Source organism: Streptomyces sp. NPDC096152, from assembly GCF_044763235.1.
Taxonomy (GTDB): domain Bacteria; phylum Actinomycetota; class Actinomycetes; order Streptomycetales; family Streptomycetaceae; genus Streptomyces.
Genome location: NZ_JBIWFW010000002.1, coordinates 282,522 through 336,698 on the forward strand (window position 1 = coordinate 282,522; position 54,177 = coordinate 336,698).

Below are 54,177 nucleotides of genomic sequence, written 5' to 3' on the forward strand. Positions count from 1 at the left end.
GGCAGGGTCAGGCACATCCGGCCGTTGCCCTCGGACTCCACGACCACCAGCGTGCCCGTCTCGGCGACGACGAAGTTGGCGCCGGAGATACCGACCCGGGCGCGCAGGAACTTCTCCCGCAGGTGCAGCCGGGCCGCCTCGGCCAGTTCGGCGGGCGTGTCCGTCAGGCCCTCGGGTGCCGGGCGCCCCCACTCCTTCATCTCGGAGCGGAAGATGTCCCGGATCTCGCCGCGGTTGCGGTGAATGGCGGGGACCAGGATGTGCGAGGGCCGGTCCTTGCCCAACTGCACGATCAGTTCGGCGAGATCGGTCTCGTAGGCCCGGATGCCCGCCGCCTCCAGCGCCTCGTTGAGCCCGATCTCCTGCGTGGCCATCGACTTGACCTTGACGACCTCCGACTCGCCGGTGCCCTTGACCAGTTCGGTGACGATCCGGTTGGCCTCGTCGGCGTCGGCGGCCCAGTGGACGGTGCCACCCGCCGCCGTGACCGCCTCCTCCACCTGCACCAGGTAGCGGTCGAGGTGACGGAGCGTGTGGTCCTTGATCCGGCGGCCCGCCTCCCGCAGTTCCGCCCAGTCGGACATCTCCGCGACCGCCTTCGCCCGCTTGGCGCGGATGGTGTGCGTGGCGTGGCGCAGGTTGCCGCGCAGGGTCGGGTTCCGCACCGCCTCGTGTGCGGCCTCGGGGAAGGCCGGGAAGGCGGGCATGCCTACGAACGTCGCGCTCATGCCGTCCGCGCCTCCTCCGTGCTCGCCAGGATCTCCGCGATGTGCACCGGCCGCACCGCCGTGCGCAGCCGGGCCATGGTCCCGCCGAGGTGCATCAGGCACGAGTTGTCGGCCGCGCACAGCACCTCCGCGCCGGTCGACTCGGCGTTGCGCACCTTGTCGGCGCCCATCGCCGCCGAGACGTCCGCGTTCTTCACCGCGAAGGTGCCGCCGAAGCCGCAGCACTCCTCGGCCCCCGGCAGTTCCACCAACTCCAGTCCCCGCACGGCCTCGAGGAGCCGCCGGGGCCGGTCGCCGAGCCCGAGGCCGCGCAGTCCGTGACAGGTCGGGTGGTAGGTCACCTTGTGCGGGTAGTACGCGCCGACGTCCGTCACCCCGAGCACGTCCACCAGGAACTCCGTGAGCTCGTACGTCTTCGGCACCACGGGCGCCAGGGTGGCCGCGAGCGTGTCCCCGCGCCCCTCGGCGCGCGCCCGTTCCCCCAGCCGCGGATACAGCTCCCGCACCATCGCCCCGCACGACCCGGACGGCGTCACGATCGCGTCGTAGTCCCGGAAGACGTCGGCGAAGTGCCGGGCGAGCGGCTCGGCCTGGTGGCGGTACCCGGTGTTGTAGTGGGCCTGCCCGCAGCACGTCTGGGCCATCGGGAAGTCCACCTCGACGCCCAGTCTGGTCAGCAGGGCGACCACGGCGCGCCCGGTGTCCGGATAGAGCGTGTCGTTCACGCAGGTCAGGAACAGGGCGACGCGCATCGCGGCTCCTTGTGGTCGATCATCGGACGATGGCAGCCTAATTTCCGGGGACGGCCCGGGGGAGACCCCGGTCACGGCGTGGCGAGCCGGGCCTCGGCCGCCCGCCAGGCCGCGGTGCCGCCGCTCGGCTCGTACCGCGTCAGCGGCTGCGTACGGGCCACCAGCCGGCGCAAGCCGGCCCGGTCGCCGGCGTGTCCGTGCGCCCGGGCCTGGACCAGCACGTTGCCGAGGGCCGCCGCCTCGGTGGGGCCGGCCACCACCGGCAGCCCGCAGGCGTCGGCGGTCAGCCGGCACAGCCGTACCCGGCCCGCTTCGGCAACGTCGACTCCGGCACCGGCAACGGCTGCGAACTCACCGTCGTCAGCGCGGTGGTGGTCGGCGGCGTCGTCTTCACCGGCGGCTCCGGCAGCGTCTACGGCGCGCCCCTCGGCGCGCTGCTGCTGACCTCCGTCAACAGTGTGCTGCCCGCCCTCGGCGTCAGCTCGGTGTGGGTGCGCGCCATCAATGGCGTCCTCCTCCTGCTCGCCATCGCGGTCGACCGGATCGTCGCCCGGCACGCGACGACGGACTGCTCGTCGGCCACCTGGAGACCGAGGAATTCGCCGGCCCGGGCCGGCATGGAGGCCACCGACGTCAACGCCCGCCGGCAGGCCGAGATGGCGCCGTTCTTCGAGTCGACGGACGGCGCCCGGCCCGAGGAGGACGAGCTGCTCCTCGAGGAGACCGAGGCGGAGGGCGGGCCGACGGCGCACCAGCACCGGCGGGTGGTGCTCCAGCCGGAGCTGGTGGTGCGCAGATCAAGTCTGCCGGGCCGCTGACCCGCCGTTCAGTATCTTTCATGATCCCGGGGCCCCGGACCCGGTGGCCGTGTGCTGAACTGGGACGCGGCCCGTCCGTCCGTCCCGGGAGATCCGTTGACCGCGAGCTACCGCCAGCCCGGCGTCGTCCTCACCGACCGCCACTTCACCGTCCCCCTCGACCACGACGACCCGGCGGGAGAGACCATCGAGCTCTACGCCCGCGAGGTCGTCGCCGGGGACAAGGCGGGCAAGGACGACCTGCCGTGGCTGGTCTACCTGCAGGGCGGCCCGGGGTTCGGGGCGCATCGTTTCGTCGGTAAGCAGGCCTGGCTCGGCCGCGCCCTGGAGGACTACCGCGTCCTCCTCCTGGACCAGCGCGGCACCGGCCACTCCACCCCCGCCAACCGCCAGACGCTCCCGCTGCGCGGCGGCCCCGCCGAGCAGGCCGCGTACCTCACGCACTTCCGCGCGGACGCCATCGTCCGCGACTGCGAGGCGATCCGCCCGCAGGTCACCGGCGGCGCCCCCTGGGCCGTGCTCGGCCAGAGCTTCGGCGGCTTCTGCACGGTCCACTACCTCTCCACGCACCCCGAGGGCCTGAGCACCGCGCTCGTCACCGGCGGCCTGCCCTCCCTCGACGCGCACGCCGACGACGTCTACCGGGCCGCCTACCCGCGCGTCGAACGCAAGGTCGCCGCCCACTACGCCCGCTACCCGCAGGACGTGGACCGCGCCCGCCGCATCGCCGACCACCTCCTCACCCACGACGTGGTGCTCCCGAACGGCCACCGCCTCACCGTCGAGGCCTTCCAGTCGCTGGGCATCCTGCTCGGCGGCGGCGACGGCAGCCACCGCCTCCACTACCTCCTGGAACACGCCTTCGTCCGCGCCGCGGACGGATGGACCCTGTCCGACGCCTTCCAGGAGGAGACGCAGGGACTGCTGTCGTACGCCGGCCACCCCCTGTACGCACTCGTCCACGAGGCGATCTACGGCCAGGACACCCGCCCCACCGCCTGGGCCGCCGAGCGGGTCCGCGCCGAGTTCCCGCAGTTCGACGCCGCCAAGGCCCTCGCGGGCGACGGGCCGGTGCTGTTCACCGGCGAGTCCGTGCACCCCTGGATGTTCGACTGCGACCCCGCGCTGCGCCCGCTGCGCGAGACCGCCGAACTGCTGGCCGCCCACACCGGCTGGAAGCCGCTGTACGACCCCGCCCGCCTCGCCGCCAACGAGGTCCCGGTCGCCGCGGCCGTCTACCACGACGACATGTACGTCGACACCGCCCACGCCCTGCGGACCGCCCGCGCCGTCCGCGGCCTGCGGACCTGGGTCACCGACGAGTTCGAGCACGACGGCGTGCGCGCCGGCGGCCCGCGCGTCCTGGACCGGCTGCTCGCGCTCGCCCGCGACGAGGTCTGAGAACCGCCCGGCCGTCGATCCCGTCCGGCACCTAGGATGATCCGGACGGACCGGGTGACCGACGGACCGTTGGACCGGATGACCGACGACCCGTCGGACCCGCGGACCGGGGGCCCGGCGGACCGGGTGGCCGACGGACACGCGCACGCCGGACACCGAACACGGAACATCGAACACGGGGCGGGGGACGGGATGGCCGGCACGGGGGACGAGGAAGTCCTGGCGGGGCGCTTCGAGGAGCACCGCGCCCATCTGCGGGCGGTTGCCTACCGCATGCTCGGCTCACTGCCGGAGGCCGAGGACGCGGTCCAGGAGACCTGGCTGAAGCTCACCCGCACGGATCCGGACGCCATCGAGAACCTGGGCGCCTGGCTCACCACCGTGACCGGCCGGGTCTGCCTCGACCTGCTGCGCGCACGGAAGGCACGGCGCGAGGAGCCCATGGACGACACCTTCGTCCCCGACCCCGTCGTGCGGCCCCTGCCCCGCACCGACCCGGAGCAGGAGGCGCTCCGGGCCGACTCGGTGGGGCTGGCCATGCTCGTCGTTCTGGAGACCCTGCAGCCGGACGAACGGCTGACGTTCGTGCTCCACGACCTGTTCGCGGTCCCCTTCGACGACATCGCGCCCATCGTGGAGCGCACCTCGGCCGCCACCCGGCAGCTCGCCAGCCGGGCCCGCCGCCGGGTGCAGGGCGCCGCCCCGTCCGCCGAGACCGACCTCGGACGGCAGAAGGAGGTGGTCGACGCCTTCCTCGCGGCCTCGCGCGAGGGCGACTTCGAGGCGCTGGTCGCCGTCCTCCACCCCGGCGTGGTGCTGCGTGTCGACGCCGGCGCGCTGCTCCGGGGCGCCGCCACGTCCAAGGTGGTCCAGGGCGCGAGGACGGTGGCCGCGCAGGCGCTCACCTTCGCCCCGTACGCCCGGGCCGTCCGGCTGGTGCTGGTCAACGGCACGGTCGGGATGGCCACCGCCCCCGAGGGACGGCCGCTGTCGGTCATGGGCGTCACCGTCGCCGACGGCAGGATCACGCACATGTACGTCCTGGCCGACCCCGAGCGGCTCGAACACCTCGATCTGGCGGGGGCGTTGGAGGGCTGACCGGGCGTGCCCGGTAATCCGGTTGCGGGGCCGGGAGCGCCACTGCAAGGGTCGCCCCATGATCGCCTTCTCCGCGCACGACGGCACCCCTCTCGCCCTCCACCTGAGCGGCCGGGGCGGCCCGCCCGTGATCTGCCTGCCGGGCGGTCCCGTGCGGGCCTCGGCCTATCTCGGGGACCTCGGCGGTCTGCCCGCCCACCGGCAACTGGCCCTGCTGGACCTGCGGGGCAGCGGAGGGTCCGCCGTCCCGCAGGACCCGGCGGGCTATCGCTGCGACCGGCTCGTCGACGACGTCGAGGCGCTGCGCGAGCACCTCGGTCTGGACCGCGTGGATCTGCTGGCGCACTGCGCGGGCGCGAACCTCGCGGTGCTGTACGCGGCCCGCCACCCGGAGCGCGTCGGGAGCCTCGCGCTGATCACCCCGAGCGTCGCCGCCGTCGGCATCACGGTCACCGCGGAGGTCCGGCTCGCGACGGCGCGCCTGCGCGAGGACGAGCCGTGGTTCCCGGCGGCGTACGCGGCCCTCGAGGAGGTCGTGGCGGGCCGGGCGACCGGCGATCACTGGGCGGCCGTAGCCCCGTTCCTGCACGGTCGCTGGGACAAGGCCGCAATGGATCTCGACGCGGCCGACGCCGAGGAGCGCAACGGCGACGCCGCGGCCGTGTACGCCGCCGAGGGCGCCTTCGACCCGGAAGCCACCCGCGCCGCGCTCGCCCGGCTCACCGCGCCCGTGCTCGTCCTCGCCGGCGAGGTCGACCTGAACTCCCCGCCGCCCGCGATGGCCGAGTACGCCGAACTCTTCCCGCGAGGCCGCCTGGTGGTCCAGCCCGGTGCCGGGCACCACCCGTGGCTCGACGACCCCGAGCGGTTCGTGGCGACCGTCGCCCCGTTCCTGCGGTGACGCGGCCGTCCCGGGTGCCCGGCACGGGTCAGTAGGGTGGACGTCATGTCGGATCCGACCACCGGCCGCCCCGAACCAGACCGCGTGGACCACGGGGACGGCGGGCCCGGCCGGGCGGCGCTGCGCGGCGACTGCGCGCGCTGCTCCGGGCTTTGCTGCGTCGCCCTGCCCTTCGGCGCCTCCGCGGACTTCGCGCTCGACAAGCCCGCCGGGACGCCCTGCCCGAACCTCCGGGACGACCACCGCTGCGGCATCCACGCGCGGCTCAGGCAGCGGGGTTTCACCGGCTGCACGGTCTACGACTGCTTCGGCGCCGGACAGAAGGTCTCGCAGGTCACCTTCGGCGGCCGGGACTGGCGTACCGGGTCCCGGGAGGACGCCCGGCTGATGTTCGAGGTGTTCCCGGTGGTCCGGCACCTGCACGAACTGCTCTGGTACCTGACCGAGGCCCTCACCCTGCCCGCCGCCGGCCCGGTCCACGCCGACCTGCGCCGGGCCCTGGAGCGGACCGAGGAGCTCACGCTGGGCACCCCCGGGGAACTGGCCGCGCTGGACGTCGGCGCGCACCGGCAGGAGGTCAACGTTCTGCTGCTGCGCGCCAGCGAGCTGGCCCGCGCCGGGGTGCGCGGCCGGAGGAAGGACCGGCGCGGCGCGGACCTGATGGGCGCCCGGCTCAGGGGGGCGGACCTGCGCGGGGCCACCCTGCGCGGCGCCTGCCTGATAGCCGCCGACCTCACCGGCGCCGACCTGCGCGGCGCGGACCTGATCGGCGCCGATCTGCGGGACGCCGACCTCACCGACGCCGATCTGACGGACGCGTTCTTCCTGACCCAGCCGCAGACCGACGCGGCCCGGGGGAGCGCCGGCACCCGGCTGCCGCCCTCAGTCGGCCGCCCCGCGCACTGGACGGCGCGGGTCTGAGGCCGCGCTCCCGGGGACCGGCACGGGCGCCGCGGGGGCGGTGGCGGGCGTCCGCCGCTCCAGCCGCAGCCGCAGGCCCTGCGGCATGAGCGTCAGCCGCTCGGTCACCTTCAGCCGGTAGGCCGGGTCGGCCCGCAGGTCGTAGCGGCGCAGCAGCAGTCCGAGGACCAGCGTCGCCTCGTGCAGCGCGAACTGGCGGCCGATGCACGCCCGGGCTCCGGTGCCGAACGGCTTGAACACGTGCGGCGGGCGGGCCCGTACGGCCCGCGCGTCGAACCGGTCCGGGTCGAACCGCTCCGCGTCCGCGCCCCACACCCCGGGGTCCCGGTGCAGCATCGGCGTCAGCACCAGGGTCCAGGCGCCCCGGCGCATGGGATGCTCCCCGGCCAGCACGGTGTCCTGCCGGGCCTCCCGGGCGAAGGCGGGCGCGGTCGGCCACAGCCGCAGCGACTCGTCGAGCACCCGGCGCACGTACCGCAGCTTGGCCACCTGCTCGTAGCCGGGCGCAGCCGCGGCGCCCCACACCCGGTCCACCTCGGCCCGGGCGCGGGCGGCCACCTCCGGATGCCGGGCGAGGTAGTGCAGGGCGAAGGACAGCGCGCCCGAGGTGGTCTCGTGACCCGCCACCAGGAAGGTGATCACCTGACGGCGCACGTTCTCCGGCGACAGCCGCTCCCCGGTCTCCGGATGGGCCACCTCCAGCATCCGGTCCAGGAGGTCGCCGTCCCCGCTCGCCGTGCGGCGGGCGCGGACGAGGCCGTCGACCGTGCGGTTGAGGTACTGGATGTCGGCGGTGTTGCGGCGGCTCGCACCGCGCAGCAGGACCGGGGCGAGCGGGGCGGGGACGGTGTTGAGCCGCTGCGCGTAGCTGAGCGTGCCGACCATCGCGGTGACGAAGGGGTGCGGGCGGGAGCGTTCGAAGGAGCCGAAGTCGTGCCCGAAGCCGGTGCGCGCGATGGTCTCAAGGGTCAGCTTGGTCATGTCGCCGGGCACGTCCACGGTGCGGCCGGCGGCCAGCTCGCGGTCCCAGTGGTCGGTGAGCCGCCCGGCCACGTCGAGCATCATCACGTGGTAGCCCGCCATGGCCTCCCGGCTGAAACCCGGGGCCAGGACGTCATGGGCGAGCTGCCAGTTGGGCTCGTGGTTGTACGCCGTGAAGAGGCCGTCCCCGGCGACCGGCCGCAGATTGGCGACGCCGAGGCCCACGTGCTTGGCGAACCGCACCTCGTCGGCCAGGTCGGCGACCAGCCCCGCGCCCCACGTGAACACGAACTCGTTGCCGAACGCCTTGCGGCGGAAGATCGGGCCGAGCGCGCGGGCGTGGCACATCGAGTCCTGCACCGGTGTGCGCCGGTCGGCCCCGAGCACGTCGCCGAGCAGCGGGACCCGGTGCGGCGGGTGCGGAATGCGGTGCAGCTCGGGCCAGCCCTGTTCCGCGCCGCGAAACCCCCTCGGCGGCCCGGCCGGCGTCCTCGTCTCCGCCATGACGCGATCTCCCTTGATCCAGCGGACCGTCGAGCGGGTGCTCCGCTCGTGTTGTACGTCGGTTCAATAGCGCAGCCTCAGTCTGGTCCGGTTGTTGAACCGGCGTCAAGTAAAGTGCGGACATGGCCGCGAACCAGGGGGAGCGCACGCGTCGCCGGCTCAGCACCGAGGAGCGCAGGGAGCAGCTCCTGTCGGTGGGGGCGCGGCTGTTCTCGGAGAGCCCGTACGACGACGTGTGGATCGAGCAGGTCGCGGAAATCGCGGGGGTCTCCCGGGGGCTGCTCTACCACTACTTCCCGACCAAGCGGGACTTCTTCGCCGCGGTCGTGGAGCGGGAGAGCGAGCGGATGCTGCGGATGACCGCGGCCGTGCCCGGAACGCCGGTGCGTGAGCAGCTCACCGCGGGTCTCGACGCCTACCTGGAGTACGTCCAGGCCCACGCGCACGGCTACCGCGCCTTCCACCGCGCCGACGCGGCGGGCGACCAGGCCGTGCGCCGGGTCTACCAGCGGGCCCTCGCCGCACAGGAGCGGCAGATCCTCGACGCCCTCGCGGCCGACCCCGAGTTCGGCCCGCTCGCCGCCCGGCGCCCCGACCTGCACCTGGCCGTCCGCGGCTGGCTCGCCTTCACCACCGCCGTCTGCCTGGAGTGGCTGCGCGGCCCCGGCCCGCCGCGCGCACAGGTGCGCGACCTGTGTGCGCGGGCCCTGCTGGGCGTCCTGGTGGACTGAGCGCCTGTGCCCCGGCACATGCGGGGGTGTGGTTGGCGCACACCTCGTTCTCCGATAGCTTAGGCAAGCCTTACCTAAGGAGGTTGTGGATGAGTGGGAGCCACACGTGGGCGGCCGTGCCCGGGGCGGCTGAGCGGGCGCGATCGGTGCTCGCGGCCGCGTGGTCCTGCGCGGTGACCGCGGAGAGCGGCCGGGAGGAGTTCGTCGGCGCGCACGGCGTGGCCGGGGACGGCCGGGTGCTGCTGCGGGTGCCCGAGGACAGCGCCCTGCGCGCGGCCGCGATCTGCGCGCCGCGCGGCGAGCCGGCCGCCGTGCTGGAGTTCGCCGACGTCGCGCCCGTCCCCGTACGCCACCGGATCCGGGCCCGGCTGTGGCTGGCCGGCCGGTGTGTCCAGGAGGCCGGGCACCTGGTGTTCCACCCCTCGCGCGTGGTGCTGCGCCAGGACTCCGGCGCCGTCCTGGTCGACCGCGACGAGTTCGCCGCCGCCGCGCCCGACCCGCTGGCGCGGGCGGAGGCCGGTCTGCTCACTCACCTCGCCGACGCCCACCCCGAAGCGGTGGAGCGGCTGACCCGGCTCGTCGGGCCCGACAGTCTGCACGGCGCGGTGCGCGTCCGGCCGCTCGCCGTGGACCGGCACGGACTGACCCTGCGGGTCGAACGGGCCCGCAGTCACGGCGACGTACGGCTGCCGTTCCACGCGCCGGCCGACGACGTCTCCCAGCTCACCGAGCGCCTGCACGTCCTGCTCGCCCAGGCGGCCGCCGCGTCCTGCCCCCGTGGCCCCCGCGGACTACAGCGGCAGCGCACAGACCGCGACGGGTGAGGCGAACGGCTCGCCCGCGAGCCGCAGCGCGCCGCTCACCCGGTCCACGTGGAAGACGCTGACCGTGCCCGACCTCTGGTTCGCCGCGAACAGCAGGCCCCCGTCCGGCGCCAGCGCGAGCTGCCGCGGGAAGGCGCCCGCGACCGGCACCGTGCCCAGCAGCCGGAGCCGGGCCCCCTCCGCCTCGACGGCGTAGCGGGCGACGCTGTCGTGGCCCCGGTTGGCGAGGAAGGCGTACCGGCCGTCCGCCGTCACCACGAACTGGGCGGGATAGTTGGTGCCCCCGGCCGAGCCCGTGGACTGCGGCGCTCCGACGGTCAGCCGGCCGGTCGCCGGGTCGTACGCGCAGACGGCGACGGTGTCGTCGACCTCGTGGGCGAGGTAGGCGTACCGGCCGCCGGGGTGGAAGGTGAGGTGGCGGGGACCGGCACCCGGCCGCGTACGCGCCCGGGCGACCCCGGCCAGCGTGCCGGTCCGGGTGTCCAGGCGGTACGTGTAGACGGTGTCCGTGCCGAGGTCGACCGCGAGGACGTGGCCGCCGTCCGGACTCGTGACGAACTGGTGGGCGTGCGGGCCCTGCTGCCCCGGGCCGGGCGGCGGGTCGGCGTGCGTCACCAGGGCGGTGCGCTCGCCGAGCGCGCCCGAGGCGTCGACGGGGTGCACGGCCACGCTTCCGGACTGGTAGTTGGCGCTCAGCAGCCAGCGCCCGGTGGGGTGCACGGAGAGATGGCACGGGCCCGCCCCGCCGGTGCTCCGGGTGCCCAGCACCCGGCCGTCGGCGAGCCGTACGGCGGTGACGCCCCCGTCCTGACGCTCGTCGACCGCGTACAGCGTGCGGCCGTCCGGGTGTGCGGCCAGATAGGAGGGGTCGGCGACGCCGGTGACCGTGCCCCGGCCGGTGACGGCGCCCGTCACGGGGTCGTACCGGGCCAGGCCGATGCCCGTACCGCCGCCCTCCGCGGAGGTGTAGGTGCCGAGGTAAAGCGGCCGGGGACCGGTCGGCGCGGCCGCGGGCTCCCGCTCCTGCGCGGCCGCCCCCGGAGCGGTCGGGGCGGGGCCGGTGGGCGGGCCGGAGGGCGAGGTGGAGCCGGTGGACGGGCCGGAGGGCGAGCCCGGGGCCGCGGACTCGGACCGGGGTGCCGCCGGGGCCGGAATCGCGGCCACCGCCGCGACTCCCGTCAGCGCCCCGACGAACCGGCGTCTGCTCCAGCCGCCGCGCCGCCCGCGCCTTCCCGCACCACTGTCCATGCCCGCACCTCAGGTCGTCGGCTGCCTCGGTCGTGACCGCCACCTTGGCGTCAGCGCCGGGTCAAGGGCAAGTACGGCGTCGGGCGTTGCGGGCCACGCCACGACCTCGTGCACGCCGCCCGACGATATCGTGGGGGGCCGCGCGGGGGTCTCGGGCCGGGCGGCGCGCGGCGCCCCGGGGAGAGCCGTCCTACCAGTCCCCGTCCTCCACCGGCTTGCCCGGCGCGTCCTTGAGCGGGGTGACCTGGTGCGGCGAGGGCGGCTGCCACGGCTCGTGGTCGTCGCCGAGCCAGTCCCCGGCCGGCCGCACCCCCGAGAGGGTGTCGGTGGGGGCGAGGTCCTCGGCGTCCTCGTCGTAGTAGTCGTACCAGGGCAGTCCCGCGCGCGTGTACGCGGCGCGGTCCACCGGCGACGGCGGGGGAGCCTCGCCGGTGATGCGCCGCCACTCCGGGGGCGTCACCAGATGGACGAAGACGCGCCCGGCGGGCTCCTCGGACCAGGAGCTGAGCCGCCGTTCGTCCCGGTACACCTCCTGGCGCATCGAGCCGCCCACGCCGAGTCCCATGGCCGCGGCGGGCCTGGGCCGCCCGGCGCCCGGCGCCGCTCCGGGTGCGGCGGGCGCCGGGAACGCGCCCGGAGCGGGCGGGGCCGCCATCGGGAACGCCGCGCCGTAGCCGCCGATCGCCGGCCGCGCCCGAGCGCGCGCCGCGCGGCGCAGTTCCTCCTCCGCCCGCCACTTCGCCAGCTCCTCGTCCCGGAGCCGGAACGACTGGAGCTGGACGCCGCCCCACACCTCCTCGCCGGTGACCTGGCCCTCGACCGTCGCCCCGAGCCCCAGCGGCACGGCCACGAACTGGCGGACCGTGCCCTTGCCGGAGTTGATGCCGTCCAGCCAGGGCTGGCGGGGCAGCACCACGTAGTTCTGCGGCCGGCGGGAGAGCCGGTCGCTCCACGGCCGGCCCGACACCGCGCACACCTTGCCCACGCCGACCTGGAGCGCGGCCGGCTCGGTCGAGCCCGCGAAGCTCAGCCACATGGCCTCCCGCAGGTACACCGGCAGCATCACGCCGCCGCGGGAGCGCCACTGCCCGGGCACCGTGTCCGGGAAATCCGCCACCCGTCGGACGGGGAACTCGCCGAGCCCCGGCGGCAGCGGATGGGTGCCCCTCTCGGGCAGGCGCAGGGTGCGCACGAACCGCACCGCCACCCCGCCCGGCAGCCGCAGTGTGTTCCCGTCGATCCGCACGGTCGTGTCGGTCATGCGCGCGCTCCCCTCCGTAGTGGACCCCGTCACAGAGAACGCCGCGCACCGTCCTCATGGTTCCGGCGCAGCCGCTCGGGCACCCCCAACCGGTTCCGGATCCGGGTGAGCCGGGACACGCGCTCTCTCCGCGCGCGCGTGTGGCAGTCCAGCTCCTCGAAGAGCCGCCGTGAGCGGTGCTCGATGTCCATCTCGTCGATGATGCGGTTGACCTCGGTCAGTACCGCACCCTGCAGATGCCAGTGGCAGGAGTCCCGCTGGACGTCCTCCAGGAGCAGCTGGGCCAGTTTGTCGCGGGTGGCCGCGGCCTGCCGCAGCTCGGCGGCGAGCCGGGACTCGGCCGACTCGGCGTTGACGCTGACGGCGGTGGTGACCAGCACCGCGAAGCTCACCACCGCGTCGCCGATCTCGGACAGCAACTGCTCGACGACGGCACCCGTCGAGGGCGCGAACAGCGGCTCGGGGGCCCGCTCCTTGGCCAGGTCGGTGAAGGAACGCGCGAGCACCCGGAGCACGACCGTGCAGATCTCCAGCGTGTCCAGGCCGGTGCGCAGCACGACCCGGTGCAGCAGGCCCTCGCGCACCCGCGGATTGAGTCGGAGACTGTCCTCCGCCTGCCGCAGCGCGGCGTCCACGTCGGAGATCTCGTGGTCGAGGCGGCGCGCCTCGTGCAGCCGGGCCGCCGCGTGCTCCACGGGGGTGGTCCCCGCCGCCTCCTCGCCCATGAGCAGCATCAGCCGGCGCACCCGGCGGGCCAGGTCCTCGATCGACTCGCTGGCCTGTTCGGTCCACACCGGGGGAGCGAGCAGCACATTGCAGGCGAGGCCCACGGTCGCGCCGATCAGCGTCTCCACCACGCGCGCCCAGGCCGTGCTGCTGACGGTGGTGACGCCGAGCACCAGCATCGCGCTGATCGCCACCTCGGGCACGAACTCCTCGACCCGCACCAGGTGCCCGACGGCCAACGCGGCCAGGATCACCAGAGCCAGGCTCCACCAGGTCAGCCCCACCAGGAGGGAGAAGGCGACGGCGACGAGCACCCCGGCGACCACCGAGTTCACCCGGCGGAAGCTCGTGGTCAGCGTGGCGTACAGGGTGACCTGGACGACGAGGAGGGCGGTCAGCGGAGCCGTCAGCGGCGCCGGTTCCGGGCTCAGCCGCAGTGCGATGACATACGCGACCGTCGCCGCGGCCGTCGACCGCAGCGCCTGTACGACCACGGGGTCCCGGTGTTTCTTCAGCCACTGGGGGACGGACGGCGTCCAGTTACGTACAACTTGCATCACTTGCGCTGTTCCCCGTTCCGCCGGGCGACGAACATGATCACTCCGCGCCGGCGGGGGATCAGGCGTACAGCTTGTCCAGGAAGGCGGCCAGGTTGCCGGTGGTCCGGGCGATCTGCTCCTGGGTGGTGAGGCTCTCCTCGAACCGGCTCCCCGAGTCGGGGACCTTCCTGCCGCGCACGTAGAGCGAGCAGGCCAGGTCGGTGCACATGTACAGGCCCACCGAATTGCCCTCGCGGCCCGCCGCACCCGCCTTGCGGGCGGTCATCAGGGACACCCCGCCGCCGCGATGGGTGGTCAGGCACAGGGAGCACATGCTGCGGTGCAGGAAGCCGCGCTGGGAGGAGGGGAAGCGCAGGGCCACGCCCACCAGCCGGCCCTGCCGCTCGGTGACCAGACAGCTGCGATCGGGCGCCCCGGGGTCCCGCCAGCCGAGGAAGTCGAGGTCGTCCCAGGGGAGCCGGTCGAGGTCGCGGGGCACCCACAGGCGCTTGGCCTCGCCCTTCGAGCAGTTGATGAAGGAGGCGCGGATGTCCTGCTCGGTCAGTGGCCTCATGGGGTCTCCCGGGTCTGCGTCTGCGGCCGAAGGAACCTAAAGGTTTTAGGTTCTTGCCTAGGGTAGGCAGGCCGGGGGAGAGGAGCCAAGGGATTTCCGCGGCAGGTGCGCCTCCCCGTCCTCCTCTCCGGCGCCGGTCCGCCTCTCCGGCGCCGGTCCGCATCCACCGCGGTCCGGTGCGCCTCCCCGCGGCCGATCCGCGCTTCCGGCCGGTCTACGCCCCCGTGGCCGGAGTCGGCGGCCACACCCCCGGCGTCAGCACCCCGAGCGCGTAGGCGCGGGCGACCAGCTCCGTACGGTTGGCCGCGCCCCAGCGGGCCGACAGGCGCCGCAGGTGATAGGTCACGCCGTCCGTGGTCAGGCCCGTCTCGCGGGCGGCCCGCGCAGTGGTGGCGCCCCCGGCCAGCAGCGCCAGGATCCGCGCCTCCACGGGTGTGACCGGCTCGGGCTCGGCGGCCCGCGGCCGGTGCTCGCCGGCCACTCGCAGCGTCACCAGCAGCGCGGGCGTGTCCTGCACCGTGTCGCTCACCGGGTCCGCCGTCAGCTCCCCGCGTCGCTCGGCCCCCTCGGCGTCCCTCCAGCCCACCGACACCTGGTACCGCGACCGGTGCCGCAGCCGCAGCGCCTGCGCGATCCGGTCCACCTGCGTCGCCTCCTGCGGAGTGAAAAGCTCCAGAACGTTCCGGCCTCGCAACCGCCCCGGCGTCGTCCCGCACGCCGCCGCCATCGCCGGATTGGCCTGCACGACGACGCCGTGCACGTCGCACACCGCGACCGGCACCGTCACCCGGTCGAACAGCGTCAGCGCCCGGTTCCGCCAGAGCACGGCCTCCCGCCGCGCCGCGTCCACCCGCACCTCCTGCCACACCCGGCCCGCCGCGCACAAGGCCCGGCGGCGAACGGGCACTACACAATCATGTAGTTCCCCGGTACGGGCCGCCGGGGCCGGTCGACCACGCTGGAGCGCAGTACGTCCGTACCGCGAAAGGCAGTTGTCGCGCCATGCCCCCCACCGCACCCCACCCCCTGGACGCGGACGCCCTCCCCGGCGTGCCCGTCGTCGACGTCTCCGCCACCGGACCGGGCCGCACCCCGATCCAGCAGGTCATGGATCTGATGCGCACGCACGGGCCGGTGCTCGTGCGGCGGCTGCACGGGCGGGACGCGCTGTTCGTCGGCGACCTCGACCTCGTCACCGACCTCTCCGACGAGCGGCGCTTCGCCAAGCACATCGGCCCCGCCCTGGAGAACGTGCGGGAGTTCACCGCCGACGGGCTGTTCACCGCCCACAACGACGAGCCCAACTGGGCCCGCGCGCACGACATCCTCATGCCGGCCTTCGCGCTCGGCTCGATGCGCACCTACCACCCGGTGATGCTCGCGGTGGCCCGCCGCCTCATCGCGTCCTGGGACCGCGCCGTCCGCGCGGGGCGGCCCGTCGACGTGCCCGACGACATGACCCGGATGACCCTCGACACCATCGGACTGGCCGGATTCGGCTACGACTTCGCCTCCTTCGAGCGCGAGCAGCCACACCCCTTCGTCGAGTCGATGGTCCGCTGCCTGGAATGGAGCATGACCCGGCTCGCCCGCGTTCCCGGCCAGGACCACTCGGCGGCCGACGCGGCCTTCCGCACGGACGCCGCCTACCTCGCCGGGGTCGTCGACGACGTCATCGCCGCCCGCACCGGCACCGACCGGAGCGGCGCCGAGGACCTGCTCGGCCTGATGCTCACCGCCGGGCACCCCGCCGACGGCACCACCCTGGACCCGGCCAACATCCGCAACCAGGTCATCACCTTCCTGATCGCCGGCCACGAGACGACGTCCGGCGCGATGTCCTTCGCGCTGTACCACCTCGCCAAGGACCCCACCGCGCTGCGGCTCGTCCAGCGCGAGGCCGACGCGCTGTGGGGCGACACCGCCGACCCGGAGCCCACCTACGAGGACATCGGCCGGCTCACCTTCACCCGCCAGGTCCTCAACGAGGCGCTGCGGCTGTGGCCGACGGCCGCCGCGTTCACCCGGCACGCCCTCGAGGACACCCTGCTCGGCGGGCGGATCCCGCTGCGGGCCGGACAGCCCGTCACCGTACTCGCCCCGATGCTGCACCGGCAGCCGGTGTGGGGCGACAACCCCGAGCTGTTCGACCCCTCCCGCTTCACACCCGAGGCGGAGGCGGCCCGCCCGGTGCACGCCTTCAAACCGTTCGGCACCGGTGAACGCGCCTGCATCGGCAGGCAGTTCGCACTGCATGAGGCGACCATGCTGCTGGCGATGCTGGTCCACCGCTACCGGCTGCACGACCACGCCGGCTACCGGCTCACGGTCAAGGAGACCCTCACCCTCAAGCCCGACGGCTTCACACTCACGCTGACCCCGCGGACCGCGGCGGACCGCGTGCACCCCCCGCTGCCGGGTGCCGCCGGCACGCGCGAGCAGGCAGATCCGGAGACCCGGCAGGCGGACCCGCACGCCCTGCCCGCCCGCGTCCGCCCCGGCACCGCCGTCCTCGTCCTGCACGGCAGCAACTACGGGACCTGCCGGGAGTTCGCCGGCCGGCTCGCCGACGAGGCCGCCGCGCTCGGCTGCGACACCCAGGTCGCCCCGCTCGACGCCTGTGCGGACGGCCTGCCCACCGACCGGCCCGTCGTCATCGCCGCCGCCTCCTACAACGGCCGCCCCACCGACGACGCCACCGCCTTCGCCGCCTGGCTGGAGGGCACGCCGGACCTCTCCGGAGTCACCTACGCCGTCCTCGGCGTCGGCGACCGCAACTGGGCCGCGACCTACCAGCACGTCCCGACCCGCATCGACGAGCGTCTCGCCGAGCTGGGCGCCACCCGCCTGACCGGGCGCGCGGCCGCAGACGCCTCGGGCGACCTCACCGGCGCCGTCCGCGACTTCACCGTCCGCCTGCGCACCGCCCTGCTGGAGCGGCACGGCGACCCCGACGCCACCGGAGCCCCGGCCGGGCCGACCACGTCGTACGAGGTCCGCACCCTGACGGGCGGGCCCCTGGACGCCCTGGCCGAGCGGCACGGCCTGCTCCCCATGACGGTCACCGAGGCCCACGACCTCACGGCGCCCGGACACCCCCGCAGGAAGCGGTTCCTGCGCGTCGCGCTCCCCGACGGCGTCACCTACCGCACCGCCGACCACCTCACCGTGCTGCTGGCCAACGCCCCCGCCCTCGTCGAGCGCGCCGCCGCCGCGTTCGGCGTCGGCCTCGACACCGTGCTGGACATCCGAGCCGGCCGCCCGCGCGCCGACGGCCTCGCCGTGGACCGGCCCTTGACAGTACGTCAGCTCTTCACGCACCACGTCGAACTGCAGCAGCGTCCCGGCGCCTCCCAGCTGGCCGCCCTGGCCGCCGCGAACCCGTGCCCGCCGGAGCGCGCGGCCCTCGCCGCGCTGACCGACGACCCGCGCACCCTCGTCGAACTCGTCGAGGACCATCCGGCCCTGCGCGGCGCGCTGGACTGGCCGCACCTGCTCGACCTGCTCGGCCCGCTGCGCCCCCGTCACTACTCGATCTCCTCCTCGCCGGCCGCCGACCCGCGCCACGCCGACCTCATGGTGTCCCTGCTCGAAGGCCCGGCACGCTCCGGCCGGGGCGTCCACCGCGGCACCGGGTCCGGCCACCTGGCGTCGGTCGCGCCCGGCGACACGATCCTCGCCCGCGTCCAGCCCTGCCGGGAGGCCTTCCGCATCGACGGCTCGACACCCGTCGTCATGGTCGCGGCGGGCACCGGCCTCGCCCCGTTCCGCGGCGCGGTCGCCGACCGCACGGCAGCCCTCGCCGCGGGCGCCGAACTCGCCCCCGCCCTCTGCTACTTCGGCTGCGACGCCCCCGAAGCCGACTTTCTGCACGCCGAGGAGCTGCGCGCCGCCGAGGACGCCGGAGCCGTCTCACTGCGCCCCGCGTTCAGCGCGGCCCCCGAGGGCGGAGTCACCTTCGTCCAGCACCGCATCGCCGCGGAGGGCGACGAGGTGTGGGCGCTGCTGGACGCCGGAGCCCGGGTGTACGTCTGCGGCGACGGCGCGCGCATGGCGCCGGGCGTCCGCGACGCCTTCCGTACCCTGTACCGCACCCGCACGCCCGGCGCCGACGGCCCGGCGGCCGAGCGGTGGCTGACCGAGCTGGTCACGGCCGGACGGTACGTCGAGGACGTGTACGCGGCGGGCTGACGACAGATCGGGCGGGGGCGGCGGAGCGGGCGGGTGTGCGCCGGACGGTTCCCCGGTGGCGGGGCGCGCGGGTGTCTGCTGGGCGACGCCCCGGTCGGCGGGGGCGGCGGGCGACTCCTCAGCAGCGGGGCGTTGCGCCGGGCCGCCGTCCGGCCGCCGCCCCTCCGCCGTCGTCCCACCCGCTCCTGCGCCCTCGCTACTCGCCACCCTCGCGGCCTCTCGGCTGTCACGCCTTAATTTATTGCGTGGGCTAAGCCTCGAAGAAGTCGCGCCCAGGCCGCTCCCGGCGGTATGTTGCAGGTCGGGCAGGGGTACGAAGCGAGGGAGTCACATGGCGGGGCGGAACGGGCGCACGGTGCGCGATCTCAGACGGGGCAACCGCACGGCCGTGCTGCGGCGACTGTACTTCGACGGCCCGCTCAGCCGGTTCGAGCTCGGCCCGGCGACCGGCCTGAGCTCCGGCTCGGTCAGCAACGTGGTCGCCGACCTGATCGCCGACGGCCTGGTGGAGGAGGCCGGCAGCGTCGACTCCGACGGCGGCCGCCCCCGCACCCTGCTGCGCGTCGCCCCGGGCAGCGGCCACATGATCGGCGTCGACGTCGGCGAGACCCGGGTGCGCGTCGAGCTGTTCGACCTCACCCTGACCGAACTGGCCCGCACCCAGCGGCCCCTGGAACCGCAGCGCTACGACGTCGAGGTGATCACCGGGCACATCCGGGACGGCATCGCCGAGGTTCTGGCAGCCGCCGGTCTCCCTCCGGAGCGGCTCCTCGGCGTCGGTATCGGCGTCCCCGGCATCGTCGAACGCACCCCGGAGCGCGGTGCCGTGGTGCACGGCCAGACCATCGGCTGGGACGCGGTCCCGCTGGAGGAACTGCTCCGCGCCGGGTCCCGGCTTCCCGTCAGCGTGCCCTACTTCATCGACAACGGCGCGAAGACGCTGGGCCAGGCCGAGATGTGGTTCGGTGCCGGGCGGGGCGCCGGGAGCGCGGTCGTGGTGCTCTTCGGGTCCGGCGTCGGCGCCTGTCTCGTCACCCCCGAGGTAGAGCACGGCCGCGCCGTCGAATGGGGGCACCTGACGGTACGGGTCCGGGGCCGCCGCTGCCGGTGCGGTGCCCTCGGCTGTCTGGAGGCGTACGCCGGAGCGGAGTCGCTGCTGGCCCGCTGGCGCGAGGAGGGCGGCCGGCCCCCGCGGGACGCCGACGAGGAGAGCGCGCTGACCGCCATGCTGGCCGCCGCCTGTCCGCCGGAGGGCACGGAGGCCGACCCGGTGGCGCTCGCCGTGCTGGAGGAGACCGCCGAGTACCTGGGTGCGGGCCTGTCGGACCTGATCAACCTCTTCCAGCCGGAGCGCATCCTCATCGGCGGCTGGGCGGGCCTCCAGCTCGGCGCCCGCTTCCTGTCCGCCGTACGCCGCCACGCCGTGGCGTACGCGCTGCGCCACCCGGCCGAGCGGGTGACCGTCGACCTCGGGCGCCTCGGCCCCGACGCCGTCACCGTGGGAGCGGCGATCCTGCCGCTCGCCGACTTCTTCGCCCGCGGCGGCCGTCGCGCCGAACCGGCTCCGCAGGCCCAACTCCCCGCCTGGCAGGCGGCCTTGGAGGGCCGCAGGCCGTAGGGGCCGTAGCGTGCCGCCCGGCCGGGGGGCCGCAGTCGGCCGGAGGGCGGCGGCCTGGAACGGTCGGGCCGGGCCCCCGGGCCGCCGCCCTCCGGGCAGCGAGGATCATGGGCACCGTCCTTACCAGGTCGTTCGAAGGAGTCCGACGTGAGCCACGACATCGCCGGTGTCCGTGCGCAGTTCCCCGCGCTGAAGGCGGGCTGGGCCCACTTCGACGGGCCCGGCGGCAGCCAGACGCCGCAGCCCGTCATCGACGCCGTCGCGGACGCCCTGGCCGGACCGCTGGCCAACCGCGGAGCCGTCACCCTGGGCGAGCGCAACGCCGAGGCCCTCGTCGCCGGCGCCCGGCAGGCCATGGCCGACCTGCTGGGCGCCGACCCGTTCGGCATCGTCTTCGGGCGCAGCGCGACCCAGCTGACGTACGACGTGGCCCGCACGCTCGCCAAGACGTGGTCGCCGGGTGACGAGGTCGTGGTGACCCGGCTCGACCACGACGCCAACATCCGGCCCTGGATCCAGGCCGCGCGGGCCGTCGGAGCGGTCGTGCGCTGGGCCGACTTCGACCCGGCCACCGGCGAACTGACCCCCGAGGACGTCAGCGCCCACCTTTCGGACCGCACCCGGCTGGTCGCGGTCACCGCCGCGTCCAACCTGATCGGCACCCGCCCGGACGTGCCCGCGATCGCCCGCCTGGCCCACGAGAGGGGCGCCCTGGTGTACGTCGACGGCGTCCACCGCACCGCCCACACTCGCGTCGACCTCGCCGGGCTCGGCGCCGACTTCTTCGCCTGCTCCCCGTACAAGTTCCTCGGTCCCCACCTCGGCGTGGTGGCGAGCCGCCCGGAGCTGCTGCGTACCCTGCACCCGGACAAGCTGCTGCCCTCCAGCGACGAGGTCCCCGAGCGTTTCGAGCTGGGCACCCTGCCCTACGAACTGCTCGCCGGGACCCGGGCCGCCGTCGACTTCCTCGCCGGCATGGACCCGGAGGCGGGCGGCACCCGGCGCTCACGCCTGGTCACCTCCCTGACCTCGCTCGAACGCCACGAGGGCGCCCTGCGCCGCCGTATCGAGGCCGGGCTGGCCGGATTCCCGGAGATCACCGTGCACTCACGGGCCGCCGAGCGCACGCCGACCCTGCTGCTGACCATCGACGGGCGCGACACCGCGGACGCCTGCCGTCATCTGGCCGGGCGCGCGGTCGCCGCGCCGTCCGGCTCCTTCTACGCCGTGGAGGCGTCCCGCCACCTGGGACTGGGCGACGGGGGCGGACTGCGTGTCGGACTCGCCCCGTACAGCAGCGACGACGACGTGGACCGGCTTCTGGAGGGGCTGGCGGAGTTCCTGTCGACGGGTCCCAGCCGGGCCGGCGCCGCCAGGTAGGCGGGGGAGCCGTACCGGCACCGCGAGCCGGACGCGTGGCGTCAGGGCTTGCGGGCCACGCCGCCGTAGATGTCCGTGGGCTCGGGCGCGGTGCCGGGCTCCGGACGCCACAACGGGCAGGAGACGATGCCGGGTTCGAGCACTTCCAGCCCCTCGTAGTAGGCGGCGAGCTGCTCCGGGCTGCGCAGCACGTACGGGACGGCGCCGGTGTCGTCGTAGCCCTGCTGGGCCTGCCGGAGCGCCGTGTCGGTGTCGGTGCTGTCGTAGTGCACGAAGTAACTGCCGGACGGCAGCGCGGCCTGGAGGCGGCGGACGATCGAGACGGCCTCCGCGTGGTCCTGGACGTGGCCGAGGATGCCCATCAGCATCAGCGCGACCGGGCGGTCGAAGTCCAGCAGCTCGCGGGCCTGTTCGACGATCTTCTCCGGTGCGTGCAGGTCGGCGTCGATGTACTCGGTGACCCCCTCGGGGGTGCTGGTGAGCAGGGCCTGGGCGTGACGCAGGACCAGTGGGTCGTTGTCGACGTAGACGATGCGCGACTCGGGCGCGATGCGCTGGGCGACCTGATGGGTGTTGTCGTACGTCGGCAGTCCGGTGCCGATGTCGAGGAACTGGCGGACGCCGAGTTCGCCGGCCACCAGGCTCACGGCGCGGATCAGGTAGTGGCGCGAGGCGCGGGCCATGGTCTCGATGTTCGGCGCGACCTGGCGGTACTCGTCGCCCGCGATCCGGTCGACCTCGTAGTTGTCCCTGCCCCCCATCCAGTAGTTCCAGATGCGAGCCGAGTGCGGCACCGTGGTGTCGATCTTCGACAGCGCTTCCTGATCGGGGGTCGGCCGGCCGTCTGCCATGAGGGGTCTCCTGCCGTGCGTCACGCGGTCCGCAAGCAAACCTAGCGTCAACAAGGATGCGAATGGGCCGAGTTCGCGATCCGAGGGGGGAGCACCCGCACGGCGGGAGGGTCGTGCGGGTGCTCCGGTGGTGCCGGCGGTGGCAGTGGGCCGGGCGGATCGTCCGCCCGGGCTCGGGCGGCAGGGGTCAGTCGACCAGGAAGTCGGCCAGGCCGGCCTTGGCCCCCTCGAGAAAGGTGATCATCTCGTCCCGGGTGTACACCAGCGCGGGCCCGTCGGGGTCCGTGGACTGGCGGAAGGCGACACTTCCGTCGGGCAGCCGCTTGGCCTCGACGCAACTGCCGCCGTTGGTGCCGCTCCAGGGCTTCTCCCAGCCCTCGGTTCCCAGATCGCCGGCGGGCATGCCGTTGTGGATGCGGCCCTCGGATCCCATGGTCACAACTCCTTACGCAGCTCACCCAGGATGTCCCTGGTCCGTCCGACCGGCTCCGCCTGCACGGACATCCGGTCCAGTACTTCGAGATAGGCGACGACGTCCTCCGGGCGGTCGTAGTAGACCGAGCCGGCGAGGTTCTCGGTGTAGACCACGTCGGGCAGTTCGGAGAACCCGAAGCGGAAGTGGTGGAAGGGTCCGTAGGCGCCCGGGTGGGCTCCCACGGCGAAGCGCATGACCTGGATGCGGACCTTCGGCATGTCCAGGACCCCGATGAGCCGGTCGACCTGGGCCCGCATCACCTCGGCCCCGCCGACCGGACGGCGCAGCACCGTCTCGTCCACGATGGCCCAGACGGCCGGGGCGTCCGGCTTGGCGAGCAGGTCCTGGCGCTTGAGGCGCAGCGCCACGCGGCGGGCGATCTCCTCCTCCGAGTCGTTGGGGAAGCCGACGCGCAGGAGCGCCGCGGCGTAGTCGTGTGTCTGCAACAGGCCCGGCACGTAGTGGGGTTCGTACAGACGGATGACGCTGGCTTCGCTCTCCAGGCTGACGTAGGCGCTGAACCACTCGGGCAGTACGTCGCGGAACGTGTACCACCAGCCCGGCTTGTTGGCCTCCCGGGCCATGGACACGAAGTCGTCGATCTCCGCCGCCGGGACCCCGTAGGCGCGCAACAGCTCCTTCACATAGGGGATGCGCAGGCCGACCTCGGCCTTCTCGATCCGGCGGACCGTCAGCGGGGTCACCTCGATGGCCCGTGCCGCGTCCTCGAAGGACACCCCGGCCCGCTCCCGGAGGTGCCGCAGCCGCTTGCCGAGAACCATGCGCAGGACGGTGGGTGCGCTGCCGCCCGAGCGGTTCTCCCTCACGTCCTACCTCCCGGGGCGGCCGTCACAGCGTGCAGTGTGCCACGCCGTCGACGACACGGACAGGGTGATGCGACTCGTTCTGAAATTATCAGAACGCAGGTTGCGGGCCGAGCGCGACGGAGACCATAGTGATCCCGGTAGCTGCCGTACGGGCGGCCGCGGCGGACGGCCAACTCGGTGCGGTGGCAGAGGATGTGATGTTCCGGCAGGTGCGCTCCGCCGCACCCGGCCGTGAGGCGAGACCTGGATGGCCACCTTGATCGACGGACAGTCACCGTCACAGTCGAGAAGCCCGAACGCGGGTCCGGGATCCGCCGGGTCGCCGCCGCAGGCCCCGGCGCGCGGCCCCGTGCTCGCGGCCGAACTGCTGCGCAGGGCCGACGAGGACCGGGAGCTGACGCGGCTGGCCGGCGCCGATCCCACGCCGCAGCGCCGTCGTGATGTCGTGCGGTGCCATCGGGAGAACGCCGAGGCGCTGGCCGTGATCGTCCGCCGGCACGGCTGGCCGGGGGCCGATCTGGTCGGCGCGGCCGCCTCCACGGCGGCGCTGATGATCCTGCTGCACGCCCCGGACCTCCGCTTCCGCCTCCGGTGCCGGGACCTCATCGCCCAGGCCACGGCGGACGGCCGCTGTCCCGCCGTCCACCTCGCCTACATCGCCGACCACTGCGCCGTGGAACTGGGCGAGCCGCAGTTCTACGGCACCCGGGTCAACCCCGTCACCCTGTGTCCGTACCCGGTCCGCCGGCCCCAGACCGTGGACGAACGCCGCCACGACGTGGGCCTCGGCCCCCTCGCCGAGCAGATGCGGGCGCTGCGCCTGGACGGCTGACCACCTTCCGGTTTCGCGGCCGGCAGGGGCGGTACCCGCGCCTCGCCCGGAATACGACATGTGAGCCGCTCGACGACGCGAGCCGCGCGAAGCGAAGGGAGTACGCCGTGGTCGAACACCGCGATGAGGCTCCCGGTGAGAACGGCGCGCCCGTTCCCCGGGACATGCCGGACCAGCAGGCCCGCACCGGTGAGGGGGCCTGGGAGGACGACACCGACCGTGAGCGGGGCGACACGGGCGGCGCCGGCGAGCCGGCCGAGGCCGACTCCGAGGGTCCCGACATCAGCCTCCCCGACACCGACGAGGCGGGCACCGGCCGCAAGGGTGCCCCCCACTCGGGCACCGTGCACCCCGAGCACCCCGTCCCGGACGAGTCCACGGCCTGAGCCCGACGGACCGGCACCACACCGGACCGGACCCCGCGGATCCCCGGGAGCCGCGGGGTTCGGTCCGTGCACGTCAGCCGACCTTGCGCCCCCGCAGGGGCTCCGTGTCGGCGCCGTTGCCGTGCCGCAGTCCCTCCAGGAGCTCCCGCAGCGCCTCGGTCGCCGTGCGTTCGGGGTGCCAGCCCAGTTCCGTGTGGGCGCGGGCGCAGTCCATCAGGGGGAGGCGGAGCACCGCGTCGAAGAGGTGGGGCGAGGCGGGCAGCAGGTGCAGGCCCCAGGCGGCGGCGATCGCGGAGCGGGCCGCCGTGCGGGGCAGCCGTACGGTGCGCAGTCCCAGCATCTCGCTCAGCACCCGCGCGTCCAGCGGGGGCTCCGCGGCCAGGTTGAAGGCGCCCCGGACCTCGTGGCGCAGCGCCAGCAGGTACGCCCGCGCGGCATCGTCCGTGTGCAGGGCCTGCACCCGCAGACCCGGGACGTCCGGCAGGAACGGCAGCAGCTCGGGCCGGATCGCCGGACCCGGCAGGAACCTTCCGCCGAAGATGCGCCGCTGCTCGCTCGCCGACTCCCGCTTGAAGAGGAAGGCGGGCCGCATCCGGACCACCCTGACCTCCGGGTGGTCGCGCTCGAAGGTGTCCAGGGCCCGCTCCAGATAGGCCTTCTCCCGGCAGTACGCGGCGTCCGGCCACCCGTGGGTCGGCCACGACTCGCCCACCGTGCGGTCCTTCGGCCCCGGCGAGTACGCGCCGACCGACGACGCGTGCACGAGCACCGGCACCCGCGCGGCGGCCACCGCCTCGAAGACCCGGATGCTGCCGAGGACGTTGGTGCGCCACGTGGTCGCCGGGTCGTGCGTGGGCTGGAAGGCCCACGCCAGGTGCACCACGGCGTCGGCGCCCTCGAACTCCTCCGCGAGAGGCGCCCGTTCGGACGCCAGATCCACCGCCGACCACTCGGTCCTCGGCGGCGACCACCGAGGGATCCGGCGGGCCAGACCCCGTACCGATCCGGTGTCCGCGTCCTCGGAGAGGAGACGTACGACACTCGTTCCCACGTTGCCGGTGGCGCCCGTGACGACGACCCTGCGGCCCGTAGCGCTGCTCACCCGGGACTCCTCTCGACGGCGGCCGATGCTGTGGCCCCGGGTACCCGGTCCGCGCCGCCCGACGCGACCCGGCCCGCCCGACGCGACCGGCCCACGCACCCGTCCCGGCCGGCGGGGGAGCGGGCCCGGCCCGGGAGGAGCATGACGCCGGAGGTAATCGACCCGCGGCCGCCCGCGCGGAACCATCGGGGGCGTAACCGCTCACCGCCGGATCCGGGAGGTCCTCCATGCCGTACTTCACCAGCCCCGTCGACGGCACGCGGCTGCACTTCGTCGACTACGGGCCGGCCGACGGACCCGTGGTCGTCTTCGTGAACGGCGCCTACCTCGGCACCGAGATGTGGGAGTTCCAGATGCCGTCGCTGGCGGCGGAGGGCTACCGCTGCGTCGGCCTGGACCGGCGGGGCCACGGCCGCTCCGCCGACGTGTGGGACGGATACGGCCTCGACGGCCTCGCCGACGACCTGCACGGTCTGCTGGGCCATCTGGACCTGCGCGCGGCGACCCTGGTCGGCCACTCGATGGGCGGCCTGGAGATCGTGCGGTGCCTGACCCGGCACGGTGCCGGGCGCGTGGCCCGGGTGGCCTTCGTCGCCGGGATCGCCCCGGGCGTCGTCCGCTCGGCCGACAACCCGGACGGCGCCGACGCCGCCGTCGTCCGCGCCGCCAACGAGGCGTGCCGCCGCGACCGGGCGGCGTTCTTCACCGCCTCGGCCGACGACTACTTCGCCCTCGGCCGCCCCGGCAACCACGTGTCGGGGGCCTACGTCCAGTACGTCGTCGACTGCTGCATGACGGCCACCGCCCGCGCGACGGCCGCCGTCCAGGACCTGATCGCCGACGCGGACGTCACCCCCGAGGTGCCCAAGCTCGACCTGCCGGTCCTCGTCGTGCACGGCACCCACGACACCTCCGCGCCCCTGGAGGCCACGGGCGGCCGGGTCGCCCGGCTGGCGCCCGACGTCACCCTCAAGGCCTACGAGAACGCGGGCCACGGCCTGTACGTCACCCACGCGGACCGGCTCACCGGGGACCTGCGGGAGTTCATGACGGAGCGCTGACGGGCGTGCGGGGCGGGCCCGCCCCGGCACCGGACCCGGCCCGCCCCGCTGAAGGGTTTCGCTACGACCCGAAGGGTCTCGATACGACCCGGCGCCCCGCTCGGCCCGCGGATCCCGCGAAGGCGTTCACGCGAACGCGTTCACGCCCGTGAAGTCCGCCGACAGGTCCCACAGCCGGGCCGCCTGCTCCGGGTCGACGGCCCAGCTCCTGACGCCGGTCCGCTCACCGTCCGACGCGGCGGCCTCGGCGATGTCGCAGTCCTCGAGATAGACGCCGCCGAGGCCGTCGAGCTGCGGCGAGGTCGCCGCCCACACCTGGGTGGCGGCGCCCTGCTGCGGGGTCTTGAAGCCCTCGGGGTTCAGCGGGTCGCCGTGCTCGTCGATCCAGCCGCGCTCCACCATCTCCTCCTTCGCCAGGTGCCGCTGGAGAGGGGTGAGGATGCCACCGGGGTGCAGGGCGAAGGCCCGTACGCCGCTGTCGCGGGCGAGGGCGTCGAGGTGGACGGCGAACAGCACGTTCGCCGTCTTGGCCTGCCCGTACGCCTCCCACTTGTCGTAGCCGCGCTGCCAGTGGACGTCGTCCCAGCGCACGGGGGAGAGGTGGTGGCCACGGGAGGAGACCGAGACCACCCGGGCCCCGCCCGGCTCGATCGCGGGCCACAGCCGGTTGACGAGGGCGAAGTGCCCCAGGTGGTTGGTGGCGAACTGGGCCTCCCAGCCGGGCCCGACCCGGGTCTCCGGGCAGGCCATGATGCCGGCGTTGTCGATGACCATGTCGATGGTGCGGCCCGAGGCCAGGAAGCGCTCGGCGAAGGCGCGGACGCTGTCCAGATCGCCGAGGTCGAGTTCGTCCACCTCGGCGCCGTCGACGCCGGCCAGGGCCTCCCGTGCGGCGGCGGGGCGCCGGGCGGGGACCACCACGTGCGCGCCCGCCCGGGTGAGCGCGCGAGTCGTCTCCAGACCGAGGCCCGAGTAGCCGCCGGTGACGAGGGCGAGCCGCCCGGTGAGGTCGATGCCCCGCAGGACGTCCTCGGCGGTGCTCGTGGCACCGAAACCCGAACCGATCTTGTGCTGTGCGGTAGTGCTCATGCCCAGCACGCTACGGATTGAAGTGCTCTCGAAGTCAAGCGGAGCCGGTGGAAGGCCCGTGGCCGCGAGCGGAGTGGAGGAGGCCGGCCGGTCAGCCGCGTGACTCGGCGGGGGCGGCCGGAACGACCTCCGCCCACACGTTCTGGGCCTGCAGGAGCAGGGTGCCGAGGACCGTCGTCCCGGCCGTCTCCCGGCCCGCGTGTTCGCGCAGCGCCTCCTGCACGCGGCCGTGCAGTTCCTCCATCGCCTCCTCCGTCGCACGGTCCGGCGGCTGCGCGGCCCGCCCGTGCAGGATTCGGTCGCCCTCCGCCGCGCACCGGTCCGCGATCAGCTCCACCAGCCGCGCGTACGTCTCCCGGATCGGGGCGTCGGGCGGCGCGGGCGTACGGTCGTCGTCGGCCGCCACCGCGAGTGTCCGCGTCAGCGACCGGATGTGACCGGTGACGCGGCTCCAGCGCTGGTCCTCCCCCTCCGGCGGGACGTGCGAGGGGGCCCGGCCCAGGGTGCGCAGGGCGCCGTGCGTCAGACGCAGGCTCTCCCGGCTCCAGCCGCGTGCCCCGCGGAGGGCCTCCAGCCGGTGCTCCAGCCGGTCCGAGGCGCCGGACCAGGAGGCCGCCGCCTGCGGGTCCCAGTCGTCCCGGGCCAGCTCGGCGGCGATCCCGTGCAGCACCTCGCCCGCCTCCCGGGCGAGCGCCCCGAGGTTCTCCCGGACGTCCCGCAGATGGATCGGCGGCAGGACGAACGCGTTGACCGCGACCCCGATCACCGCCCCGAGCGCGGCCTGGCCCAGCCGGTGGCCGACCGCCGACACCGAGACGCTTCCCGTGGCGAGCGTGAACACCGCCGTGGTGGCGGCGTACACCCCCTGGTCACCGAAGCGGCGCCAGTTCGCCAGCAGCATCAGGGCCGGCACGCACACGGCCAGCGCCCCGGTGGTGTCGCCGGTGACCGCCTGCGCCCCGGAGGCGAACAGCGCCCCGGCGCAGATCGCGGTGAACTGCTGCGCCGCCTGCCGCAGCGAGCTGTAGACGGTGGCCTGCACCAGGACCAGCGCCACCCAGGGCGCCATCAGCGCCATTGGATCGTCGAGCCAGTTGCGGGCCACCAGCCAGGCGAGCAGTGCCGCCGCCGCGGCCTTGAGCGACTGCACCACCAGGTCCCGCTCCCGGCCCGGGCCCCGCCAGGCCGCCAGGGCCGCCCCGCGGACCGCCCGTGCCTCCCGGCGCACCACGCCGGCCGAGCGGGGGCCGCTCCGGTGCCCCGGGATGCCCGCCTCCTCGCGGGCGGCGTCCGTCCCATACGTCATGCGGGGCGGGTATCCCGCGGGCCCGGGGTCCCATGCGGGGCCCGGGCAGGACGTGACGACGATCTCAGGCCAGCGCGGTGTCCGGCAGGGACGCGAGGAGGTGGGCCGGGTCGTCGTAGACCGCCTCCGCCCCCGCCTCCTCCAGGTCCCGGCGGGGGATGCCCCCGCACAGCACGCCCAGGCAGCGCACCCCGGCCCGGCGGCCGGCCCGCATGTCCCAGACGGTGTCGCCCACGAACACCGCCCGGTCGGCGGGCACCCCGACCAGGTCGAGCGCGTGCTCGACGGGTTCCGGCGCGGGCTTGCCCTCCGTCACGTCGTCGGCGCTCGCGGTCGCGGCGATGGCGTCGTCCGCGTCGATGGCACGGCGCAGCGCGCCGAGCTCCGCCCCGCCCGCCGAGGTCGCCAGAACCACCTTCCAGCCGCTCCGGTGCAGCCGCCGCAGCAGGGGCCCGGCGTCCCGCAGGGCGGGCAGCCGGTCGAAGTACTGGCCGTAGAGCGTCTTGTGGGCGGCGCTGATCCCGGCGTCCCGCTCCCGGTCGCGGTCCTCGCCGAGGAGGTGCGCGATCAGGTCGGTGGAGCCCAGCCCGACCGCGCGGTGGACGGCGTGCATCGGCACGTCGTGCCCCGCCTGCCGGAAGGCCTCCCACCAGGTGACGACGTGGAGGTGGTTGGTGTCGACGAGCGTTCCGTCGACGTCGAACACGGCGGCACGGTCCATCCGGGGTCCTCTCGCCTCGGGGGCCTCCTGCCGGCCTCCCTCGCCGGGAACGGGTACCACGTCAGACGCCCGCCACGCCGGACGGCGTACGGCGTTCCCGGGCCCAGGCCAGCAGCTCGTCCCGGGGCCAGGTGTTCACCACCCGCTCCGGCGGCACCCCGCACTCCTCGGCCCGCGCGCAGCCGTGGATCTGCCAGTCGAGCTGGCCGGGCGCGTGGGCGTCGCTGTCGATCGAGAACAGCACGCCCGCCTCGACGGCCCGGCGCAGCAGCCGCCGCGGCGGGTCCAGCCGCTCCGGGCGGCTGTTGATCTCCAGCGCCGTCCCGGTCTCGGCGCACGCGGCGAACACCGCGTCGGCGTCGAACTCGGACTCGGGCCGCCCCCGGCCGGTCACCAGCCGTCCGGTGCAGTGCCCGAGGACGTCGGAGCGCGGGTCGCGCACGGCGGCCACCATGCGGCGGGTCATCGCGCGGGCGTCCATCCGCAACTTGGAGTGCACCGAGACGACCACGACGTCCAGCCGGTCGAGCAGCTCCGGCTCCTGGTCGAGCGAGCCGTCGTCGAGGATGTCGCACTCGATGCCGGTCAGCAGCCGGAACGGCGCCCAGGTCTCGTTCAGCTCCGCGACCACGCGCAGCTGCTCGCGCAGCCGCTCGGCGGACAGCCCGCGGGCCACCGTCAGCCGCGGCGAGTGGTCCGTCAGCACCGCCCACTCGTGCCCGAGGCGTGCCGCCGTACGTCCCATCTCGTCGACGGGGCTGCCCCCGTCGGACCAGTCGGAGTGCAGATGGCAGTCGCCGCGCAGCAGCGCCCGCAGCCGCTCCCCGCCCGGCGCGCGCGGCTCCTCCGCCTCGTCCCGGAGCTTCTCCAGATAGCCGGGCACCTGCCCGGCCAGGGCCTCGCGCACGACCTGCGCGGTCTTGGGGCCCACGCCCTTGAGGGACTCCAGCGTCCCGGCGGACGCCCGCCGGGCCACCTCCTCGGCGGGCAGCTCGGCCAGCACCCGGGCGGCGGTACGGAAGGCGCGTACGCGGTACGTCGGCGCCAGGGACCGCTCCAGCAGAAAGGCGATCCGGTCCAGTGCCTCGACGGGGTCCATCGCCACCTCCCTCCCACAGCGTTCCGCAGCCCCGTCCGGGGCGCACGACGAGAGGCGGTCCCGCGCCCCCCGGCGCGGTGCGTTCTACGCTGGAGGCATGACCGAAGTCGAGAGCCCGCACATCTCCCGTCCGCGGATCATGGTGCTCAAGGTGCAGCCGGGCACCCCGCCCTTCCGCATCGTGGAGATCGACGGTCAGATGGTCGGCGAGGCGAAGAGCATCACGGACGTACTGGAGGCGGCCGCCGCGTACGGCATCGTGGTCCACGACCTCGACGATCCGGACGTGGTCCGCTGGGTCGGCGGCGACAAGTTCACCTGGCACCTCCGCCACTGAACGCCCGCCCTCCGAAAGCCGCCCGCGGAACCGGAAGGCGGGCCCGGGGCCGGTCCGGCTGATCAGTCGCCGGACGGGCCCTCGCGCCGGATCAGCCGACCGTCCATTTCTGGTTGGCGCCGCCCGTGCAGGTCCAGATCTGCAGCCGGGTGCCGTTCGCCGCGTTGTCCCCGGTGACGTCCAGGCACTTGTCCGCCTGCGGATTCACGATGTCGTGCGCCGAGGAGACGACCCACCTCTGGTTGGGGCCGCCGGTGCAGTCCCACAGCTGGACGGTGGAGCCGTCCGCGGTGCCGTTGCCGGTGATGTCGAGGCACTTGCCGAGGGCGCGGAGCGTGCCGTCGGAGGCGACGGTCCACTGCTGCGCGGCGGTGCCGTTGCAGTCGTAGAGCTGTACCGGGGTGCCGTTGGCGGAGTTCGCGGCCGCCACGTCGACGCACTTGCCGGCCAGCCCCCGTATCGCGGCGCCGCCGGGCGTGCCGCCCGTCGTCACCGACACGGAGTCCACCACCAGTTGCTGGGGGAAGCTGGTGGAGCCGTCCGGGTCGCCCGGCCAGTAGCCGCCCACCGCCAGGTTCAGGATCAGGAAGAACGGCTTGTCGAACACCCAGGTTCGCCCGCCCAGGTCCGCGGGCGTGCGCCGCTGGTAGACGGTGCCGTCCACCGACCAGGTGATCGAGCCGGGCGCCCAGTCGACGGCGTAGGTGTGGAAGGCGTCCGCGAAGGCCTGGCCGTTCGGGAGCGAGTAACCGGCGCCGATCCCGCCCGATCCCGAGTAGCCGGGGCCGTGGAGGGTGCCGTGCACGGTCGACGGCTCGAAACCGACGTTCTCCATCACGTCGATCTCGCCCGAGGCCGGCCAGCCGACCTGACCGATGTCGGTGCCGAGCATCCAGAACGCGGGCCACATGCCCTGCCCGCGCGGGATCTTCATCCGCGCCTCGACATGCCCGTACTGCGCGGCGAACCGTCCGGAGGTGTTCAGCCGGGCCGAGGTGTACTGGCAGGTGCCGTACCAGCACCGGTAGTTGGCCGGGTTCTCGCGCCGGGCGGTGATGACGAGGTGCCCCTGGCCGTCCAGGGCCGCGTTCCTCGTGCCCGCCGTGTAGTACTGCCGCTCGTGGTTGTCGACGTTGTCACCGGTCTCCGTCTGCCACTTGGCGGAGTCGACGGCCGCGCCCGCGGGCCCGTCGAAGGTGTCCGTGAACGTCGCGGCGGCGGAGACGGCCGGGGCGCCGGCGGGGGCGGGGGCGGCGTCCGCCGTCGTGGCCGCCCGCGCCGGGCCGATCGCGGCGGAGCCGGCCAGGACGGCGGACAGGGCGGCGAGAAGACATCCGCGGAGCAGGCGTGGAGAGGCCACGGTTCTCCCTTCCGTGCGGCGGCCCGTCGCGCGGGCCGCCGCACGTGGTGGGGGGTGAATGCGTCGCCTCTTGATTCAAGGAGTGAAGTAAGGGGCCGTCAATATCTTGGTACGGACCGGTCCCGGCCCTTACGCACGCGGCCTGCGGGCGTGCACCGCCCGGCTGAGCCGCCGGCCCAGCAGAAGGTAACCGAGCAGTGCGCCGGTGGTGTTGAGGATGACGTCGTCGATGTCGAAGGCGCGTCCGGTGATCAGCGCCCCCTGGGCGAACTCCACCAGCAGCATCACGACCGCCGTCAGCAGCACCACGCGCAGCAGCCGGCGCGTCCGCGGTGCCACGATCGGCACCAGCACGCCGAACGGCACCCCGAGCAGCAGGTTTCCGCCGATCTGCTTGACCGTGTCCCGCAGCCCCGGAGCCTCCAGGTAGAGCCGCAGCGAGCGCCCCGGATGCAGGTTGGTGTGCGCGATGGAGGCCGACGCGGGCGACGGCTGGAGCGTCAGCTTCGCCAGGACGACGGCGAAGGCCACCATGAAGACGAAGGCGCACAGCATCGCCAGCAGGCGCAGGGGCCAGGGGAGCGGCCGGCGGTCGTCGCCGGAGTCCGGCCGCGGGGCGCGCCGGGCCTTCGTGGCGCGACCGGTCTTCGTGGCGCGTTTGGTCTTGGCCGTGCGTCCGGTCTTGGTCGTGAACGGACGGAAAGCGGTACGTGGGCGCAGCGCCACGCGAGCCATGGGCTCCTCCAATTTTGAACTTTCAGACGTAGGACAGCGGTTACCCGCGAAGTCGGCCGTGATGCGGCGGATCGGTCCGGGCCGCGCGCTCCCGTGGCGCGAAAGCGATCGTGTTTTCCGCGCCCCGGCGACCGGGTTTCCGCCGCCTCCGGCGGGGCATCCGGGCAAGGGCCCGCGCGTCGCCGCCCCCCGCGGGCGGGGCGGTGCTTGGATGCCCCGAAGCGGCGCACGGGGAGATTCCCGGCGCTGCAGCGACAACACCGGCGGAGGTGGCGCGTGAACCGGCGTACGGCGCTCCTCGCCGTGGGGGAGGTCCTGGTCTGGTGGGCCGCGCTCCTGCTGCTGTGGCTGGTCCTGATCAGCACGGTGGACACCCTGGAAGTGGCCGTCGGCGCCGGTGCCGCGGGCCTGGCGGCGCTCGCCGCGTGGGCCGGCCGACGCGTGGTGGGCGGACGGTGAACGGCTGGATCCTTACCGCGGGCTGCGTCCTGGCCGCCGGGCTCGGCGCGGTCCTGTGGGGCGTCACCACCGGGCCGTTGCGCCGCAGGGCCGTCGCCCAGAACCTGTCCACCGCCGTGGCCTGCCCCGTCCTGCTGCTGCTCGCGCAGGGCTACCACCGTCCCTCCTACGTCGATCTCGCCCTGCTGCTCGCGCTGCTGGGCCCGGTCGGCACCCTCGTCTTCGCCCGGCTGCTCGCCGCCGAGCTCGCCGAGGACCCGCCCCGGGCCCGGGCCGCGACCTGGGTGTGCGCCGGTCTCGGCGCACTGGTCGTGCCGGCTCTGTGCGCGGTCACCGGGCCGGGCCGGGCGATGGTGAAACTCCTGGTCGTCGGGGTGCTGCTGATCGGCGGCAACCTGATCGCCTCCCGGGCGCTGTACGGCGGGCTGAAAGGGGCCGGACGTGGCTGACGTGGTCCTCGTGGTGGCGCTGCTGCTCGTCGCCGGCTGCGCGACCGCCGCCGTCGCGCACCGCGACCCCGCGCGCCAGGCGCTCGTGCTGTCCGTCCTCGGCGTCGTCCTCGCGGTGCTGTTCACCGTGCTCCAGGCCCCCGACGTCGCCCTGTCGCAGCTCGCGGTCGGCTCGGCGCTGACCCCCCTGCTGATCATGCTCTCGGTCCGCAAGGTCAAGCGGCGCGCGGCCGGGTCCGCGCGGGCCGGGTCCGGAGGGACCACCCCCGGGGCGTCCGGATCCCGGGCGGCCGGGCCCGGAGAGGCCGGATCCGAGGACGCGGGGTCCGAGGAGACCGGGTCGGAAGGGCGCGAGCGGTGAACCCGAGGGTGCGACTGTGGCTCGTCGCGGCGGGCGGCGCGGGACTCGCCGCGCTGCTCGTCGCCGCCTGCCTGAAGCTGCCCGCCTTCGGCGGCTCCTGGCATCCCTACGGCGACCGCGCCGTGCGCGCCTCCCTGTCCCGGCACACCGCCAACACCGTCGCCTCCGTCAACTTCGACCAGCGGGCCTTCGACACCACGGGCGAGATGACCATCCTCTTCGCGGCCGTCCTCGGCTGCCTCGTCCTGCTGCGGCAGACCCGCGACGAGCACCGCGCCCGGCCCCACCCCGCCGACGTCGCCCGGCCGGTGCGCCGCTATGCCCTGATCGTGCTGCCCGTCGCGCTGCTCACCGGCCTGTACGTGATCGCCCACGGGCAGCTCAGCCCCGGGGGCGGCTTCCAGGGCGGCGTCGTCGCCGCGACCTCCCTGCACCTGCTGTACCTGGGCGCCGACTACCGTGCCCTGGAACGCGTCCGCCCGGTCGGGCTCTACGAGATCGGCGACGCGCTGTCCGTCTCCGCGTACCTGGTCCTCGGTCTCGCGGGCGTCGTGGCGGGCACCGCCTTCCTCGCCAACACCCTGCTGCCGTACGGCACGTTCAACACGCTGTCCTCGGGCGGCACCGTACCCCTGCTGAACGCGGCCATCGGGATGGAGGTCGCCTGCGCGGTGGTGGTGCTGCTCGCGGGCTTCCTGGACCAGGCCGTCGAGATCGAGGAGGAGAGCGGGAAGTGAGAACGCCGTGACCGCCGTGCCGCACGTCCTTCCGTACCTGGTCGCCGTATGGGTGTTCCTGACCGGCTGCTACGGCCTGGCCACCAGCCGGAACCTGATCCACGCCGTAGGCTGCCTGGCCGTCGTGCAGTCCTCCACGTACGTGCTGCTGCTGGCCGTCGGCTACCGCGACGGCGGCACCGCACCCGTCTTCTCCGACATCCGGCCCGGCTCGCGGCCCGTGGTGGACCCCGTCGTGCAGGCGCTGGCCCTCACCGACGTCGTCGTCGGCGCCACCGTCACCGCGCTGCTGCTCGCGCTGGTCATGCAGGTCGCCAAACGGCACGGCACGGTCGACCCCGACGAGCTGAGGGAGCTGCGCGGCTGATGCGCCATCTGCTGCCGCTGCTGGTGGCCGTGCCGCTGCTGGGCGCCGCCGTGCTGATCGCCGTCGGCCGCCGCCTGCCGCGCTCGGCCGCCGAGACCGTCGCCTGCGCGGTCTCCGGCGCGACCGCCGGCCTCGCGCTGGTGCTGCTGCTCGACTCCTCGCCACCGCTGATCGAATGGGTCGGCGCCTGGTACCCGAAGGACGGCCAGAGCGTCGGCATCGTCCTCACCGGTGACAGCGCCGGGCTCGGCATGGCCGCGCTCGCGTCACTGCTGACGCTCGCCGCGCTGGCGTACTCCTGGCACTACTTCGACGAACCGCCCCACGGCCACGCGGGTGCCTTCCCGGCGCTCGTGCTGCTCTTCCAAGGGGGAATGTGCGGCTTCGCGATCGCGGGCGACCTGTTCGACGCGTTCGTGTTCTTCGAGCTGATGAGTGTCGTGGCGTACGCGCTCACCGGCTACCGCGTCGACGAGGCCCGGGCCGTGCAGGGCGCCATGACCTTCGGGGTCGTCAACTCGCTGGGCGCCTACTTCGTGCTCACGGGCATCGGCCTGCTGTACGCCCGCACCGGCGAACTCTCCCTGGTGAAGATCGGGCGCGGACTCGACGCGCACGGCGGCCCGGACGCCCTCACCCTCGCCGCCTTCGTCCTCGTACTGACCGGCCTGCTGGTGAAGGCCGCCGCCGTGCCCTTCCACTTCTGGCTGCCGGACGCGCACGCCGTCGCCCCCACGCCCGTGTGCATGCTGCTGTCCGGCGTCATGGTGGAACTCGGCGCGTACGGCGTCTGGCGGGTGTACGGCACCGTCTTCTCCGGCCCCGGCGGAGTCCCGGCGGCCGACTTCACCCGGGCCCTGGTCGCGCTCGGCGTGCTGACGGCGGCGGTCGGCGCGGTCATGTGCTGGTACCAGCGGCACATCAAGCGGCTGCTGGCCTACTCGACCGTCGCGCACACCGGGCTGTTCCTCGTCGGCATCGGCGTGCTGAGGCCCGAGGCGGACGACGGGGTCGCGCTGTACGTCCTCGGGCACGCGGGTGTGAAGGCGGCCCTGTTCGCCTGCGCCGGCATCCTGCTGAACCGCTACGGCAGTGTCGACGAACTCGCCCTGCACGGCCGGGCCCGGGAACTGCGCGGTGTGGCCGTCATGTTCGCCGTCGGGGCCCTGGCCCTGGCGGGGCTCCCGCCGTTCGGCACCGGCCTCGGCAAGGCCGTCGCCGAGGAGGCGGTGGGCGGCCCGCTCACCGTGGTCTACGTCCTCGCGTCCGCCGTCACCGGGGGAGCGGTGCTGCGGGTGACCGGGCGCGTTTTCCTCGGGCTGGGCCGACGGCCCGAGGAACACCCGGAGGACGAGACGACCGGGTCCGGCGAGCGGCCCGAGACCCTGCACCGCCTCACCCGTGTCCCCGGCACCATGCGGGCGGTCCCCGCGGTGCTCCTCGCCGCGGCACTGGCCGTCGGGGTGGCTCCGGGATTCGCGGGACTGGTCGCCCGTGCCGTCAACGAGTCCGGCTCCGGGGGCGCCGCCGGCCTCGTGCACTGGACGGGGGCCGGAGTCCTCCTGGGGCTGCTGTCGGCCCTGCTCGCCATCGGGCTGGCGGCCGTCGCCGTCACCCGCCCGGGACCTCTCTCGGAACCCGGGTGGGCCCTGCCGCTCAGGCGCCTGCAGTCCGGGCACATCGGCGACTACGTGGCCTGGCTGCTGGTGGGGACGACCCTGCTGGGAGCCCTGGCCCTGCCGGGCGTCCTCGGGGGCTGAGGCCCCCGGAGGCGTCGGCCCCCGGAGGCGTCGGCCCCCGGAGGCGTGGCCCCCGGGGGCATCCGGTTCAGGCGCCGTAGGAGACGTGCACCTCCTTGAAGCCGAGGGAGCGCAGCAGGCCCTCCAGCATGCCGGTGGTGTTGCTCTCGGCCCTCGCGGTCAGACCGCTGTCCTTGGCCGCGTCCGCGATGTGCCGGACGGCGAGCTGCTGCACGGCGCGTTCGCTGTTGGGGTTGTCGGAGAACAGGTCGCCGAGGCGGTCCAGCAGCCCGCGCTGCTTGGAGACCGCGTACGAGTGGTCGGGGTCGAGAGCCGGCTTGCCGAGCCGCGCGTGCGGCAGGCGCAGCGTGGCCGAGGTGCGGTCCGCGTTGACCGACACGTCCTTGCCGCCGACGTCGCCGAGGTCGACGTAGGCGTCGACGGTGCCCGCCCCCACGTACAGGGTGCGGGTGCCGCGGATCGCGTCCGGCAGGTACTTGGTGTCCTTCTCCAGGTCCACGACGACCTGGAAGTTGCCGGACGCGGCGTTGTAACGGCTCATGTCCTGGATGGACTTCAGCAGCGCGGGGCCCGAGCGGTCCTGCGTCCGCGTGCCGAACAGGTCGTCGATGCCCGGCAGCACGGCCATCCGGATCCCCGCGAACAGCACGACGAGCACCACCACGACGGCAGTCACCGCCTTCGCCCAGCCGGGCATGCGCCGTGGCACTCGCCTGAGGGAAGTCGTCATTCGGCGCTCCTCCTTCCTCCCCTCTGCGCATGCCCGCCAAATTGCGTGACAGACCGCCCCGTTGGCCGGCCCCGTCCCCGGCCGGGCCGGACGCGCGGATCGACGGCGCCCACGCCGGGGCCTCCGGGGGCCGGGAGTATCGGATCCGGTCACGGCAGGTGCGGGGGCCGTGGCGCACCGCGACCGGCTTTCCCGTGGTCAGTAGCATGAGCCCGGCAGTCAGCAGTGATCATGCGAGGAGCGGATCGTGCGAGACATCGCGGTGTTCAGCGGCAGCGCCCATCCAGACCTGGCGGCGGAGGTCTGCGCGCATCTGGGCGTGCCGCTCAGCCCCACCCGGCTCAGCCGGTTCGCCAACGACTGCCTGGAGGTGCAGTTGCAGGCGAACTGCCGGGAACGCGACGTCTTCCTGATCCAGCCGCTGGTGAGGCCGGTCCAGGAGCACCTGGTGGAGCTGCTGCTGATGTGCGACGCGGCCCGTGGCGCCTCCGCCGGGCGCATCACCGTCGTGATGCCGCACTACTCCTACGCCCGTTCCGACAAGAAGGACGCCCCGCGCATCTCCCTGGGCGGGCGGCTGGTCGCCGATCTGATGGTCGCCGCCGGTACGAGCCGGGTCCTCGCCATGACGCTGCACGCGCCGCAGGTGCACGGCTTCTTCTCGGTGCCCGTCGACCATCTGCACGCCCTGCGCGAGCTGGCCGCGCACTTCCGGCAGTACGACCTGAGCCGCACCACCGTCGTCTCGCCGGACCTCGGCAACGCCAAGGAGGCGGCCGCGTTCGCGCGCATGATCGGCGCGCAGGTGGCCGCGGGGGCCAAGCAGCGCTTCGCGGACGACCGCGTGACCATCAGCTCCGTCATCGGCGACGTGGCCGGGCGGGACGTCATCGTGCTGGACGACGAGATCGCCAAGGGCAGTACGGTCCTCGAACTCCTGGACCGGCTGCGCGAGTCGGGGCCCCGCTCGATCCGGATCGCCTGCACCCACGGCCTGTTCGCGGAGGGCGCGCTGAAACGGCTGACCGAACAGCCCGACGTGCTGGAGATCGTGTGCACCAACACGGTGCCGGTGCCGGTGGACGGCCTGGAGGAGTACCGGTCCAAGCTGCGGGTCCTGTCCATCGCCCCGGCCCTCGCCGAGGCCGTGCGGCGCATCCACAACGGCGAGTCGGTCAGCGCCCTGTTCGACGCGCCGCGCGGCGAGGAGGGCTAGGGCGACGACGGGCCGGCGCCGGTTCACAGGGAGCCGGACGCGGCCTCGGGCTGCTCCAGGGCCGCGGCCAGCGTCGGCTGCGGGGGCAGCAGCCGGGCCAGACCGGTGGTCCTGAGCACCCGCAGGGTCAGCGGGTGCGCGCACACCAGGCGCAGCTCGCCGCCCTGGCCGAGGACCCGGCCGCGGGCCCGGTAGAGCAGCCGCAGTCCGGAGCAGTCGAAGAAGTCGACCCGGCTGAGGTCGATGACGACCCGGGCACCGGGCCGGGCCGTCACCCGGTCCAGACAGGGGAGGATCTCCACCGCCGCGGCGATGTCGATCTCACCGCGGAACTCCAGCACGGTGTGGCCGCGGTCCCGGTGGATGCGCAGATGCCGGGTGAGCGGCGCAGGTTCCTGCTGCACGACGACATCGCCTCCAACCGAACCTGACCCGGCGGGGTGACGGATCACCGGGCCCAAAACCCGTCCCCGCTCTGCAAGTTACCCTCGTTGGAGTGAATTCCAGCATGTTCGGTTGACATATGTCATCGAATTGCGGCCGTGTCCTGCTGTGAAGTGCGGTCAGTCGACCAGCAGCACCAGCTTCCCCGTGGTGCGGCCGGTGTCGCCCAGCTCGTGCGCCTTGGCGGCCTCGGCCAGCGGAAAGGTGCCGGCGATCGTGGCGCGCAGCCGGCCCGCCTCGACCAGGTCCGCGACCGCCCTCATGCCGTGGTGGTCGGCGTCGACGAGCATCCTCGTCGCCCGCACGCCGAGCCGCGCCGCCTCCTCGTGGAACTCCTCCGAGCCGACCGGCAGGATCGAGACCACGATCCCGCCCGGCCGCAGCACCCGCAGCGAGCGCACGGAGGTGTCGCCGCCGAGGGTGTCCAGCACCACGTCCACGTCCCGCACGGCCTCGGCGAAGTCGGTCGTCCGGTAGTCGATCGCCTCGTCCACGCCGATCTCCCGCAGGAAGTCGTGCTTCCCCGCGCTCGCCGTGCCGATGACGTACGCGCCGCGCGCCTTCGCGATCTGCACCGCCACATGGCCCACCCCGCCGGCCGCCGCGTGGATCAGGACCCGCTGCCCGGGCCGCACCTCGGCCCGCTCCACCAGCGCCTGCCACGCGGTGAGCGAGACCAACGGCAGCGCGCCCGCCTGTACGTGGTCGATCCCGGCCGGCTTGTGCGTGAAGGCACGCGCCGGGGCGGTGACGTACTCGGCGTGCGAGCCGTGGCCGAACGGATAGGGCAGCATGCCGAAGACCTCGTCCCCGGGCTGGAAGAGGGCGACCCCGACGCCGGTCGCCTCGACCACGCCGGAGACGTCCCAGCCGAGGACGAAGGGCGGCTCGCCCAGGAAGCCGCCGGTGGCCCGGTGCTTCCAGTCGGTGGGATTCACCCCGGCGGCCCGCACCCGGACCAGTACCTCGTTCGGACGCGGCTCGGGCCGCTCCAGCGTCACTTCCCGGAGGACCTCGGGGCCGCCGAGGACGTCCTGACTGATGGCACGCATCGTGTTCACATGGCTCATGGTGAACCAGCCTGCCCCGATCCGCCCGGCAGGAAAATGGCATGATTGCCAACCTTCGATAAGATCGTGCCATGAGGCGAACGGAACGGGTCGTGGTGCTCGCCCTCGACGGTGTCTACCCCTTCGAGCTGGGCATCCCCAGCCGCATCCTCGGCGCGGCCGACGGGCACTACGAGGTGCTGACCTGCACGGTCGACGGGCAACCGGTCAGCACCAGCGCGGACTTCACCGTCACCGCCGACCACGGACCGCAGGTGCTGGCCACCGCCGACACGGTGGTGATCACGGCCGTACCGCCGGACCGGATCGCCGAGCGGCTGCCGGACGAGGTCGCCGCGGCGCTGGCCCGGATCCCCGCGCACGCGCGCATCGTCTCCATCTGCACCGGCGCCTTCGTCCTCGCGGCGGCCGGACTGCTCGACGGCCGCCGGGCCACCACCCACTGGCACGTCGCCGAACGCTTCCGGCGCGCGTTCCCGCGGGTCACCCTCGACCCGGATGTGCTCTTCGTCGAGGACGGCCGGTTCCTCACCTCGGCGGGCGCCGCCTCCGGGGTAGACATCTGCCTGCACCTCGTGCGCTCCGACCACGGCAGCGAACTCGCCAACGCCGTGGCCCGCCGCTGCGTGGTCCCGCCGTTCCGCGACGGCGGCCAGGCGCAGTACATCGAGCAGCCCGTGCCCGAGCAGGGCGGCGCGAGCACCTCCGGGGCCCGCGCGTGGGCCCTCGGGCGCCTGGACGAGCCGCTGACCCTGGCCGACCTCGCCGCCCACGCCCGGATGAGCCTGCGCACCTTCGCCCGCCGGTTCAACGACGAGGTCGGGCTCAGCCCCGGCCGCTGGCTCATCCAGCAGCGCGTCACCCGGGCCCGCCACCTCCTGGAGTCCAGTGACCTGACGGTCGACCAGATCGCCGGCCAGGTCGGCTTCGCCACCGGCGCCTCCCTGCGCCAGCACCTGCACGCCGCGATCGGCGTCTCCCCGCAGGCGTACCGGCGCACGTTCCGGACGGCCCGCCGGGGCCCGCGACCCACGGCACGATCCGAAAGGGAGGCCCTGGCGGCCGGAGGCGCGGCGCGCCCGGTGGAGATCCGGGCGGGAAAGGACGCCGGACGGTCACACTGAGGGGGCGCACGTGATCTCCGTACGACGACGCGACGACCCGTCAGGAGGCTGTCCGACCATGACCCCGCCACTCGCACGCTCCGCGCGGCAGCGCAGGCTGGACGCCCTGCACCGGCTGGAGAACGACGTCGACGCCTGGGTGGCGACGGCCGACGCCGACGGGGGCCTCCCGCACCTCGTGCCGCTGTCGTTCGTCTGGGACGGCGCCACCCTCCTGCTGGCCACCCCGGCGGAGAGCCGGACCGGGCGGAACCTCCGCACGACCGGCAGGGTGCGGCTCGGCATCGGGCCGACCCGTGACGTGGTGCTCGTGGAGGGGACCGTCGAGGCCGTGCCGCCCGCCGACCTGCCCGAGGAGGACGCCGAGATCTTCGAGGCCAAGACCGGCTTCGACCCGCGCCGCCTCGCCACGCCCTACCTGTACTTCCGCGTCCACCCCCAGCGGGTGCAGGCCTGGCGCGAGGCCGACGAACCGGACGGACGGGAACTGATGCGTGACGGTGAGTGGCTGGCCGCCGACTGAATCCCCGGCGCCGGGATATCCGGAGGGAAGGGGCGGCGGGGCAGGCACGTCCTGCCGCCGGAATCTTCGGAGGAGACATGCCACTGGTGACCGCCGGCTTGGTGGTGCTCGACTGCGCCGAGCCCGAGAAACTCGCCGTGTTCTACAAGGAGTTCCTGGAGGGGGAGGAGACCGCGGCCACCGCCGACCTGGTGGAGATCCGCGGCGCCGACGGAATGCGGATGGCCTTCCGGCGGGACGCCAACGCGACCCCGCCGAGCTGGCCGCGCCCCGAGAACTCCCTCCAGGCCCACCTGGACTTCCGGGTCGAGGACCTCGACGCGGCCGAGCGCCGGGTCGTCGCACTCGGCGGCCGCCCGCTGGAGGCGAAGGACGCGTCCGGCCCCTACGAGGAGCGCTCCTGCTCCGACCCGGCCGGTCACTCCTTCACCCTCCGGCGCGCCCGGCCCAAGGGGCCCAAACAGGGCTGACGCCCCGCGGAAACGGGGCCGACGCCGGCCGGCCGCACCCCGGCATCCGGGGTCACGGCCGGCCGGCGCCGGTTCAGTCGCGGCCGCCCTTGGACTTGGCCGGCCACACACCGGTCGAGCGCTCGATGGCCTTGGCGCCCGCGCGGTCCACCGCGCTGCGCACCACGGCGAAGATGGCCCCCTGGACGGCCGCGGCCAGCAGGATCTCGCCCCAGCCGCGGTCCTCGTCGAGCGCGTCGGGAGCGTCCTCCTCGTGGCGGATCGCCTTCCACGTGGCGCGGAAGGCCATCCCGGCCAGCGCTCCGCCCGCCCAGCCCAGCGTGAACCCCACGGGCTGGTAGGCGAGCGGGAGCTTGTTCTTCTTCTTGGCCACCTGTGTCTCCTTCTTGTGCGTGCGGTACGTGTCGTACCGGTCGTTCTTGCTCATCAGCGGCGGTGTGTTCCGGGTGTGCCGGGTGCGCCGGGCGCCGCGCGAACGAGTCGGCGGCGGGGGAGTGGTCAGGGCCTGCCCCGGACCGGCACCTCCTCCCCGGCGCGCACCGGCCCGGGAGGAGTCCCGTCCCCGAAGGGCCGGCCGCCGAGCTCCTCCCGGTGATGCGGCGTCAGCCAGCCGGACAGGTCCGGCCCGAGGGGCACGATTCCGGTCGGGTTGATGCCGGTGTGCACCTGGTGGTAGTGACGCTTGATGTGGTCGAAGTCGACCGTGTCACCAAAACCCGGTGTCTGGTACAGATCGCGGGCGTACGCCCACAGCACCGGGTTCTCCGCCAGCTTCCAGCGGTTGCACTTGAAGTGTCCGTGGTAGACGGCGTCGAAACGGACCAGTGTGGTGAACAGCCGGACGTCCGCCTCGGTGATCGTGTCCCCGACGAGATAACGCTGCCCCGCCAGCCGGTCCGCCAGCACCTCCAGCCGCCGGAACACACCCGTGCACGCGGCCTCGTACTCCGCCTGGCCGGTGGCGAACCCGGCCCGGTACACGCCGTTGTTGACGTCGTCGTACACCTCCGCCATCACGGTGTCGATCTCGGTGCGCAGCGCCGGCGGGTACAGGTCGGGCGCCCCGGGCCGGTGCAGGGCAGTCCACTCGGTGGCGAGGTCCAGCGTGATCCGCTGGTAGTCGTTGGTGACCAGCCGGCCACTGGGCACGTCGACGATCGCGGGCACGCTGACGCCGCCCGGATGGCCGTGCTCCCGGGCGTCGTAGGCCTCGCTGAGCAACCGGATGCCGAGGACGGGGTCGCGGCCGTCCGGATCGAGGGTGAAACGCCAGCTCCGGTCGTCCTGGACGGGATCGGTGACGGCGAGCGACAGGGCGTCCTCCAGACCGAGCAGCCGCCGTACGACGAGCGCCCGGCTCGCCCAGGGGCAGGCGCGGCTGACGACCAGACGGTAGCGCCCGGCCTCGACCGGCCATCCGTCCCGCCCGTCCGCGGTGATCCGGTCCCTGAAATGGCTCCTGGACCGCTTGAAGGCCCTGTGCCCGTAGGCGCTGTTGCCGCCGCCCCCGCCGCTCATGTGTCCTCCTGCCGTACGACCGTCCCTACGACTGTCCTGGTGAACGCGTTCCCCGAATTCGCCCAGTGGCACGGTATGAGCCAGGGCGGCCGGGGCATTCGGCGAAGGTGAGCGGGACACCTACGGAAAACACGACGGACGACATGACGGACAACGCGAACGACCGGGCGCCGGACGGCTCGACGCACCAGGCGCCCGATCACGCGGAGGAGCGGGATCCGGACCGGGCGCCGGAGCGCGGCACGGACGGCAAGGAGGAAGAGGGAGCAGAAGGGGGAGGAGCCGGGCCCGGGAAGGCGGCGGACCGCAGGACGCGGATCACCGTGCTGGTGGCGCTCGCGGCGAATCTCGTCATCGCGGTCGCCAAGGCCGTCGGCGGTCTCCTCGCGGGCTCGCCGGCGCTGCTGTCGGAGGCGGCCCACTCCGTCGCCGACAGCCTCAACGAGGTCTTCCTGCTGGCCGCGCTGCACCGCAGCCGTCGTCCCGCCGACCGGCGCCACCCCTTCGGCTACGGCAAGGAGCGGTTCTTCTGGTCCCTCCTCGCCGCCGTCGGCATCTTCGTCATGGGCGGCTGCTTCTCCTTCCTCCAGGGCATCGAGGCCCTCCGCAACGGCGCCGAGGAGACATTCGGCGGCTACGTGGCGGGCCTGATCGTCCTCGGGGTCGCCCTGCTGGCCGAGGGCGTCTCCCTGCTGCGGGCCCTGCACCAGGTGCGCCGCCAGGGCGGCAAGGGCGGCCTGCGCGACCCGGCACTGCGCACCGTCGTCGCCGAGGACGGCACCGCGGTCCTCGGCGTCACCCTCGCCATCATCGGCATGGCGCTGCACATGATCACCGGTCAGGTCGTCTGGGAGGCGTCCGCCTCGCTGGCGATCGGCGTCCTGCTCGTCTACGTCGCCTACCGGCTCGGCCGCGACGCGCGCGACCAGCTGATCGGGGAGGCCGCCGACCCCGAGCTGACCGACCGGATCAGGAACCTGCTCCGGGCACAGCCGGAGATCGACAGCGTCGAGGCGCTGTTCACCATGAAGATGGGCCTCGACTGCGTCATGGTGGCCGCCCGGATCGACCTGGCGCCCGGCCTGGACAGCGAGAAGGTGGAGGAGATCTCCGTGCGCATCAAGCGCTCCATCGCCCGCACCGTGCCCGAGGCGGACCAGGTCTTCCTCGACGTGACGGACCGGCGGACCGAGCGGGAACGGGAAAGCCCCGCCGCGACGGGGGAGCGCGGCGGGGCCTGAGGAGCGGCTGCCCGGCCTCTGACGGCTTCATGCGCCCCGGCGCGGGGATTTCTCCCCGGCCGGGCATCCCCTCCGCATCAGTGCCCGTCGGCCGGCTCCAGCACGAGGACCGGGATCTCCCGCGAGGTCTTCTCCTGGTACTCGGCGTACGGAGGATAGGCGGCGACGGCGCGCTCCCACCACTCGGCCCTCTCGGCCCCCGTGACCTCACGGGCCGTCATGTCCCGTTTCGTCGGTCCGTCCTGCAGCTCCGCGCGGGGATCGGCGGTGAGGTTGAAGTACCAGACGGGGTGCTTGGGCGCGCCGCCCTGCGAGGCGACCACGGCGTACCGCCCGTCGTGCTCCACCCGCATCAGCGGCGTCTTGCGGATCTTCCCGCTCTTCGCACCCCGGGTGGTCAGCACCACGACGGGCAGGCCCGTGTCCAGCAGCGTGGTCCCCTTGGTCCCGCCGGAACTCTCGTACAACTCCACCTGATCCCGCACCCACTGGGCCGGGCTGGGCTCGTACTCGCCCTCAAGAGGCATGGCGTCCGTCCTCTCTCGCGTCCTGTTACGGATCTCGCGTCGCCGTGCAACAACGGTGGCCACACGATTCATCCCTACCGCGTTCCCCGGGAATCCCTTCCGCTCCCCTTCGGCCACTCCCGCGCCCGTGATGGTGCCGGGCGGGCGGCCCGGCGGCCCCGGACGGCGCACCGCCTCACGCGAACGACACGACCATACGTAGCGCCTGATGCGGGCGGGCCGCACGGACCGCCGCAGCGGGCCGATCGACCGTCCGTACCGCCCGGCGCGGGCCGCGCGCACCGCCTCACGCGGGCCACACGACCATCCGTACCGCCAGCACCGTCATCACCGCGCTCGACACCAGGGCCGTGACCAGCCGCCCCCGGTGACCGGTCAGCGCGCGGCCCAGCAGTGCGCCACTCCCGGCCAGCAGCAGCTGCCAGCTCGCGGACGCGGCGAAGGCCGCCAGCACGAACACCCCCTGTTCCAGGGGCGGCACGGCGGCCGCGGTACGGCTGCCCAGCACCAGCGCCGCGAAGTAGATCACCGTGGCCGGATTGAGCAGGGTGAGACCCAGCAGCCCGAGGTAGGCGCGCGCGGGGCTCGGCGCGGCCGTGTCCGGCCGCCCGGCCGGGCGACGGGCCCGGTACCGCCGCAGCGCGGTGACCGCGCCCCAACCGGCCAGCGCGGCCAGTACCAGGGCCGACATCCAGCGCAGCGGCCCCAGCACCGGCCGCAGAGACGTGGCCAGGGCGGCGCCCCCGAGCGTGGCCAGCAGGGCGTAGACGCCGTCGGCGGTGGCGACGCCGAGCGCGGCGCACGAGCCGGTCCGCAGCGAGGTGCGGGCGGTGAGGGAGACGAGGTAGGTCCCGACGGCGCCGACGGGCACGGCGATGCCGAGGCCCGCGAGCAGCCCCGCGACGAGCGCGCCGGTCACGGCCGTACCGGACCGGACCTCCGGGGACGGCCGGGCTGCTGTCGGCGCCCCGCCGGGCAGCGGGCGGCGGACGGCGGCAGCGGGAACACGGCACTCGTGGACATGGCCGGATCCTGCGGTCCGAGGCCGCGCGACGGCAACCGAATTTCGCGGAGGGACGGAAGCGGATCCCGGCCAGATCCCGCGGGTCGCCGATCTGGCCGAACTTCATGTCGTGCACTGGATGCCTCGGGCATCTAATGAAGATCGGCACGACGCACTCATCGTCTGCGAGGTCTTCATGACGGAACTGTCGGAACCCGTCGCCTTCCCCCAGGACCGCACCTGCCCCTACCACCCGCCCACCGGCTACGACCCGCTGCGCACCGCCCGCCCGATCACCCGCACCGCCCTCTACGACGGCCGCCCGGCCTGGCTCGTCACCGGGCACGCCCTCGCCCGGGAGCTGCTGGCCGACCCGCGCCTGTCCACGGACCGCACCCGGCCCGACTTCCCCGCGGTCACGCCCCGCTTCGCCGCGGCCCGCGACCGCAAGGTCGCGCTGCTGGGCGTCGACGACCCCGAGCACCGCACCCAGCGGCGGATGATGATCTCCAGCTTCACGCTCAAGCGCGCCACCGCGCTCAGGCCCCGCATCCAGCGGATCGTCGACGACCTCCTGGACGCGATGATCGTCCAGGGGCCGCCCGCGGAGCTGGTGAGCGCCTTCGCGCTGCCCGTGCCCTCCATGGTGATCTGCGCGCTGCTCGGCGTGCCCTACGCCGACCACGAGTTCTTCGAGGAGCAGTCGCGCCGCCTGCTGCGCGGCCCCACAGCCGCCGACACGCTGGACGCCCGCGAGCGCCTGGAGACCTACCTGGGCGCGCTGCTCGACAGCAAGCTAGAGGACCCCGGTGACGGTCTGCTGGACGAACTCGTCCAGGAGCAGGTGCGGGAGGGCGCCCCGGACCGCGACGAGCTGATCTCGATGGCCGTCATCCTTCTGGTCGCCGGCCACGAGACGACCGCCAACATGATCTCCCTCGGCACCTACACGCTCCTGCAGCACCCCGAGCGGCTGGCGGAACTGCGCGCCGACCCCGCGCTGCTGCCCGCCGCGGTCGAGGAACTGATGCGGATGCTCTCCATCGCCGACGGCCTGCTGCGGGTGGCCGTCGAGGACATCGAGGTGGCGGGTACGACGATCCGGGCCGGGGACGGCGTGGTCTTCTCCACCTCCGTCATCAACCGCGACGAGGACGTCTACCCCGCGCCGGACAGCCTGGACTGGCACCGCCCGGCCCGCCACCATGTCGCGTTCGGCTTCGGCATCCACCAGTGCCTCGGCCAGAACCTCGCCCGCGCCGAGCTGGAGATCGCCCTGAGCACCCTCCTCGACCGGCTGCCCACCCTCCGCCTGGCCGCCCCGCCGGACCGGATCCCGTTCAAACCCGGCGACACGATCCAGGGGATGCTGGAACTCCCCGTGACCTGGTAAGAGGCTGCCGTCATGCACATCGACATCGACAAGGACCGCTGCATCGGCGCCGGCCAGTGCGCCCTGGCGGCCCCGGGCGTGTTCACCCAGGACGACGACGGCTTCAGCACCCTGGTGCCCGGCCGGGACGACGCGGACGGGGACCCGATGGTCCGGGAAGCCGCCCGGGCCTGCCCCGTCGGGGCGATCACAGTGTCCTGAGCGGCGGCCCGGCCCGGCCGCCCGGCGGGTGGGCGAACGGCACAGCGACCGGGTGCGGTCCGCCGCCCGCCGCCCGCTCCCGCCCTCCGCCGCCCGCTCCCGCCGTCCGTCCTCCGCCGTCTCCGTGCCGGGGGCGGACCTTCCGCGGCCGTCCGGTGAGGTGCTCCGCGGCCCGGTTCAGTAGGGTTCCCGGATGACCGAGCGGGCCGAGAAACCCTTCCTCTACGTCGTCGTCTGCGGCGCGGGCGTCGCCGCGGACGTCGGCGAGCTGATCGCGGCCGCGCAGGAGCGGGGCTGGGAGGTCGGCGTCATCGCCACTCCGGTTGCCATGGGCGGCTTCTTCGACACCGAGGCGGTCCGGGCGCGGACCGGCCGGGGCATCCGCTCCGCCTGGCGCACCCCGGGCGACCCCCGCCCCTTCCCGCCGCCGGACGCGGTGGTCGTCGCCCCCGCCACCTTCAACACCGTCAACAAGTGGGCGGCCGGTATCGCCGACACCCTGGCCCTGGCCACCCTGTGCGAGGCCACGGGGCTCGGCGTCCCGGTCGCCGTCCTGCCGTGCGTGGCCGACGCCCTGGCCGCCCACCCCGCCTACCAGGAGAGCCTGCGGCGCCTGCGCGCCATGGGCGTCCGGTTCGGAGAGCCGTACTCCGGCGAGCCCGTGGCGGGCGGCGGCAGGCCGGAGTTCGGCTGGGCGCGGGCGCTGGGACTGCTCGACCGCCGCTAGGCCCGGTCGGTTGACGACGCCTTGGTCGGGGTCTAGACGCAGTCGATGGTGGGGCCCGCCAGCATCCCGCCCGTGTAGAGGTCCTGGCCCCTCGGCATCCAGTAGCCCAGCTTCGACACGACCGTCGAGCAGGCGGAGCCGAGCGTCACCCGGACCCGCACGGTGTCGGGGTGCCCCGGCTGAAGGTCCGTCAGGGCGCAGTCCAGGGCGTGGGGCAGCCGGGTCCTCGCCGGGTAGCGGCCGACCAGCGGGTTGACGCAGCGGGGGTCGTCCGTGGCGATCCGCGCGCCCGAACCCTCCCGCGCGATCAGCCCCAGGCGGGCGTTGCCGTCGCCGGCGTCGCTGTCGCGGAACACCGTGTACGTCACCGTGGTGGTGGAGTTCCTCCGCAGGGTAGTCCGGTCGGTCACGATGCGGTGCGTGGCCTTCGGCTTGGGCGCGGTGAGGGTGAGCGTGGTGTGCACGGTGCCGGTGAGGTCCACCGTCGCGGGCGCGGAGCGTACGCGCACGCGAGCCGTGATCTCGTACGTGCCCGGGCCGGGGTACTCGCCGGAGCCCGGCAGGGTGCCGGAGGCCACCGTGACCCCGTTCCTGGCGGCGGTCCAGGTGCCCGAAGTACGGCAGGTGTAACGGGCCTTGGTCGCGGGATACCCGCAGGCCGCCGGTGCCGAGACCGCCATCATCGGGGTGCCGCTGCCCGCGCAGAGGCTGACCGCGGCCCACTGGTGGTCGGAGCCGCGCAGGGCGCCCGCCGGGGCGCACAGGGTCGCCGGGACGTCGTCGGCTGCCGCCGCGGGCGCACTCGCCCGGCCCCACGCGGGCGACACCAGGGCGAGAGGCAGTGCGGCCGTGGCGATGAGGGTTCTGAGGGTCGTCGGACGTGTCGGCACGTGGTCCTCCCGCACGGCCAGGACCGGCCCCGCGCCGGTCTCCTGGGCCGAGGATGCGGGACCGGGACGGCCGTCCGGCCGTTCCCACGCCGCGCGGTCACCTGTGGGCAGCAACCGCCGGAGCGCCGGTGACCCGCTCGGACCTGCCGGGTCCCGGCCGCGTCCCACATGCCGCACGCCGCCGGCGTCCACGGACCTCCGGGGCGCGAACTTTCGGCACACACCGCGACCCGATCGGTTCTCGATACAGGAAATGCCGTATCGATCGATTGGGAATCACTTTCCTTCTCTGAATTGACAAAACGTCAATAAGGCGACGCAGGGTGGGCCGTCCGAAAAACGGCGCGATCACTTGTTACGCCGCGCTGACCTGTGCAAAGGTGTGCCCTGTCGGCGCGTGGGCAATGGATTTCCCGGTCCGCGCGACGCTCATTCGAGATGCCGACGTCCCACTTGGTACCCGTTGGTACGGACAAATTCCGCGGTGTGTGGAGGAATTCAGCCGTGAACGACCCTGGCCTGCCGAATTCCCGCCAGCGTTCCGGCCGGCCCGCGACCACGGACGAGGAACTGAGCGCCGAGCTGCGGAAGTGGACGGGCGGCACCCCGGCGGTCAGCCCTGTGGGCCAACTGCTGGACCGTCACTGGGAAGCGGCCTGCGCCTACGCCCGGCTGTGCACCGACGGCCCGCATCCCGCCGGGATGCTCACCACCGCGGCCTTCACCCGCCTGTTCGGGCAGACCCTGCGGCAGTCCGGTCCGGCCGCCGCCTGGCGTCCCCAACTGCTGGTCACCGTACGCCGGATAGCGGCCGAGTGGGCCGCCGACCACCGGCTGGAGATGCTCCACCCCGAACTCAGGGCCGCGGCCGGCGAGGGCGAGCGGATCGCCGCGCGGCTGCTGCCGCCGACCGATCGGCGCCTGCTCTCCCAGGCGTTCCAGCGGCTGCCCGAGACGGGCCGCGCGCTGCTCTGGCACACCGAGGTGGAGGCCGAGCCGCTCGCGGCACCGGCCCGGCTGCTCGGTCTCGACGAGGAGGGGGCGCGCATCGAACTGCGGCGGGCCCGGGAGCGGCTGCGCGAGGAGTGCCTCCAGGTCCACCGCGAACTCGCCCCCGAACAGGACTGTCTGCGCTACTTCCGGCTGCTCGACGTCACCTACCGGCGCGGCGGCGTCGCCATGGACCCCGACCTCGCGCGGCACCTCGCCGGCTGCACGCACTGCCGTCACACCGCCGGCCAACTGGGCCGGTTCAACGCCGACCTCGGCGGCGCGCTGGCCGAGGGAGTGCTCGGCTGGGGCGCCCGGGCCTATCGCGAGTCCCGCCTGGGCACCCCTGAGGAGACGCCGTCCGGGGAGGCCGGACCGGACCCCGCCGCGACACCGGGCGATGGCGAGAGCTTCCTGCCCTCGCCCCCGACCGCATCCGCCGCCGGCGAGGTGTTCGGGTCCGCGCCCAGGGGTGTCCCTGTGGGCGGTGAGGACTTCGGGGGCGCGTCGTCCGTAGGGTCCGGCGGCGGTGAGGACTTGGGGGTCGCCTCGTCCGCGGGGTTCGGCGGCGGTGGGGACTTCGGGGCCGCGTCGTCCGCGGGGTTCGGCGGGGGCGGGGTCTTCGGGTCCGTGACCTCGGGTCCGACCGGCGACGGCGAGGCCTTCGCTTCCGCGTCTCTCGCGGCGTCCTCCGGCGGCGCAGGCGCGCCGTCGCGCAGGGCCGCCGGCCTCCCGTCCCGGCGGCCCGTCGCGCCGCGCCGCGGGGCGAGGGCGGCGGCCGGGGTGCCCGTGCCCTCGGCGTCTTCCGCTGCCGATGCCGGACCCCGGACCGCGGGCCGCCGTTCGGCCCACAGGGCCGCCCGGCGCGCCGCCCGCCGGCGCAACCTCACCATCGCAGTGGCCACCGTGAGCGGCCTGGTCGTCCTGCCGCTCGTCCTGTGGTCCGCCCTCGGCTCCGGCGACGGCGGCTCCCCGGGCACCGACGCCAGGCCCTCCGACACCCCGGGCTCCCCCTCCGACACCCCGTCCGCCGGGCCCTCGTGGGCCGGGGCCGACCGGGCCGGGCAGACCACCCTGCGCGGACGGCTGCACAACGTGGCGTCCGGGCTGTGCGTCGGCCTGGTCGGCAAGAAGGCCGTCAAGGGGGCGGAGGCCGAGCTGACGACCTGTTCCTCGACACCGGGCCAGCAATGGATCTACGAGAGGGACGGGTCGCTGCGCAGCGCGGCCGCACCCGGGCTGTGCCTGGACTCCCACCTCGGCTACTCGGTCCAGTTGGCCCCCTGCACGGAAACCGGCCGGCCCGGCGCCAAGAACGTCCGCTACGACTTCACCCCGCGCGGCCTGCTCGTCCCGCGGTTCGACCAGGACCTCGCGCTGACCCCCGCCGCCACCGACGGGGCGGGCTCCCTCGTGCTCAAGACCCGCGCGGACAGCGAGGTCCAGCGCTGGGTCATCGACACCTCGCAGCCCGGCCTGCAGATGGCGGCGGTCGACTGGGACGCGGCCGGCAGCCCCTCCTCCACCCCGGCCGCCCCCGGGCCCTCGGCGTCGTGGAAGCCGACGGCCGCACCGGCTCCGTCCGCACCGCCGACCGGACCGACCGGGCAGCCCACGCCCGCCGGCTGCTCGCCGTACGACTACCGTTGCCAGGGGGACGGCCGGAACGGCCACGGGCACGGCTACGGACACGGCTCCGGGTACGGATACGACAGCGGTTCCGGGTACGACGGCGGCTACGGCTACGGGGGCCGCTGAGGCCTCAGTGGTGGTGGGGCGGCGGCGGAGGCAGGGTCGCCAGACCGGGCGCCGCCTCCGGCCACACCAGCAGCACCGGGCACGGCGCGTGGTCGACGACGAACCGCGCGGCCGGCCCCAGGCTGTGCGGGCCGAGCCTGGCCCGGTCGCCGTCGCGGGCCAGCACCAGCAGATCGGCGCCCTCGGCCGCCGCCACCACCTCGCGCTCGACCCGTCCCGTCCGCTCCATCCGGGCGCACGGCCCGTCGAGCCGGGCGGCGGCCGCCGCCATCAGCTCGGCCGCCGACGTGCCGCCGAGGTCCGTCAGCCGGTCGCCCGGGTCGCTGCTCCAGCCCCCGGCCGTGGTGTGCCCCCGGGGATGGCCGCGGCCGAGCAGCCCGGCGAACGCGCCGTGCGCCACATCGGCCACCTCCGGCCCGCTCACATGCAGCAGCACCACGTCGGACGCTCCCGGCGCATGGGTGCGCACGGCGTCCACGCAGGCGGGCCAGGTGCCCTCGACGAGCCAGACGATCACGCGCATCAGGTCGGCCTCCTCCGGTCAGCCTCACAGAACGAGCAGCGAACCCCACAGTGCCACCACGGCGGGAACGAGGGCGGCGGGCACGGCCAGCAGGCCGAGCCGGGTGAACTCCTTGAGGTCGACGCCGTGTTCGTGCTGGTGCACGATCCGCCGCCACAGCAGCGTCGCCAGCGAGCCCGCGTAGGTGAGGTTCGGTCCGATGTTCACCCCGAGCAGCACGGCGAGCACGGCGCCGGGCCCGGCCGGGACGGTCAGCGGCAGCAGCACCAGCACGGCGGGCAGATTGTTGATCAGGTTGGCCAGGACGGCGGCCAGCGCG

General features: G+C 74.2%; 55 protein-coding genes and 3 pseudogenes (2 of these 58 running past the window's edge). 29 read left to right on the plus strand and 29 right to left on the minus strand.

Features of this window, described 5'->3' with window-relative positions; all coding sequences use genetic code 11:
• The 3 genes and pseudogenes from ACIQ9G_RS06705 to ACIQ9G_RS06715 all read right to left on the minus strand — a co-directional run.
• On the minus strand, window positions 1-728 hold the start of the coding sequence (locus ACIQ9G_RS06705; protein WP_403607239.1) for a LutB/LldF family L-lactate oxidation iron-sulfur protein. It extends 787 nt beyond the left edge of the window; 728 of the gene's 1,515 nt are visible here — the first part of the coding sequence; the start codon lies at window positions 726-728; its stop codon lies beyond the left edge, outside the window.
• Window positions 725-1,480 carry a (Fe-S)-binding protein gene (locus ACIQ9G_RS06710; RefSeq protein ID WP_403607240.1) on the minus strand — a complete coding sequence of 252 codons (756 nt, stop codon included), beginning with the start codon at window positions 1,478-1,480 and terminating at the stop codon, window positions 725-727. Before ACIQ9G_RS06710 ends, ACIQ9G_RS06705 begins: the two co-directional genes overlap by 4 nt.
• 71 nt (window positions 1,481-1,551) lie before the next feature.
• Window positions 1,552-1,869 (minus strand): annotated as a pseudogene (locus ACIQ9G_RS06715) (FGGY-family carbohydrate kinase); the annotation flags it as partial.
• On the opposite strand from ACIQ9G_RS06715, the pseudogene ACIQ9G_RS06720 reads away from it, so the two are divergent.
• The 5 genes and pseudogenes from ACIQ9G_RS06720 to ACIQ9G_RS06740 form a co-directional block, all read left to right on the plus strand.
• Window positions 1,780-2,031: pseudogene (locus tag ACIQ9G_RS06720) on the plus strand (ABC transporter permease); the annotation flags it as partial. The pseudogenes ACIQ9G_RS06715 and ACIQ9G_RS06720 sit on opposite strands and share 90 nt — an antisense overlap.
• Before the next feature lie 363 nt (window positions 2,032-2,394).
• Window positions 2,395-3,699: an alpha/beta fold hydrolase gene (locus ACIQ9G_RS06725; RefSeq protein WP_403607241.1), complete on the plus strand. Its 1,305-nt coding sequence runs from the start codon at window positions 2,395-2,397 to the stop codon at window positions 3,697-3,699.
• 192 nt (window positions 3,700-3,891) lie between these two features.
• Window positions 3,892-4,797: a sigma-70 family RNA polymerase sigma factor gene (locus ACIQ9G_RS06730; protein WP_403607242.1), complete on the plus strand. Its 906-nt coding sequence runs from the start codon at window positions 3,892-3,894 to the stop codon at window positions 4,795-4,797.
• 58 nt (window positions 4,798-4,855) lie between these two features.
• Window positions 4,856-5,698 carry an alpha/beta fold hydrolase gene (locus ACIQ9G_RS06735; protein ID WP_403607243.1) on the plus strand — a complete coding sequence of 281 codons (843 nt, stop codon included), beginning with the start codon at window positions 4,856-4,858 and terminating at the stop codon, window positions 5,696-5,698.
• Between the two features lie 45 nt (window positions 5,699-5,743).
• Window positions 5,744-6,619 (plus strand): pentapeptide repeat-containing protein, encoded by an 876-nt coding sequence (locus ACIQ9G_RS06740; protein WP_403607244.1) that lies wholly within the window; start codon window positions 5,744-5,746, stop codon window positions 6,617-6,619.
• On the opposite strand, the gene ACIQ9G_RS06745 is transcribed toward ACIQ9G_RS06740, so the two are convergent.
• A complete protein-coding gene (locus ACIQ9G_RS06745) occupies window positions 6,581-8,104 on the minus strand; it encodes a cytochrome P450 (RefSeq protein ID WP_403607245.1) in 1,524 nt (507 codons plus the stop codon). The genes ACIQ9G_RS06740 and ACIQ9G_RS06745 overlap by 39 nt on opposite strands.
• 122 nt (window positions 8,105-8,226) lie before the next feature.
• On the opposite strand from ACIQ9G_RS06745, the gene ACIQ9G_RS06750 reads away from it, so the two are divergent.
• Window positions 8,227-8,835 (plus strand): TetR/AcrR family transcriptional regulator, encoded by a 609-nt coding sequence (locus tag ACIQ9G_RS06750; RefSeq protein WP_403607246.1) that lies wholly within the window; start codon window positions 8,227-8,229, stop codon window positions 8,833-8,835.
• Window positions 8,836-8,924: 89 nt separating this feature from the next.
• A complete protein-coding gene (locus tag ACIQ9G_RS06755; protein ID WP_403607247.1) occupies window positions 8,925-9,659 on the plus strand; it encodes a DUF2470 domain-containing protein in 735 nt (244 codons plus the stop codon).
• On the opposite strand, the gene ACIQ9G_RS06760 is transcribed toward ACIQ9G_RS06755, so the two are convergent.
• The 5 genes from ACIQ9G_RS06760 to ACIQ9G_RS06780 all read right to left on the minus strand — a co-directional run bounded on the left by ACIQ9G_RS06760 (window position 9,627) and on the right by ACIQ9G_RS06780 (window position 14,857).
• Entirely contained in the window at window positions 9,627-10,907 is a 1,281-nt protein-coding gene (locus ACIQ9G_RS06760; RefSeq protein ID WP_403607248.1) for a lactonase family protein, read from the minus strand. The genes ACIQ9G_RS06755 and ACIQ9G_RS06760 overlap by 33 nt on opposite strands.
• A gap of 190 nt (window positions 10,908-11,097) precedes the next feature.
• Complete coding sequence (locus tag ACIQ9G_RS06765) at window positions 11,098-12,168, minus strand: hypothetical protein (protein WP_403607249.1); 1,071 nt, start codon at window positions 12,166-12,168, stop codon at window positions 11,098-11,100.
• A 29-nt stretch (window positions 12,169-12,197) separates the two neighbouring features.
• Window positions 12,198-13,451 carry an aromatic acid exporter family protein gene (locus tag ACIQ9G_RS06770; protein WP_403607250.1) on the minus strand — a complete coding sequence of 418 codons (1,254 nt, stop codon included), beginning with the start codon at window positions 13,449-13,451 and terminating at the stop codon, window positions 12,198-12,200.
• A gap of 61 nt (window positions 13,452-13,512) precedes the next feature.
• Entirely contained in the window at window positions 13,513-14,007 is a 495-nt protein-coding gene (locus ACIQ9G_RS06775; protein ID WP_403607251.1) for an FBP domain-containing protein, read from the minus strand.
• Window positions 14,008-14,221: 214 nt separating this feature from the next.
• Complete coding sequence (locus tag ACIQ9G_RS06780; protein ID WP_403607911.1) at window positions 14,222-14,857, minus strand: PAS domain S-box protein; 636 nt, start codon at window positions 14,855-14,857, stop codon at window positions 14,222-14,224.
• Between the two features lie 152 nt (window positions 14,858-15,009).
• On the opposite strand from ACIQ9G_RS06780, the gene ACIQ9G_RS06785 reads away from it, so the two are divergent.
• From ACIQ9G_RS06785 to ACIQ9G_RS06795, 3 genes are all read left to right on the plus strand, one after another.
• The gene (locus tag ACIQ9G_RS06785) at window positions 15,010-18,198 is read left to right on the plus strand and encodes a cytochrome P450 (RefSeq protein ID WP_403607252.1); all 3,189 of its coding nucleotides are present in this window, start codon (window positions 15,010-15,012) and stop codon (window positions 18,196-18,198) included.
• A 331-nt stretch (window positions 18,199-18,529) separates the two neighbouring features.
• Window positions 18,530-19,816, plus strand: coding sequence for an ROK family protein (locus tag ACIQ9G_RS06790; protein ID WP_403607253.1), 1,287 nt, complete (start codon window positions 18,530-18,532; stop codon window positions 19,814-19,816).
• A 147-nt stretch (window positions 19,817-19,963) separates the two neighbouring features.
• A complete protein-coding gene (locus ACIQ9G_RS06795) occupies window positions 19,964-21,196 on the plus strand; it encodes a cysteine desulfurase-like protein (RefSeq protein WP_403607254.1) in 1,233 nt (410 codons plus the stop codon).
• Between the two features lie 41 nt (window positions 21,197-21,237).
• Here the strand turns inward: ACIQ9G_RS06795 and ACIQ9G_RS06800 are convergent, their stop codons facing one another.
• The 3 genes from ACIQ9G_RS06800 to ACIQ9G_RS06810 form a co-directional block, all read right to left on the minus strand.
• Entirely contained in the window at window positions 21,238-22,047 is an 810-nt protein-coding gene (locus tag ACIQ9G_RS06800; protein ID WP_403607255.1) for an SAM-dependent methyltransferase, read from the minus strand.
• Between the two features lie 187 nt (window positions 22,048-22,234).
• Window positions 22,235-22,480: a DUF397 domain-containing protein gene (locus ACIQ9G_RS06805; RefSeq protein ID WP_403607256.1), complete on the minus strand. Its 246-nt coding sequence runs from the start codon at window positions 22,478-22,480 to the stop codon at window positions 22,235-22,237.
• Between the two features lie 2 nt (window positions 22,481-22,482).
• Window positions 22,483-23,304 (minus strand): helix-turn-helix domain-containing protein, encoded by an 822-nt coding sequence (locus tag ACIQ9G_RS06810; protein ID WP_403607913.1) that lies wholly within the window; start codon window positions 23,302-23,304, stop codon window positions 22,483-22,485.
• A 292-nt stretch (window positions 23,305-23,596) separates the two neighbouring features.
• On the opposite strand from ACIQ9G_RS06810, the gene ACIQ9G_RS06815 reads away from it, so the two are divergent.
• Window positions 23,597-24,181 carry a DUF6624 domain-containing protein gene (locus tag ACIQ9G_RS06815; RefSeq protein ID WP_403607257.1) on the plus strand — a complete coding sequence of 195 codons (585 nt, stop codon included), beginning with the start codon at window positions 23,597-23,599 and terminating at the stop codon, window positions 24,179-24,181.
• Window positions 24,182-24,288: 107 nt separating this feature from the next.
• Complete coding sequence (locus tag ACIQ9G_RS06820) at window positions 24,289-24,567, plus strand: hypothetical protein (RefSeq protein WP_403607258.1); 279 nt, start codon at window positions 24,289-24,291, stop codon at window positions 24,565-24,567.
• 73 nt (window positions 24,568-24,640) lie between these two features.
• Here the strand turns inward: ACIQ9G_RS06820 and ACIQ9G_RS06825 are convergent, their stop codons facing one another.
• Window positions 24,641-25,669: an SDR family oxidoreductase gene (locus tag ACIQ9G_RS06825; protein WP_403607259.1), complete on the minus strand. Its 1,029-nt coding sequence runs from the start codon at window positions 25,667-25,669 to the stop codon at window positions 24,641-24,643.
• A gap of 227 nt (window positions 25,670-25,896) precedes the next feature.
• Between ACIQ9G_RS06825 and ACIQ9G_RS06830 the strand changes: the two genes are divergently transcribed.
• On the plus strand, window positions 25,897-26,730 hold the full coding sequence (locus tag ACIQ9G_RS06830) for an alpha/beta fold hydrolase (RefSeq protein ID WP_403607260.1): 834 nt from the start codon (window positions 25,897-25,899) through the stop codon (window positions 26,728-26,730).
• Window positions 26,731-26,856: 126 nt separating this feature from the next.
• Here ACIQ9G_RS06830 and ACIQ9G_RS06835 read toward each other — a convergent pair whose 3' ends face one another.
• The 4 genes from ACIQ9G_RS06835 to ACIQ9G_RS06850 form a co-directional block, all read right to left on the minus strand.
• The gene (locus tag ACIQ9G_RS06835; RefSeq protein ID WP_403607261.1) at window positions 26,857-27,819 is read right to left on the minus strand and encodes an SDR family NAD(P)-dependent oxidoreductase; all 963 of its coding nucleotides are present in this window, start codon (window positions 27,817-27,819) and stop codon (window positions 26,857-26,859) included.
• A 91-nt stretch (window positions 27,820-27,910) separates the two neighbouring features.
• Window positions 27,911-29,125: an aromatic acid exporter family protein gene (locus tag ACIQ9G_RS06840; RefSeq protein ID WP_403607262.1), complete on the minus strand. Its 1,215-nt coding sequence runs from the start codon at window positions 29,123-29,125 to the stop codon at window positions 27,911-27,913.
• Window positions 29,126-29,189: 64 nt separating this feature from the next.
• Window positions 29,190-29,846 carry an HAD family hydrolase gene (locus ACIQ9G_RS06845; RefSeq protein WP_403607263.1) on the minus strand — a complete coding sequence of 219 codons (657 nt, stop codon included), beginning with the start codon at window positions 29,844-29,846 and terminating at the stop codon, window positions 29,190-29,192.
• Between the two features lie 61 nt (window positions 29,847-29,907).
• Entirely contained in the window at window positions 29,908-30,945 is a 1,038-nt protein-coding gene (locus ACIQ9G_RS06850) for a PHP domain-containing protein (RefSeq protein WP_403607264.1), read from the minus strand.
• Between the two features lie 97 nt (window positions 30,946-31,042).
• On the opposite strand from ACIQ9G_RS06850, the gene ACIQ9G_RS06855 reads away from it, so the two are divergent.
• Window positions 31,043-31,282 carry a hypothetical protein gene (locus tag ACIQ9G_RS06855; RefSeq protein ID WP_403607265.1) on the plus strand — a complete coding sequence of 80 codons (240 nt, stop codon included), beginning with the start codon at window positions 31,043-31,045 and terminating at the stop codon, window positions 31,280-31,282.
• A gap of 91 nt (window positions 31,283-31,373) precedes the next feature.
• Here the strand turns inward: ACIQ9G_RS06855 and ACIQ9G_RS06860 are convergent, their stop codons facing one another.
• A complete protein-coding gene (locus ACIQ9G_RS06860) occupies window positions 31,374-32,642 on the minus strand; it encodes a ricin-type beta-trefoil lectin domain protein (protein WP_403607266.1) in 1,269 nt (422 codons plus the stop codon).
• Window positions 32,643-32,771: 129 nt separating this feature from the next.
• A complete protein-coding gene (locus ACIQ9G_RS06865) occupies window positions 32,772-33,377 on the minus strand; it encodes a VanZ family protein (protein WP_403607267.1) in 606 nt (201 codons plus the stop codon).
• A gap of 276 nt (window positions 33,378-33,653) precedes the next feature.
• Here ACIQ9G_RS06865 and ACIQ9G_RS06870 point away from each other — a divergent pair, with 276 nt between their 5' ends.
• The 6 genes and pseudogenes from ACIQ9G_RS06870 to ACIQ9G_RS06895 all read left to right on the plus strand — a co-directional run bounded on the left by ACIQ9G_RS06870 (window position 33,654) and on the right by ACIQ9G_RS06895 (window position 37,510).
• Window positions 33,654-33,836 (plus strand): hypothetical protein, encoded by a 183-nt coding sequence (locus tag ACIQ9G_RS06870; RefSeq protein ID WP_403607268.1) that lies wholly within the window; start codon window positions 33,654-33,656, stop codon window positions 33,834-33,836.
• Window positions 33,833-34,285 (plus strand): monovalent cation/H+ antiporter complex subunit F, encoded by a 453-nt coding sequence (locus ACIQ9G_RS06875; RefSeq protein ID WP_403607269.1) that lies wholly within the window; start codon window positions 33,833-33,835, stop codon window positions 34,283-34,285. Before ACIQ9G_RS06870 ends, ACIQ9G_RS06875 begins: the two co-directional genes overlap by 4 nt.
• A pseudogene (locus ACIQ9G_RS06880) lies at window positions 34,278-34,517 on the plus strand (Na(+)/H(+) antiporter subunit B); the annotation flags it as partial. The gene ACIQ9G_RS06875 and the pseudogene ACIQ9G_RS06880, both read left to right, overlap by 8 nt.
• A 125-nt stretch (window positions 34,518-34,642) precedes the next feature.
• Window positions 34,643-35,383, plus strand: coding sequence for an MnhB domain-containing protein (locus ACIQ9G_RS06885; RefSeq protein WP_403607270.1), 741 nt, complete (start codon window positions 34,643-34,645; stop codon window positions 35,381-35,383).
• 16 nt (window positions 35,384-35,399) lie between these two features.
• Window positions 35,400-35,750, plus strand: a complete 351-nt coding sequence (locus ACIQ9G_RS06890; protein ID WP_403607914.1) for a sodium:proton antiporter — start codon at window positions 35,400-35,402, stop codon at window positions 35,748-35,750.
• On the plus strand, window positions 35,750-37,510 hold the full coding sequence (locus tag ACIQ9G_RS06895; protein WP_403607271.1) for a complex I subunit 5 family protein: 1,761 nt from the start codon (window positions 35,750-35,752) through the stop codon (window positions 37,508-37,510). Before ACIQ9G_RS06890 ends, ACIQ9G_RS06895 begins: the two co-directional genes overlap by 1 nt.
• Before the next feature lie 67 nt (window positions 37,511-37,577).
• Here ACIQ9G_RS06895 and ACIQ9G_RS06900 read toward each other — a convergent pair whose 3' ends face one another.
• Window positions 37,578-38,240, minus strand: a complete 663-nt coding sequence (locus ACIQ9G_RS06900; protein WP_403607272.1) for a DUF4230 domain-containing protein — start codon at window positions 38,238-38,240, stop codon at window positions 37,578-37,580.
• 247 nt (window positions 38,241-38,487) lie between these two features.
• Between ACIQ9G_RS06900 and ACIQ9G_RS06905 the strand changes: the two genes are divergently transcribed.
• Window positions 38,488-39,456 (plus strand): ribose-phosphate diphosphokinase, encoded by a 969-nt coding sequence (locus tag ACIQ9G_RS06905; RefSeq protein WP_403607273.1) that lies wholly within the window; start codon window positions 38,488-38,490, stop codon window positions 39,454-39,456.
• Window positions 39,457-39,479: 23 nt separating this feature from the next.
• Here ACIQ9G_RS06905 and ACIQ9G_RS06910 read toward each other — a convergent pair whose 3' ends face one another.
• Window positions 39,480-39,860, minus strand: a complete 381-nt coding sequence (locus ACIQ9G_RS06910) for an anti-sigma factor antagonist (RefSeq protein WP_403607274.1) — start codon at window positions 39,858-39,860, stop codon at window positions 39,480-39,482.
• A gap of 159 nt (window positions 39,861-40,019) precedes the next feature.
• Complete coding sequence (locus ACIQ9G_RS06915; protein WP_403607275.1) at window positions 40,020-40,970, minus strand: NADP-dependent oxidoreductase; 951 nt, start codon at window positions 40,968-40,970, stop codon at window positions 40,020-40,022.
• A 71-nt stretch (window positions 40,971-41,041) separates the two neighbouring features.
• Between ACIQ9G_RS06915 and ACIQ9G_RS06920 the strand changes: the two genes are divergently transcribed.
• The 3 genes from ACIQ9G_RS06920 (at window position 41,042) to ACIQ9G_RS06930 (ending at window position 43,087) form a co-directional block, all read left to right on the plus strand.
• Window positions 41,042-42,094, plus strand: coding sequence for a GlxA family transcriptional regulator (locus tag ACIQ9G_RS06920; protein ID WP_403607276.1), 1,053 nt, complete (start codon window positions 41,042-41,044; stop codon window positions 42,092-42,094).
• A gap of 58 nt (window positions 42,095-42,152) precedes the next feature.
• Window positions 42,153-42,617, plus strand: coding sequence for a pyridoxamine 5'-phosphate oxidase family protein (locus tag ACIQ9G_RS06925; RefSeq protein WP_403607277.1), 465 nt, complete (start codon window positions 42,153-42,155; stop codon window positions 42,615-42,617).
• A gap of 77 nt (window positions 42,618-42,694) precedes the next feature.
• Window positions 42,695-43,087: a VOC family protein gene (locus ACIQ9G_RS06930; RefSeq protein ID WP_403607278.1), complete on the plus strand. Its 393-nt coding sequence runs from the start codon at window positions 42,695-42,697 to the stop codon at window positions 43,085-43,087.
• Window positions 43,088-43,160: 73 nt separating this feature from the next.
• Here ACIQ9G_RS06930 and ACIQ9G_RS06935 read toward each other — a convergent pair whose 3' ends face one another.
• Together ACIQ9G_RS06935 and ACIQ9G_RS06940 are read right to left on the minus strand one after the other, a co-directional pair.
• On the minus strand, window positions 43,161-43,514 hold the full coding sequence (locus ACIQ9G_RS06935) for a DUF4235 domain-containing protein (protein WP_403607279.1): 354 nt from the start codon (window positions 43,512-43,514) through the stop codon (window positions 43,161-43,163).
• Window positions 43,515-43,585: 71 nt separating this feature from the next.
• Window positions 43,586-44,605 (minus strand): glutathione S-transferase family protein, encoded by a 1,020-nt coding sequence (locus ACIQ9G_RS06940; protein ID WP_403607280.1) that lies wholly within the window; start codon window positions 44,603-44,605, stop codon window positions 43,586-43,588.
• Window positions 44,606-44,928: 323 nt separating this feature from the next.
• Between ACIQ9G_RS06940 and ACIQ9G_RS06945 the strand changes: the two genes are divergently transcribed.
• A complete protein-coding gene (locus tag ACIQ9G_RS06945; protein WP_403607916.1) occupies window positions 44,929-45,846 on the plus strand; it encodes a cation diffusion facilitator family transporter in 918 nt (305 codons plus the stop codon).
• 77 nt (window positions 45,847-45,923) lie between these two features.
• Here the strand turns inward: ACIQ9G_RS06945 and ACIQ9G_RS06950 are convergent, their stop codons facing one another.
• Window positions 45,924-46,373: a nitroreductase family deazaflavin-dependent oxidoreductase gene (locus tag ACIQ9G_RS06950; RefSeq protein ID WP_403607281.1), complete on the minus strand. Its 450-nt coding sequence runs from the start codon at window positions 46,371-46,373 to the stop codon at window positions 45,924-45,926.
• A gap of 286 nt (window positions 46,374-46,659) precedes the next feature.
• The gene (locus ACIQ9G_RS06955) at window positions 46,660-47,292 is read right to left on the minus strand and encodes a LysE family transporter (protein WP_403607282.1); all 633 of its coding nucleotides are present in this window, start codon (window positions 47,290-47,292) and stop codon (window positions 46,660-46,662) included.
• Window positions 47,293-47,572: 280 nt separating this feature from the next.
• Between ACIQ9G_RS06955 and ACIQ9G_RS06960 the strand changes: the two genes are divergently transcribed.
• The 3 genes from ACIQ9G_RS06960 to ACIQ9G_RS06970 all read left to right on the plus strand — a co-directional run bounded on the left by ACIQ9G_RS06960 (window position 47,573) and on the right by ACIQ9G_RS06970 (window position 49,697).
• Entirely contained in the window at window positions 47,573-48,769 is a 1,197-nt protein-coding gene (locus tag ACIQ9G_RS06960; protein WP_403607283.1) for a cytochrome P450, read from the plus strand.
• Between the two features lie 12 nt (window positions 48,770-48,781).
• The gene (locus tag ACIQ9G_RS06965) at window positions 48,782-48,970 is read left to right on the plus strand and encodes a ferredoxin (protein WP_403607284.1); all 189 of its coding nucleotides are present in this window, start codon (window positions 48,782-48,784) and stop codon (window positions 48,968-48,970) included.
• A gap of 193 nt (window positions 48,971-49,163) precedes the next feature.
• Window positions 49,164-49,697 (plus strand): flavoprotein, encoded by a 534-nt coding sequence (locus tag ACIQ9G_RS06970; protein ID WP_403607285.1) that lies wholly within the window; start codon window positions 49,164-49,166, stop codon window positions 49,695-49,697.
• A gap of 32 nt (window positions 49,698-49,729) precedes the next feature.
• On the opposite strand, the gene ACIQ9G_RS06975 is transcribed toward ACIQ9G_RS06970, so the two are convergent.
• Window positions 49,730-50,587 (minus strand): hypothetical protein, encoded by an 858-nt coding sequence (locus tag ACIQ9G_RS06975; protein ID WP_403607286.1) that lies wholly within the window; start codon window positions 50,585-50,587, stop codon window positions 49,730-49,732.
• A 504-nt stretch (window positions 50,588-51,091) separates the two neighbouring features.
• Between ACIQ9G_RS06975 and ACIQ9G_RS06980 the strand changes: the two genes are divergently transcribed.
• Window positions 51,092-53,335 carry an RICIN domain-containing protein gene (locus ACIQ9G_RS06980; protein ID WP_403607287.1) on the plus strand — a complete coding sequence of 748 codons (2,244 nt, stop codon included), beginning with the start codon at window positions 51,092-51,094 and terminating at the stop codon, window positions 53,333-53,335.
• A gap of 4 nt (window positions 53,336-53,339) precedes the next feature.
• Here the strand turns inward: ACIQ9G_RS06980 and ACIQ9G_RS06985 are convergent, their stop codons facing one another.
• A complete protein-coding gene (locus ACIQ9G_RS06985) occupies window positions 53,340-53,858 on the minus strand; it encodes a universal stress protein (protein ID WP_403607288.1) in 519 nt (172 codons plus the stop codon).
• 24 nt (window positions 53,859-53,882) lie between these two features.
• Window positions 53,883-54,177: the 3' end of an SLC13 family permease gene (locus ACIQ9G_RS06990; RefSeq protein WP_403607918.1), read on the minus strand. The gene runs 956 nt beyond the window's last position; the window shows 295 of its 1,251 coding nt (coding positions 957-1,251); its start codon lies beyond the right edge, outside the window; its stop codon occupies window positions 53,883-53,885.

Excerpts from the sequence above, each read along its gene's own strand:
- ACIQ9G_RS06710 (WP_403607240.1), bottom strand. The coding sequence starts at position 1,480 with ATGCGCGTCGCCCTGTTCCTGACCTGCGTGAACGACACGCTCTATCCG.
- ACIQ9G_RS06730 (WP_403607242.1), top strand. The coding sequence starts at position 3,892 with ATGGCCGGCACGGGGGACGAGGAAGTCCTGGCGGGGCGCTTCGAGGAG.
- ACIQ9G_RS06735 (WP_403607243.1), top strand. The coding sequence starts at position 4,856 with ATGATCGCCTTCTCCGCGCACGACGGCACCCCTCTCGCCCTCCACCTG.
- ACIQ9G_RS06740 (WP_403607244.1), top strand. The coding sequence starts at position 5,744 with ATGTCGGATCCGACCACCGGCCGCCCCGAACCAGACCGCGTGGACCAC.
- ACIQ9G_RS06745 (WP_403607245.1), bottom strand. The coding sequence starts at position 8,104 with ATGGCGGAGACGAGGACGCCGGCCGGGCCGCCGAGGGGGTTTCGCGGC.
- ACIQ9G_RS06750 (WP_403607246.1), top strand. The coding sequence starts at position 8,227 with ATGGCCGCGAACCAGGGGGAGCGCACGCGTCGCCGGCTCAGCACCGAG.
- ACIQ9G_RS06755 (WP_403607247.1), top strand. The coding sequence starts at position 8,925 with ATGAGTGGGAGCCACACGTGGGCGGCCGTGCCCGGGGCGGCTGAGCGG.
- ACIQ9G_RS06760 (WP_403607248.1), bottom strand. The coding sequence starts at position 10,907 with ATGGACAGTGGTGCGGGAAGGCGCGGGCGGCGCGGCGGCTGGAGCAGA.
- ACIQ9G_RS06765 (WP_403607249.1), bottom strand. The coding sequence starts at position 12,168 with ATGACCGACACGACCGTGCGGATCGACGGGAACACACTGCGGCTGCCG.
- ACIQ9G_RS06770 (WP_403607250.1), bottom strand. The coding sequence starts at position 13,451 with ATGCAAGTTGTACGTAACTGGACGCCGTCCGTCCCCCAGTGGCTGAAG.
- ACIQ9G_RS06775 (WP_403607251.1), bottom strand. The coding sequence starts at position 14,007 with ATGAGGCCACTGACCGAGCAGGACATCCGCGCCTCCTTCATCAACTGC.
- ACIQ9G_RS06785 (WP_403607252.1), top strand. The coding sequence starts at position 15,010 with ATGCCCCCCACCGCACCCCACCCCCTGGACGCGGACGCCCTCCCCGGC.
- ACIQ9G_RS06790 (WP_403607253.1), top strand. The coding sequence starts at position 18,530 with ATGGCGGGGCGGAACGGGCGCACGGTGCGCGATCTCAGACGGGGCAAC.
- ACIQ9G_RS06800 (WP_403607255.1), bottom strand. The coding sequence starts at position 22,047 with ATGGCAGACGGCCGGCCGACCCCCGATCAGGAAGCGCTGTCGAAGATC.
- ACIQ9G_RS06805 (WP_403607256.1), bottom strand. The coding sequence starts at position 22,480 with ATGGGATCCGAGGGCCGCATCCACAACGGCATGCCCGCCGGCGATCTG.
- ACIQ9G_RS06810 (WP_403607913.1), bottom strand. The coding sequence starts at position 23,304 with ATGGTTCTCGGCAAGCGGCTGCGGCACCTCCGGGAGCGGGCCGGGGTG.
- ACIQ9G_RS06815 (WP_403607257.1), top strand. The coding sequence starts at position 23,597 with ATGGCCACCTTGATCGACGGACAGTCACCGTCACAGTCGAGAAGCCCG.
- ACIQ9G_RS06830 (WP_403607260.1), top strand. The coding sequence starts at position 25,897 with ATGCCGTACTTCACCAGCCCCGTCGACGGCACGCGGCTGCACTTCGTC.
- ACIQ9G_RS06835 (WP_403607261.1), bottom strand. The coding sequence starts at position 27,819 with ATGAGCACTACCGCACAGCACAAGATCGGTTCGGGTTTCGGTGCCACG.
- ACIQ9G_RS06840 (WP_403607262.1), bottom strand. The coding sequence starts at position 29,125 with ATGACGTATGGGACGGACGCCGCCCGCGAGGAGGCGGGCATCCCGGGG.
- ACIQ9G_RS06845 (WP_403607263.1), bottom strand. The coding sequence starts at position 29,846 with ATGGACCGTGCCGCCGTGTTCGACGTCGACGGAACGCTCGTCGACACC.
- ACIQ9G_RS06850 (WP_403607264.1), bottom strand. The coding sequence starts at position 30,945 with ATGGACCCCGTCGAGGCACTGGACCGGATCGCCTTTCTGCTGGAGCGG.
- ACIQ9G_RS06855 (WP_403607265.1), top strand. The coding sequence starts at position 31,043 with ATGACCGAAGTCGAGAGCCCGCACATCTCCCGTCCGCGGATCATGGTG.
- ACIQ9G_RS06865 (WP_403607267.1), bottom strand. The coding sequence starts at position 33,377 with ATGGCTCGCGTGGCGCTGCGCCCACGTACCGCTTTCCGTCCGTTCACG.
- ACIQ9G_RS06895 (WP_403607271.1), top strand. The coding sequence starts at position 35,750 with ATGCGCCATCTGCTGCCGCTGCTGGTGGCCGTGCCGCTGCTGGGCGCC.
- ACIQ9G_RS06900 (WP_403607272.1), bottom strand. The coding sequence starts at position 38,240 with ATGACGACTTCCCTCAGGCGAGTGCCACGGCGCATGCCCGGCTGGGCG.
- ACIQ9G_RS06915 (WP_403607275.1), bottom strand. The coding sequence starts at position 40,970 with ATGAGCCATGTGAACACGATGCGTGCCATCAGTCAGGACGTCCTCGGC.
- ACIQ9G_RS06920 (WP_403607276.1), top strand. The coding sequence starts at position 41,042 with ATGAGGCGAACGGAACGGGTCGTGGTGCTCGCCCTCGACGGTGTCTAC.
- ACIQ9G_RS06925 (WP_403607277.1), top strand. The coding sequence starts at position 42,153 with ATGACCCCGCCACTCGCACGCTCCGCGCGGCAGCGCAGGCTGGACGCC.
- ACIQ9G_RS06930 (WP_403607278.1), top strand. The coding sequence starts at position 42,695 with ATGCCACTGGTGACCGCCGGCTTGGTGGTGCTCGACTGCGCCGAGCCC.
- ACIQ9G_RS06935 (WP_403607279.1), bottom strand. The coding sequence starts at position 43,514 with ATGAGCAAGAACGACCGGTACGACACGTACCGCACGCACAAGAAGGAG.
- ACIQ9G_RS06940 (WP_403607280.1), bottom strand. The coding sequence starts at position 44,605 with ATGAGCGGCGGGGGCGGCGGCAACAGCGCCTACGGGCACAGGGCCTTC.
- ACIQ9G_RS06950 (WP_403607281.1), bottom strand. The coding sequence starts at position 46,373 with ATGCCTCTTGAGGGCGAGTACGAGCCCAGCCCGGCCCAGTGGGTGCGG.
- ACIQ9G_RS06960 (WP_403607283.1), top strand. The coding sequence starts at position 47,573 with ATGACGGAACTGTCGGAACCCGTCGCCTTCCCCCAGGACCGCACCTGC.
- ACIQ9G_RS06965 (WP_403607284.1), top strand. The coding sequence starts at position 48,782 with ATGCACATCGACATCGACAAGGACCGCTGCATCGGCGCCGGCCAGTGC.
- ACIQ9G_RS06970 (WP_403607285.1), top strand. The coding sequence starts at position 49,164 with ATGACCGAGCGGGCCGAGAAACCCTTCCTCTACGTCGTCGTCTGCGGC.
- ACIQ9G_RS06985 (WP_403607288.1), bottom strand. The coding sequence starts at position 53,858 with ATGCGCGTGATCGTCTGGCTCGTCGAGGGCACCTGGCCCGCCTGCGTG.